A 57,671-nucleotide genomic window follows, 5' to 3' on the forward strand; every position below is an offset into this window, starting at 1 on the left:
CCTCCTGTTTCTGTGATTGTGCCGTTTCCTGTAGCTGTGGTGTCTGTGATGGAGGTGGGGGATGGGGTTTGGGTGGGGAGGGTGGGAGGAGTAATTAAAGGAGCTTCACCAAATGTCATATCAAAAGTTCCATCAGAACTAAGTAGAGCAAGAAATTTTCCAACTACTATTGCATCTGCTATTGCATCATAATATGAATCAAATTCCCCACCTACAATAATTTCCCCATTGGACCGAATAGCAATAGTTTTGATGCCTGCTTGTATACCATATGCCGTATTGATACTAAAATTAAACCCCGTGTCAATTGACCCATCAGAGTTGAGACGCGCAATATAATGTCCTGTTACATCGCCAGTTGATTCGTTGTACGTATCAAATTCTCCACCTATCACTATCTTACCGTCGGGCTGTATGGCCATGGATCTAATGACATTTTCCTGGCCAGCTCCATTTGAGACAGCGTTGAATGTGGGATCAGATGAGCCATCAGAGTTGACGCGTGTTATCCCGTAAAATTCAGATTGACCAGCTCCTGCAATGATAATTTTCCCATCAGACTGAATGACTATGGAATAAACGGGGTAAGGATACCCACTTGGGCTAAAGCTCGAATCATAAGAACCATCAGTGTTAATACGCGTAATACCTCCCGGTCCCTCATAATTATATGTGGAGTAGCTTCCGCCAATGATAATTTTTCCATCATTTTGAATGGCAATGGCATATGTAGAGCCATAATCTGCAATACGAGTAAAGTCATGAGATCCGTCAGAATTGAGACGCTCAATATAATATTGTTCTCCAACAACAATCTTCCCGTCAGACTGGATAGCTACAGAATAAACGGGCCCGTGCTCTGTGCCAGAATCAAAGCTCGTATCAAGTGTGCCATCGCTATTGAGACGGACAACACAGTTTGCCACCGTACCGCTATATGAAGTGAACTCACCTCCAACAATAATTTTTCCATCCGATTGAAGAGCAATGGCATGAATGACGCTGTCTGCCCCCACGCCCGAATCAAAACTTGTATCAAGTGTGCCATCTGTGTTAATGCGGGCAATACGAGCTCTAGCCGTATCATTGTATGTAGTGAAATTTCCACCAATAAGAATTTTTCCATCTGGCTGGATCACTGTTGCATTTACAGTGCCATTTGCCAAACTTGCTGCATATGCCCCATGACTCATGCCAAAAAGAAAAAAGGTGATGAAAATCCATACGACACTTTGTATATATTTTGCAATTTTCATAGACATTTTATTTTTCATCCCATTAACAAATTGAATGTTGCAACTATTTGATCGGGATTAATTTTTATTTTACAGATCAACACGAGCCAGAAGTATCGTTAAATCCTGAGAGAGGTTTTGCCATTCAACTTCCCACATTTCAAAAAAGCAACCGGTCATTTATACTAAACGAGAATCTTTGTTTTTTATTATTGCTTACAGTATATCATACAAGTTTTTTTCTTACATGACAGACTTATCCACAATGACAAAAACTAATCACGAGTGAGTAGCTTTTTCAAAAATATGAATATTACGCCTCCGATTTCCACAGTCCGTGCAAATTGCAATATGCATACGCCGTCACAGATTCTGCTGTAGAATCAAAGATCGCACGCGGTGCGTCACCAGGCGCGAGATATACGGTATATGTTTTATTTTCTATCACGATCTCAATCCATTCGATATAATGATCGGAATCCATCGGATGATCTACTGCGCCAATATTTACCACGATGCCCTCATCCGTGCGTTCAATTACAGGCACATGTTTTTCTGTTGCCGCGTCTTCGACATTTGCGGATAAAAGTTTCATCGGCTGCCCACAACACACCAATTCACCTGCACCGGCATGCTTTACTTCCACGATATTGCCACAAATGGCACATCGATATACCTGATTTCGTTCTGTCATATAATTAATTTAGTTTAATGAAGTTAAAAAGTTATAAAATTCAAAGTTTATAAAGTTAAGGATGTCTTTAATGATACATCAATTCTTATAGCCGGACAACCGCACATACAACTCCCGCATCAGACGTGCATCATCCAAAGCGCTATGCATCTGATACTGATCGAGATCGATCCCAAACTGCGCATAGAATGTTTTCTTTTCTCCGTCAATTTCACGCGCCGGCGTCAGACCCACCGCAAAAAGCATGGAAGCAAAATCAATTGGAATATGATGAATCGGTTCTTTTTCATTACCAAAAAGTTTATGCCAAAATGCCATATCATAATGATTGACCGTTGCCACGAGATGCGGCTCATGACTGCCACAAAAATGTCGAATTCTTTCACGCGCTTCCCCATCAGAAATTTTTGATTCATTCAGATGTGGCTCCACATTCTCTCGCACCCAATCGCTCACATGTGTCGGATCATATACCAACTCAAAATACATCTCCCTCTGTCCATCGAGTGAGATCATCCCGACAGACATGAGCTGATCACGCAAAATATCGTGCCCGGTAAATTCCGCATCAAAAAACACAACATCACGAGAAAACGGCTGAAAGATTGGCTGATCCATAAAGCTACCCTATCAATATTTATACATCCAGTATATCCCATTTATCAGATCATGCCCACACCGTGCACCTACAAAAAAGACTTTTGATAAATTCATGCGTTATGTAAATTTTATGTGTAATGTGCAAATTACTGCTTAATTGATTTAATACAAATATCCTTATTTTCTTTTATATTAAAACATACGCGTTTACTGTCATTTCCGTGAAAATGGAAATCCAGTTTATAAAATTAAATCTATTCCACTAGATTCCCGTTTTCACGGGAATGACAATTGATAAGTGTTTTGTATTAAACATCTAAATCCTCAAGTGACTATCAAGAGCCGGGTTCAGCATGACGCAAATATTAAATAGACTCTTTGATTTTTTATTTTTTATTTTTTATTTTAGACCGTACCCAATCCTTATCATACGTCACACCCATATTTTTTTTGTTGATGAGTGTATTGATAATGTGCCAGCGTCTTTTTTTCTCTTCCCATGAGATTTCGTCCGGCATCTCGCGCGATGCCACTGTGCCGGGTCGCTCCGAATAACATCCGATAAACGCTTTGACAAATCCGACACGTTCCGCAAGTGCAATTGTCTTTTGAAAATCCTCTTCTGTTTCTCCGGGAAATCCCACGATAATATCCGTAGCAAATGTCACGTCAGACACGCGTTCTTTGATTCGATCCGTGAGCGCGATAAAATCGTCCGCAGTATACCAACGATTCATTTTTTTGATGACACTGTCACTGCCCGCCTGCACAGGAAGATGCAATAAGCGATCAATATTTTTGTTTCGCGCAATTACATCGATCAACTCCTCCGAGAAATCCCACGGATTAGAGCTTGTAAATGTCACCGTATCGATTCCTGCTGTTTGTGCCACAGCCTCAAGGAGATATGGGAACAGCGTCGGAATGCGCGTGCGTCCCAAATGATTGACCATGACCGGTTGCACGGCTTGCCCGTTCGGTAAAATATATTCTCCCCGCTCCGTTTCTTTTTTGCTGAGAATGATATCTGCGCCATAAGAATTCACATTTTGCCCCAAAAGCGTGATCGACGTATATCCATCATGTGCCAAATTTTCCACTTCTGCGACGATATCAGCAAACGATCGTGACACTTCTTTACCGCGAGCAAACGGCACGATACAAAATGCGCAATAATTATTGCACCCATTGGAAATCGTCACCCATGCATGTTTCGTATCACTGCGATGCGGCTCGACTTCAAATCCGACTTCCTCGATCGGCATGAGCTCTACGTCGGGGATCCTCTTGGCAATTTTTTTCTTCATCACACCGCTTGGCTCACGTGCCACTGCGCCCACGATGCACCCCGTGAGGATGATCTGACGTTTTCTACTGTTCCTCTCATCCTCTTTGCGCAAATTACGAATATACCCATAAACCTTTTCCTCCGCCATATTGCGGATCATACACGTATTGATCACGACAATATCTGCATCTTGCTCCTGCACCGCATACACATATCCGCGCGCCTCATAGTACCGCCTGATCCGCTCGGAATCTGCGACATTTTGTTGACATCCAAATGTTTTGATATAAAACTTTTTCATAAATAATGATTTCTATAAAAGTCTACCTGTCTACAAATCTACTAATCTACCAGTCTAGAACTCTTGACACTATACACGAATTGCGCTAGAAAGGAAAGACACTTGAAATAATTTATCATAAAAGAGCGTATTAGCTTATAGAATCATTTGCCACATTGCACAATATACTGTATAATTGCAATGTAAAATAAAAACAAATGAAAATAAAACTATGACTGACAATACCAACGCTATTTCCGAAGAGGAAAAAGCACAAAAAATCCAATCTCTGCGCGAAATGATCACTGCCGCAGAACAAACAATCCAGGGCGCCAAAGCCATGCTTCTTCAGATTGAAGGCAAAAAGAAAGTTGGTCGCCATAAGAAAGTAGAAGAGTCCGACAGCAATATCATCCAGGGCACATTTGACGGACAGATCATGATCGGCACCAACGGCAAACAATACCCCGTACCGGCAAACTACGCCTCCAAGTCCAAGCTTGTGGAAGGTGACTTTTTGAAGTTGACCATTGTCCCTGACGGCACATTCATCTACAAACAAATTGGCCCCGTCCCCCGTCAAAACAAGATCGGCGTTGTCGGGCAGGATTCAAGCGGAAACTATTTTGTTGCCGCTGACGGCAGACCATATAAGATTCTCCTCGCATCGATCACCTATTTCAATGCGGAACCGGGTGATGAGGTGGCAATTGTCACGTCACAGGAACCTACTGCACAATGGGCATCGATCGAAGCCGTATTACAGCACACAGGAAATTCCGGTGCTGCACCAGCAATCAACACATTACCACAACAATTCACACAACCCGCTGATACGAAACAAAAGACTGCAACGGAGATCCTTACCGGTAGCACAGAATCAACTCTCGATTCCGGCAGTGATATCGTTGACGAATGGGCGCCGGATATCGACGAGATCGAGAAAGAAATCCGTGCAGAAATGAATCAGTCACAATAAATTTAAAAACAATATTATGGAAAATGTCACAGGGGCGCCACAAATTACGCGCAGAGATTTTTATTTGGTTTCTTTGATCGGCGTGTGTTTTGCGCTTTTTTCTTTGCCGATCATGACAAACCTTGGTCTACCTTTTATCGCAATTTCTGTTCCGTTTGCAGTTGCGCTTGTGATATTTTTTACGATCTTTGCCAATATTGCACTGGCGTGCGCATGGTTCATTGGCAAAAAGATCCCAGTCGTTTTTCAATTTGCCAAATTTGGCGCAGTGGGCGCATTCAATACCTTTTTTGACTGGGGCGTACTCAACCTCCTTATCATTATTACAGGCATTGCCGGTGGCATCGGGTTTTCCCTGTTTAAAAGTATTTCTTTTGTCATGGCGGCGATCGGTGCCTACTTTTGGAATAAATATTGGACATTCAATGCAACAGAAAAAGCCACATCGCAGGAAGTGTTTAAATTCATCGCCGTAAGCGTAAGTGGTTTTCTCATCAATGTCGGACTTGCATCACTCATCGTCTTTATGATGCACACAACAGACATCGAAAAAGCAAAACAAATTGCAAATATCGGTGCCGCGACCGCAACACTTGCATCACTTGTATGGAACTTCTTCGGATACAAGCTTTTTGTGTTCAAAAAATAGTCTAAAACCCGATTAATCTCTTCGGCCTTTCTTTTCATTGATCTGTGATATAATATCCATGTCAGGGTTGTTGTAATTTCCTCATGTAAATATTGCACTATGTCAAAAACACTGTATCGCACATATCGCCCAAAGAATTTTTCCGATGTCTTGGGTCAAGACCACATCGTCCATACACTACAAAACGCTCTCACATCCGGTCGAGTCAGTCACGCCTATCTTTTTACTGGACCACGCGGCACGGGCAAAACCACCATTGCGCGTCTTTTTGCCACCGCAGTCAACGTCACACCACGAAAGAACTTTACACCCGTGGACAAAGATGTCGCCCAGCGGCTGCAGGACGGCACATCACTTGATATCATCGAGATTGATGCTGCATCCAGCACAAGTGTGGAAGGCATCCGCGCGCTCAAAGAAACAATTGGCGTAACGCCCACTGAGGCCAGATACAAAGTCTATATCATCGATGAAGTGCACATGCTTTCCACAAGTGCATTCAACGCTCTCCTCAAAACACTGGAAGAACCGCCGGCACATGTGATATTCATCCTCGCCACAACAGAAATTCACAAAGTCCCGGAAACGATCCTCTCTCGCTGTCAGCGATTTGACTTCGCACGATTCAGTATCAGTGACATCATGACCAAGCTCCGCACGATTGCCAAGGCCGAAAAAGTAAAGATCGATGATGATGCACTGGAAATGATCGCCATTACAGCTAATGGTGGTATGCGCGATGCAGAAAGTCTTCTCGCGCAAGTCTTTGCACTCGAGGACAAAAACGTCACTGCCGCAGAAGTCGCTACGATCCTCGGCACCACAACATCGCAAGATGTCATTGATATGATCCGCGCACTAGTACTGCACGACACAGAACAAGCACTCACGATCATCGACAACACCCAAAAGAACGGCTACAATCTCGAAACATTCATCCGCTCACTCATCGAAAAATTACGCGTCACATTATTTCTCTCCTTGCACACTGACATGGGAACCGACATTCAGCAACTCGTCGCCCTGCCAAAAACAGATATTACCACGCTCGCAGAGATCGCGAGCAAAACTCATGCACGGTCAATTATCATGATCATCGAAGAATGCACCACCGCACTTCAAAAAACCAAAAACACCACCATCCCACAGCTCCCGCTCGAGATTGCGGCAGTGAATATTTGCTTGTTTGACAAAAATGCTCCAAAGACACCCACTACCCCGGTAGCAACACAAAAACAAGAACAAATACCGGAGACATCCGCTCCGGAAAAACACTCTCCGACCATAGCAAAACAATCCACAGAAGCTTCTACAGAGGTCTCTACAGAAACACCCATTGCCCTGTCCACAGAAATGTCCGACCAATGGCGCGCATACATTGCATTGATCGAAGAGATCCACCGTCCAATCGCACAAATTCTCGCAGACTGCACGCTCTGTGCGATTACAGACACATCGATCACGATCACTACGGACCGCGCATTCTATCAAGAGCGCATCATGCAAAACAATCATCGCACGATCATTGAATCCGCCGCCTGCGATTATTTCAAAAAACCCATGCGCATCACTGTCACAGTGGAGAAAAAAGCAGACCAATCATCCTCCGAGATCCTCGCCTATGCCAAGCAACTCATGGGTGGCGCGATCACAGGATGATCAATTTCAAATTTTTCAATGCATTATCATCACCCCACTTGAAAAAAAACTCAGAATAGTATACTGTAAGAAATACGTGCAATTAACACATTGGGCCGTAGCCAAGCGGTAAGGCATCCCGATTGTGATCGGGACATGCGCAGGTTCGAATCTAAACACATTTAAAAATTTCCATGTAGAGTTGGGCCGTAGCCAAGCGGTAAGGCACCGGGTTTTGGTCCCGTCATGCGCAGGTTCGAATCCTGCCGGCCCAACTTTGTATGGAAACACCTATAAAATATTTTGTCTATATTTTAGAGAGTTTGAAAGACTCAAAATTTTATATCGGTCAAACCAACAATCTTCAAAATAGGCTCAAACGACACAATGCCGGTCATGTAAAAGCAACTACTCATAGACGACCATTAAAATTGGTTTATCAGGAGACCTATGCTAGTCGATCAGAGGCTCTAAAAAGAGAAAAATATCTTAAGGATTTAAAGAGTCACACCTATATCAAAAACATTATCCTCGATAGTCGGTAAGGCATCCCGATTGTGATCGGGACATGCGCAGGTTCGAATCCTGCCGGCCCAACAAATAAAAAAAGCCTCACATTATGAGGCTTTTTACAATTGATAAAAATAGAAAAACATTGATTGATAATCATAGATCTTCATCGCTGATTATCTTCCAAGGAAACGCACCGATGCATTCTTGTACCGTGGCAATTTTATCGATAAATTCCGCCACACTCACACCCTCAATGCAAATCATACACCCTTGATGCGCTTGTTCGTTGATATGACGACCATGGCAGTGCCCTGAAAATTCTACAATCTTACAATCAAATCCCGCAGCCCTCGCCGTATTCTCATTAATTGAACCAACTCCCGTATACATGTATTTCCCATTCTTTAGCACAATTTGTGTAACAAAACCCCCAAATATCGTGCATCCATCACCGTCAACCGCTACTTTCTCTTGTTCGACTAGATTTCTCTCATCAGTTGATTCCATGCGCTACTCCTTCCAATTAATTTGAATAAATGACTCATTTTACAATGATCTTTGCATCGATAAAATTGTAGACTACGTAATGTATGTTGTCAATGAAAAAACTTCAAAAACCGACTCACAAACTATCTTGTAACTCTTTCGTCATCTTTCCACACCACAAAAACCGTGCTATAATGAAGTTTCCATGAATTCTAAATCGTAATATATACTTTTATGAAAAAGAAATATTGTTATTTCAACGGGAAGATCGTGGAAGAAAAAAACGCACACATCAGCCCGTTTGATCTGGGGATATTGCGTGGATATGGTGTATTTGATGTCATGTGCACGACAAATGGCAAACCATTCCATCTCTCGGATCATTGGAACCGCCTCCTCAAGAGCGCAGCCCGACTCCGCCTCACCGTACCTATTTCCGAGACTGAATATGCAAACATCATCACAAAACTTCTCGCAAGAACTCCCTACACTAACACCAGTATCCGCACCGTGCTTACCGGTGGCATCAGTGCAAACGGCATGACGCTTCACGACACGCCGACATTTTACATCCTTCTCCATGACATGGATCAGTTTATCCCCGACCAAAAACTGTATGACAGTGGTGCCAAAATCATCACGCACAATTTTATCCGCGCGCACGCACAGAGCAAAACGACCAATTATATCGAAGCGATCATCCATCAAGAAAAACGTGTAAAGAAGGATGCTGTGGAAATTCTCTACGCTATCAATGGCAATGTTTCGGAATGTTCCACGAGCAATATCTTCATGGTGAAAAATGACATCTTGTACACGCCAAAAAAAGACATCTTACTCGGCATCACGCGCAAGATCATTCTCACAATCGCACAAAAAGAAAAGATCGCAACCAAAGAAAAAGACATCACTCTGGATGAACTTTATGATGCCGATGAAGTATTCTTGACCGGAAGCGCTAAACACATCCTCCCGATCGTTAAGATCGATACAAAAAAGATCGGCACCGGCAAGCCCGGGACCATTACACAGAGACTTTCTCAGAAATATTTTGACTATTTATCTCGCTATTAAAAATCCTCACAAAACACTGTCAGATCAATTAAACTATAAAACCCTCACCCCAACCCCTGCCTACCGGACAGGCAGGCTCTCCCAGAGAGAGGGTGTTATTAACATATACCTAGAAAAGAGATTTTTTGTGTTTTTCTATTCGCGAACTGATAATATTGTCATTCCGGACTTGATCCGGAATCCAGATGCTGAAACAACCTGCCTGCCGGTAGGCAGGATTCAATGTGACATGTGACAGCGCCCGACGGATAAAAATACCTTAGCATAAAGAGGTGTACGATTTCGTACACCTCTTTGTCGATCTTGTCACCGCATTAGTTCTGCGGTGTATTTTTTACATCATTGTCCCCTGTCGACAATTCCGAGAGCTCCTTTTCCCACGTGACATACGGATTATCCCGAAACATCGGGGGATCCACAGGTGGTTCAAATGGTTCTTTTTCGTTCATTTCTCGAAATGCCCGCAACACCCCACTTTCTCCAGCTTTGCCTGCTCCTGCCATACCATAACCCTCCCAAGAAATAAGAAAACTGTGTCAACCGATCAAAAATAGAACGTTTTTTACTTTTTGCAACACGCAAGACAACAATGCGACAATCCTGCGTGCGATAAAACACCATCACATCCTCACTCAAATTGCATGCACCGGTAAAGCGTGTATCGATAAGCATGCCGCCACTTACACGCGTATCGACATCGATCGATTCGCCATGCATGATCCATCGCCCACTCCTTTTCTTCCGCACGACCACAGCCTTGCCGGGACGAAGTTTCCCTGCAAGCTCATGTAAATGCTTGCCCTCACTCATATCACCTCCTTATTTTTTGATGTAAAAAATAATGTGTATTTTTTTGAAAAAGAACGAAAGACGAAAAAAGCCGACTTCGTGTGAAATCGGCTCGTTTTTATTGGCATGTAAATTTCTCATTCTCTACCCGCAAAAACCAACCGACTTCTCGTTGTCAGCTTAATAATGGATACCACCACCACGGAATTCAATTTTTGCATGAGATCATATTTCATACCGCAATTATACATCCTCACTATTTTTTGTCAAAACTCTCCAACACCTTTCCGCCTCGTTCCACTCTTCGTAGTGACAGAAAAAGTAATATGACTCTATTTATTGTAAAAAATTATCGTGCAATTTTTTTCAAGATCGTGATTGCCTTGCGTAATTTTTCATCGCTTGTGGCAAAAGAGATGCGGAAATGCGTGTTATGTACACTAAAAACATTTCCCGGGATCACCAAGAGATCGTGCGCCATACACCGCGCGATAAATGTTTCCGCGTCATAAGGATATGCGACAAAAAAGTAAAACGCCCCGTCTGATCGCACCATTGTATAATGATCCTTTAGTCCATCATAGACCATGTCACGCTTCTTTTTGTATTGCGTGACATAGTGCGACATATCCGTCTGCAACGCTTCCAATGCCGCGTATTGCAACGGTGTCGGCGCACAGACAAAAGTGTATTGTTGCACTTTGATCATTTCTTGAATGAATGCATCCGGCGCGCAGAGATACCCGATGCGCCATCCCGTTATCGCATGCGATTTGGAAAATCCCCCCAATGTCACCGTCTTATCGTACAAAGAACCGATAGAAATATGCTCTCCATCATAGACAAAATCCTCATAGATCTCATCCGCGATCACCGTGAGATCATGCCTACGCGCAAAATCCACCAACGCCTCAACTTCCGCACGACTACTCACATGCCCTGTCGGATTTTCCGGTGTATTAAAAATGATCGCTCGCGTTTTATCTGTTACAGCTTGTTCCAGTGTCTCGAAATTGAGAGAAAAATCATCATTCTTTTTTACACACACAGGCACACCGCCGTAAAGCAAGATGAGCTGTTTGTACCCGACAAAATATGGATCAAAAATGATCACTTCATCACCGTGATCGATGATGCACGGTAATGCGATGCTGAGCCCGCCGGATACTGCGGATGTGATCAGGATATTCTCTTTTTGTACACTGATATGGTTTTTATTTTTCAACTTCAGAACAACTGCCTCACGCAATACATCAATGCCCTGCGTAAGCGCATAACGATTATTATCTTGCTGGATCGCGTGGCACGCTGCATCCTTGATATTTTGCGGTACAAGAAAATCCGGCTGACCGATACTGAGATCGATCGGATCTTTGAGATCTTTTGCCAATGCAAAAACCTTTCTGATCCCGCTTGTATCCATCTGTTGTATGCGTTGTGATGTTTTCATGATCAAAAAAAATTTATACTTCTTCTATATTATAACTCCCGAACACATCCACTGTCACAAATGTACGTAAAAATGCAAGCGCATCTTGGATGCGTCTTTCTTCCAGCGCACCATCAATTTCGATATAAAAGATATAATCATTCATTTTGTTTCCCGTCGGCATGGATTCGATCTTCGTCAGATTGATCCCTTTGATCTCAAATACCGACAGGATCTCAAACAGCAGTCCCGCACGATCTTCCGTCGGCGTGATGATCATCGACGTCTTGGACCCGGTAATCGTGCAGGTTTTTTTGTTATTGCGAATTTCGATAAAGCGCGTGATGTTACGCATCCGATCACTGATCTGTCTCTCCACGACAGGTACGCCATAATGGTGCGCAGCCTCTTCATTGCCGATTGCCGCAACCGATGGATCCTCTGCCGCAATTTGCATTGCCGCCGACGTAGATGATGCTTCCACAACGGCACATTTTTTGGATCGTACGAACGCACTGCACTGTGCCAACGGCTGCGTATAAGAAGCGATTTTGGTATATGTATCAGTTTGCGATGCCAAAACATGCTCAATGCGCAGATCAAATGATCGCTCGATACAAATATTATATTTTTTGAGAGAGAGGAGGCTTTCGCGCACAGAACCCGTCAACATATTTTCGATCGGCACGATACCACGCGCACTGTCCTGCGCCATTACCTGATCAAAAACATCACTAATATTGTGCACGCACACGATGTTTTGTGGATCAAAAACACGTGCGGCGAGATTATATGAATAACTGAATTGCGGTCCAAGTGTATAAACTTTGTGCATTATGATATTTTAATGATTTAGTTTGGCAGGATAAGATACATCATTGTGTATCTTATCCTGCCATGTTACCAACTGCTACAGATCTGCAGATCCCGGATCAACTTTTTTGATCTGGTTCTGACCACCGACTTGTTCGCATTCATTGTGCATGAGTCCCTGATTCGTCTGACTCTCTATGCTCACAATGATACCTTGTTCTTCATGATCACCATTTCTTCCATCTGCCACTTTTTTCTCCTTGTCTTTCATTGCGTACTCCTCATAATTGGTCTTTTTGGCTGGAGATCCCAACCGAACAAAAAACCCGTCTCACGTGAGACCGGCCTATTTCTACTGCAAACTCTTTTTCTGATCGATCAAGTACTTTGCGCAAAAACAAAACGGTCTCTACTTGTAAAGTAGAAAGCAAAGTAATACCAAAATTTTGCTCCGTTTATATGCACAAATCGTACATTAGTTGATAACACTGCTCATTTTACATCGTTGGGCATATTTGTCAAATCCTGGATGTTTATGCGATATTTTGGTACAATAGACACGCTATGAAAAATAGAAAGATACACAATTTTTTGCTTCTGCGACGATTTGGCTATGCCTTTTTGATAGTTTTGTGCATGCAACTCAATATATCTCCCATACATGCAGAAGACGACGCGGGAGATGCACTTGATGATCTGGAAGAAGTCACAAAAAAGATCGAAAAAACTCAAGACATCATCTCACTTAAACAAAAAGAGCAAGCGATCATCAACGCCCAAATCACAAAACTCGAAAGCGAAAGCACAAAGATCGAAAAAACGATTGAAGAAAACAAAAAAGAAATTGAGGATCTTGCAAGCGAGATCGATCGCATAAAAACTGAGATTGCACAAAAAGAACAACACATCATTTTACAAAAAAAGATCTTGGAAAAATTCCTCCGTGAAAAATACCAGAATTACTCTGAAAAAACAAAATATTTCACCGCACTCAGCATTGGCGAATCCAATCAATCACAACACAAAGAAAACCTCTCATTCGTGACCAATGGCGTCGGTGATTTTGTGGAGAGAATTCATACGGAGCAAGAAGAGTTAAAAAAAGACCAGGAGAAATTTGAAAAGAAATCCCAGCGCATCCAAGATGCTAGATATGAACTAGAACAGCGCAGTAACAGCCTGGAAGATTCAAAGAATTACAAACAAGTTCTTGCCGCCGCCGCTTCTGTAGAAGAAGGTAAATACCAAGAAAAGCTATCGAAGCTTCTCCAGGAACAATTGGCGATCCAGCAAGAGATCAGTAATCTCTCCACCGGTCAAGTGGGTACTTTTTCCCTCGCAGACCTCCCGGACAAAGATGATGCTGATTTCGGTAATCCCGTAAAAAAACCATTTGTCATCACCCAAGGCTATGGCAAGACAACATTTTCACATAACTATTCCACAGGCGTCCACAACGGCATCGATTTTGTCGCCCAAGGTGACAGGAGTATCATCGCCGCCGCAGATGGCAAAGTCAAAGCAACCGGCAATATGGGACAATACGGATATGGTCGATGGGCCGCTGTTGATCATGGCAATGGACTCGTGACACTCTATGGGCACATGAGTTCTGTCAAAGTATCCCGTGGTGACAAGATCGACAAGGGCGATAAAATCGGAGTTATGGGTAGCACAGGATTTTCTACCGGTACGCATCTCCACTTTAGTGTTTTTGTAGAAAGTACATTTGGTGTTGTAGAATCTTCCAAAGTAAATGGTGTCTATATTCCCAGTGGCGCAACAGTCAATCCAAATATGTATCTTTAAAAAATTTTAACCATATAAATTTCACACTTCTATGAAAAAACGGAAAAAACTGCATCAGAAGATCACACAAATTCTCACAAAAAAAGATACGACCCACGTACAAAAATCCGAGTCCATCATAGAAGCACTCCACAAAACCGACTGGCTTGAACACACTACAACCAAAACACCATCCCGTGCAACCGTATGCGTGCTAGATACTGGCGCAGTGATCAATGCCGAAGCATCTGCGATGCTTCAAGCACTTCATTCTCGCTCCACGGGTGGCATCAAAAATCATTTAAAGATCCTCGCCGAAAAAGGCGCGGGAGATTTTATCAAAAGTTTTTATGTCGGTTATGGACACAAATCGATCGGCGACTGTGGCACAACAACGATCTTCATCGAAGGCGTCTCTATGCTCGCGGCAAAAGCGATCCAAGATTGGCCATTATACTCCGGACAAGAATCATCCACGCGCTATGTTGATTTTCAATATCAGCCATTCTTGAATCCACTGGAGACGAAAAAAGGCTCTGACATTCTGGAGAAATGGCGCACGTTTTACATTGCTTCAATGGCAGACGTACGCGCGCATCTCACAGAGCAATTCCCATGCACCGACCCAAAGAAAACCCAACTCTACACCAAAGCGATCAATGCGCGCGCATTTGATATTTTGCGCGGATTTCTCCCTGCAGGCGCAACAACCAATCTCGCATGGCATACCAATCTCCGACAAGCGGCGGACAAACTCATGATGCTTCGCCATCATCCGCTTACGGAAGTGCGAGAGATCGCCGATGCAATTGACCGCGCACTACGCAAACAATACCCCAATTCATTTGATCACGAACGTTTCGATCACACAGAAAAATACAATGAGCAAATCATGCAACGATCCTACTATTTTCACAATGCGCAACACCCGGATTTTTCCGTCACAAAAGATCGCATCGACAAAAAATCCCTTCCTTATGATATCTTGCATGATCGCCCCATGAAGACGGAACTTCCCCGCTACTGTCGTGAATATGGCGACATTATGTTTGATTTTACACTCGACTTTGGTTCTTTTCGCGATATTCAAAGACACCGTGCCATCACACAGCGCATGCCACTTCTCACGACTGAGATCGGATTTGAACAATGGTATCTCAATGAACTCCCCGTGCACATCGCAAAAAAAGCACGAGTACTTCTCGCACAACAAGAAAAAGCGATCACATCACTCTCAACATCACCGGAAACACGCCAATATTATATCGCCATGGGATACAAAACGGCCAACCGCATTGTCGGTGATCTGGGCGGACTCATATACCTCATAGAACTTCGCTCTACGCGATTTGTCCATCCGACACTGCGCAAGCGTGCGATTCAAATGGCACACTATCTTTTGAAAACATATAAAAAGTGCGGCCTTATCCTCCACTTGGATACAGAGCCGCACGAATTTGATGTACAACGTGGCGCACACGATATTGAACTTAAGTAACTGTCTAACATCTCAACGCCAAAAAATGGCATTTCAACTCGACATGAGATATTAGACGGTTACTAAGAAATAAGCGCCAAAACTTCCTCGTGAATATCTTCTACTGTGCGCAGTTGATCCTCTTTGATACATTGGACACGGTGCCATCCTTTTTGTGTCCGCGCAAGCCATAGAGCACTTTTCCTTGCATTGTGCAGATAATCCATGCTTTGCTCCACCAGATCATTTTTTCCCTCTTTGAGATATTGCTTTTTTTGCTGTGCGCGACGCAAGAGGCCGACGGATGTCGTAATCGGCACATCCAAATAAATTACCATGTCCGGCCGCGGAAGGTGAAATACGCCATATTCCATCGCATCAAGCCACACGAGAAACTCCCTACGCTTACGCGGATCAAAGATCTTCCCACCTTGATGGATCTGATTGGCACTCACATAACGGTCCATGATCACCGTACAACCGTCTGCGAGCCACTGCGTGATCTTTGCCGATGATTCAAAACGGTCTGCGGCATATAACACCGATGTGATCCGCGGATCAAGCGTCAAAAAGTCTCCATGATCCCCCGTGATGCACTTGCCGATGAACGCACCAAAAAAATTCTTTTCATACTGCGGAAAATCCATCGTGCGCACAGGCACGCCATCCTTTTTCAGTCTTTGTACAAGCATTTTTGCCTGTGTTGCTTTCCCCGATCCATCCGACCCATCGATCACGATCAATCGCCCTTTCTTTTCCATAAATGAATATGTCATCACATCACAATTAAAGACGGCCTGTCATGCCGTCCCCCTCCGCGCTATTGTAACATACATCCATAAGTAGCAAAAGGAGGGTTTTTTAAATTTTTTTCACATTTTCCACAATTTCCGGAAACCCATCACCCAAGAAGTGTCCACGATCTGAAAATGTAATGAGCTTCGCCTGCGGGAGCGATTTCTGATATTGCAAAGCATCTGCATATGGCACAACCGGATCATCTGTGGAATGATAAATAAAGATCTGATCACACTGCTTTTGAATATTTTCCAATGAGTTCGGCAGATCAAAACCACCACCAATGCCATAACAGCCTGCCACCAGATGCACTTGCGCTATATTGCATTTCACCGTGTTTTCCGCCAAATATTTCGCCACAAAATTTGCACCAAGCGAGTGCCCGACAATGACCATTTCATTGTGAATATACGGCAACACCTTTTCCATCCATATACACCATTCTGTGTATTTCGCATTGTATTTTGATGGCATCTGTGGCAAAAAAACCTCATATTCTTCCCCGAGTTTTTCCGCAAGCATTTTTTTCCATCCATCATTGCGCATCTCATAAGGATCATACGTCCACTCCTTAAGCCGTGTAATATACTCCTCATACGTATTCCACGCATCACCACCATGAATCACAATAATTTGTTTTTTCTTTTTCATACATCTATGATACACAATATTAAAATAAAAGGCCATTTATAATAAAAACGTTATAAATGACCTAATGATCTTGCAAGCAAATGATTGTCATTGCTCCTTTTTGCAACTTTTGCAAACAGATTTTTTTTCCTCCCAAGAAATTACGCGCAATTCTTTTTTGCCACAATACTTGCACGTCGCACACCGTTCATATATGCCGACCACTTCGGCAAGATGTGCCTGCGGATCCTTATAAAAGAGATGTGCTTTTTTAGGATCGAACAAGTCATTCAACGCTGCATCTGCAGGATTTCCAAAGCTCATATATACCTCCTTGGCAATAAAAAAAGGGAAAGAACACTTCTACAAAAAACTACCACACCCGCCCCATTATAGCAAGCTGACATATTTTAACCCTCTGCAACAAAAAATTGCGGGTAGTGTTTTTGTATTTTTTCTTTTGCACGATGTAATTCTGTTTCTGTCTCAAAAATACCGAAAACCGTTGAACCGGAACCGCTCATGAGTGCACCCGTTGCCCCATATGCAATGAGTGTTTGCTTGACTTCAGCGATCACCGGATGCGTGGCAAAAACAGCAATCTCGAAATCATTATAAAGATGCGATGCGATATTCTCGCCGGACCGGATCACGTGTGCCATTTCCCTCGACCGATCTCTACGCTCCGGATCTGCCATAAACCAGAGATGTTTTGCCAGTTCGCAAAATGCCCATGGTGTTGATACTGCGATCTGTGGATTGACCACAAGAAAATATTCGTGTGGTGGCACAAGCTCTTCTGCGATGATCTCTCCCATGCCCTTAATAAGTGCGCAACCGCTCCCCACAAAGAAAAATGGGATATCCTTCCCGACTGACGCCGCCACATCGATCAATTCTTCTTGCGATAATACTTTGTCAAAATAGTCATTGAGCGCGAGGAGGACGTACGCACCATTGGAGCTTCCTCCGCCCATACCCGCCGCCGCGGGGATGCGTTTATTCAACACAATATTCATACCAACATGTTTTTTCGTCCGGTCAAAATATTTTTTTGCTACTTTGTGGCAAATATTTTTTTCATCCGTCGGCACGGCAGAATCATTGCATCTGATGACAATATCATCACGATCATCCAAAAAAACAACATCGACATCATCAAATAGATGTGGCAACTGCATCATCACCGTTCGCAATTTATGATAGCCATTTGGTAATTTTTCTATGATCTCCAAAGTGAGATTGACCTTTGCGTGCGACTGATAGTGATATGTTTTCATACGATCAATCTTTACGAATAATACTCACCACAACATGCGCGCGCACACCGTCGCCACGTGCAACATCAGATAAACAATCCCCGGACATTGCATTGATCCCGATAAGCGATTTCTCTACGCCAAGGATCTCCGCAATGCGATCTTTTATACGATCGACATATGGCATGATCTTTGGTGTTTTGCATTCAATACTCACGCCGACATTATTGAGCGTGTACCCGGCCTCTCTGAGGTGTTGCAGTGCCACTTCCACATATTTTACACTGTCCGTAATGCCATTTTCCTTGCACATAACATCAGCATAACGTGCAAAAGAATCATTGCCAACTGATTGCTCGATCGCATCACAGAGCGCATGCAATACCACATCCCCGTCAGAATTTCCTTCAAACCCCCAATGATCCTCAATAACAATACCCCCCAACACAAGATTTTTTGTCACATTATCCGTAAATGGATGGGCATCTTGTCCAAAACCTATGCGAAACATAAATTTATGATCTTAATGAATTATTTTTCTCCTGCATGATCAGTTTTGCCATTAACAGATCACGCGGTGTCGTAATTTTAAAGTTGTTTTCTGATGCTGTAACGATCGCCACGGGATGTCCAATGTATTCCGCAAGTGACACATCATCCGTCCCGAGATGCTGATCTTCATGCGCCTTGTGAAACGCTTTCTGCGCCAGACCAAATCGCAATGCCTGTGGCGTCTGCATATTCCACAGGACAGAGCGATCCAAAGTTTTGACAACGCGACCGTCCCTACCGACTTCTTTGATCGTATCTTTTGTCGGATGCGCCACGGCCGCCGCCCCATGCTTTTGCGCCGCTATGATGACCGATGTGATTTCCTCCTCCGTGACAAAAGGATTTGCGCCATTGTGAAATACGATCATATCTTCCGCATTCTTTTGTTTGTTCGCAAGGTGTTGTACCGCATGATATGCGGAGTGTTGTCTTTCCTTTCCACCAGAAACCAATGCAGAAACTTTTTTTAGCCCGTATTTTGTAATAATTTTTTCAAAGACGGGTTTTTCTTCTTCGCGCACCACGAGAATGATCTCATCGATCACTGCGCTTTCCTCAAAACAACCAATAGTATGCACAATGATCGGCTTTCGTCCGATGGACAGAAGCGTCTTGTTTTTCTTTGCTTTCATGCGCGTACCAAATCCTGATGAAAGCACAATTGCAATATTCATATCAATAGATATTAAACGTCATAAAATCGTTCTTTTGATCACTTTCTTCAATAGATACATTAGTGACATGTGCCGCCGGAGATCCCTTGTGGCAAAACCGAAGGAATGCTCGCATATTCTCTTCTTCTCCTACACATTCGATCAAAACCGTTCCATCTTGACAATTTTGCACATAACCCGTGATATTGTTTTCTATTGCATGTTTTTTTGTTTGCTGACGAAAAAACACGCCATGCACCTTTCCTTCTATTGTGACACGCAAATACTTTTTCATACACACTTCCATACTACTAAAATACCACGATAAACACAAAGCCACCTTATAAGGTGGCTGAAAAATTGATATGCTAAACAGTTGCCGACATTAGATACTCTCATAATCCCGCATCACCAATTGCGCATCGATCTGTTTGACCATCTCGATCACCACCGATACAACAATAAGCAAACTTGTACCCCCCACAGAGATCATTTGCGACGCCGGAAGAAATGCCTGCACAACGATCGGCAATATGGCAATGCTACCCAAGAAAAGCGACCCCGGCAACGTAATACGATTTACTACCTTGCCCAGGTACTCGGCTGTTTCTCTTCCTGGACGCATTCCTTCCACATAACCGCCTTGTCGTTGGAGATTTTCCGCAATTTTTTGTGGATCAAAAACCACTGCCGTATAGAAATATGTGAACATCACAACGAGAGAAAAATATACGATCCCATACACCCATTGATTTGCAAAAATATTCGTCATCACCGATCCGATATGTGCAATCGTCTCATGACCTTGCATCTGCATCAAGATCTGTCCGATCATCCGTGGAAACAATACGAGAGAAACAGCAAAAATGATCGGGATCACACCGGCCTGATTGATACGCAGTGGGAGATGCGTCCGCGCCCCGCCGTATTGTTGCCCGCCACGCATGCGCCGTGCATAAGAAATCGGGATAATGCGCTTCCCCTCAGTTACAAAAACAACCCCCAGAATCGTTACAATAACGATCACGAGAAACATCACATAGGTAAAGATCTGCGTTTGATTGAACGCTACTTCTTTGAATTGCATGAATGTCGATGGCAAACTCGCCACAATACCGGCAAAGATCATGATGGACACACCATTACCCAAACCTTTTTCTGTGATCAATTCTCCCAGCCACATCAAAAAGATCGTACCCGTAACCGCTGTGATAATGATCGACCCATATTGAATTGCCGACGTCACATCAATGACTTGCTGTGATTTGAGAACCGTGATCATAGCAGTTGTCTGCACAATAGCCAATGGCACTGTAAGCACACGTGAGATCATATTGAATTTTTGTCTTCCGGCGTCACCCTCTTCTTTATACAATTGTTCCAGTCGTGGCACAATCATCGTAAGAAGTTGCATGATGATCGATGAAGTAATATATGGTCCGACACCCAACAAAACGATCGAGATGTTGGATAATCCTCCGCCGGAAAACATATTGAACATCCCCAATAACTGACCACTGTTAGACGCGAATAATTCCTGCAAATGTTTAGCATTTACCCCGGGTAACGGAATGTTTGCCGCAAACCGAAAAGTTACCAAAACGAATAAAATAAACAAAACTTTATTTCGCAATTCCTTCACTGCAAAGATATTTTTGAATTTTCCCAGCATAACACCACTTTTTAACAAATAAATCACTAGAACAAATATACACTACTGCTACTATTTTCACAAGATAACACCCCTTCTATGCCTGATGGACTTCCTCCAAAAATTCTTTGTAAATTCCTTGTAAAATATTGAGTGGCGGTTTATTGTCTGCAGCCATTGATTCCATGCGCAAGCGAATGATCTGTGTCTTTGCTTCTGTGATCTCATCAAACGCCTTTTCGCCATGTAATGTGTGCGCAAAAACAAGGAGTGCGTCTCGCACATATACGATAAATTCTCGACATTCTCGATCTGGTGATTCTTCGCTCGGATATCTCTCCAATAGTTTTTTTGCAATATCTTGAATTTTTTCCACATCCTGACTAACTTGCGTGAACTCACTATAGATCGCCTGAAAGACTTCTTCTCCCACACCGGACATCTTCGACAAAAGATAGATCTCGCTTTTGATCATTTCTTCCTCTGTTTTTTCCACACTCCACTTTTCTTTTTCCGCATGTGCAAAAACTTCTTCCGTCACACACAAAAAATGAACAAAATCCTTTGTTTCTTCATAATCTGCATACTTTGCCTCCAGTTTTTGCGCCACAATCTGTATGCGCTCCAAATGGTCTTGCATTGATACGATCTTCTTGTAATATGCATCAAAGTCTTCTTCACGATGTTCTTTGTTATTTTCCGTGGCATCGCTTGCTGGTGTGTTTTGCGACATAATGTTTTTTAATTTTTAAACGTCAAGATTTTGAACAGTTTTTGCATATGTTTGGATAAATTTCTTTCGCGGTGCTACATCGCTTCCCATGAGAAGATCAAAGATGTGATCAGCTGCCTCTGCATCTTCAATTGTCACTTGCATCATTTTACGATTTGCCGGATTCATTGTTGTGTCCCATAGTTGTTCCGGATTCATCTCGCCCAAACCCTTATAGCGCTGAATTGCCACACTGGCTGTTTTTTGATCCTCATCTTTTTCTTCAATTTCACTGACGCCGAGTTTTTTGAGAAGAGCTTCCTTCTGTTCATCCGTATACACATAATGCACACTCTTACCCTTCTTTATTTGGTATAACGGCGGTTGCGCGATATAGATAAAACCGCGTCGCACCAATTCCTCAAAATAACGGTAAAAAAATGTCAAAAGAAGCGTGCGAATGTGCGAGCCATCCACGTCAGCATCTGCCATGATGATGATCTTGTGATACCGCAATTTGTTGGCATCAACCGTATCACCGATCCCCGCACCCAACGCAATGATGATCGGCTTGAGCGTATCTGATTTCACGATCTTATCAAGGCTGGTTTTTTCTACATTTACCAATTTCCCGCGTAGTGGCAAAATTGCCTGAAACATACGATCACGCCCTTGTTTTGCACTACCACCGGCAGAATCTCCCTCTACAATATACAATTCCGAATCCTCTGCGCGTCGACTGGTACAATCCGCCAATTTACCCGGCAATGTCATGCCCTCCAATGCGCCCTTACGCAAAACAGCGTCCTTGGCCGCACGCGCCGCATTGCGCGCACGTGCAGTGAGGAGGCATTTATCGATGATCGCACGTGCATCTTTGGGATTTTTTTCGAAATATTCTGTCAATTCTTCCGTCACCACACTCTGCACGATGCCCTTTACTTCCGGATTGCCCAGTTTTTCCTTTGTCTGACCCTCAAATTGCGGGTTGGATAATTTTACACTGATCACACAGGTGAGACCTTCTTGCATATCCTCCGCGGCGAGATTTTTATCTTTTTCTTTCAAGAGACCGCTTGTCCGTGCATAGGCGTTGACGCATCGTGTCAATGCGGCACGAAAACCCGCAACATGCGTTCCGCCTTCCGGGTTCAAGATATTATTTGCAAAAGCGTGTAAACGCTCTTTAAAAGAGTCCGTATATTGAAAAGACACTTCCACATACACATCATCTTGTTGTTTGTCGATATATACCGGTACAACATTTTTTACTTCCTTGTTGCGATTGATGAATTTGACGAAGGATACGATCCCGGAGTCAAAATAAAAACTATGCCGTCTGGCTTTGTATGCATCTTTTTTTCCCGTTACCTCGCGCGCATCTTCAATGTCGATACGAATACCTTTTGTAAGATATGCCTGATTGCGCAAATGCTTCACGACCGTATCAAAGCTGAATGCCGTTTCAGAAAATATTTTTCGATCCGGTCTAAATGTGATCGTTGTCCCTGTTTCTCCACCCTTTACTTTACCCACAGGCTTCACATCCCCTTGCGATTTGCCACACGAAAATTCTTGCGCCCACAATTTGCCATCGCTCTTTACTTCGGCTTTAAGCCATTCGGACAATGCGTTTACTACCGATACACCCACACCATGCAAACCGCCGGACACCTTATAACCGCTATCCTCACCGCCAAACTTTCCTCCTGCATGCAAAACGGTAAGTACCGTCTCCAGTGTTGATTTTTTGGTCTTTGGATGAATGTCAACCGGAATACCGCGACCATTATCCGACACCTCAACGATATCATTTGGCAAAATGCGCACACGACACCACGTTGCATGTCCCGCCATTGCCTCATCGATGCTATTGTCCACAACTTCCCAGATCATATGATGCAATCCGGCAAGACCTGTGCCACCGATATACATCCCCGGCCTTTTACGTACCGGTTCAAGTCCCTCCAATACTTGGATCGATGATGCGCTATATGCTTTCTTGCTTTCTTTCTTTACTTCCGCCATGTAATTTATATTACAGAATTATGCCGTTATGTTTATCGTGTCAAAAAATATAATTCGATCAAAAGAATCGCCGCTAATGCGATCAATGCATCCCACCATAGGAGAATACGCATTTGTTGCATCCCGATCAATATCGACATCAGAAATCCCAACAGGAATCCTTGTCGCACCGCCATACCAACCTCGCCAAGCGTCACCACATCCTTCGCCATCTTGTGCCACAACCACGTCAATATCACAATGCTCAAACCGGACATTGTGAGAAAAAACGTGATATAAAAGAGAACGAATGCAATATACCCGATATCAACAGGGTCAGTAAAAAATATAACGGCACACAATGCCGCAAAACTGGTCAATGTTCCGATACGCAACCCCCAAAGATATGAACGTAGTGTCATAAATTGTATTTTTTGCTTATTTCATTTCCTTCATTTCTTCCTCAATTATAGCGTTTTATCGGCATTTTGACAAGTAAAAAGGAAAAGCCCCATTTTTCATATATTCTGCGATTATCCGGAAAAATATACGTCTTTGCGGAGGAACGACGAAGTGATCTGGATAAATACTATGTGTCACACTGAGATTGCTTCGTCGTTCCTCCTCGCAAAGACAAGTTTACTAAGCGTTTTCATCTCTTGAAAAATTTGAGCAGTTATGTAAAAAAATATTTGACGAGATGGAATTTTTGTGATAATACAAAGATGAAAGGTCTTCAGAATGATGTGCTGAATATCCACGCACCTATTTGAGAAATATATTCATATATACAGCCAAAGATTGTTTTATTTGTCGGAATAACCGAGCCCCAGCAGAATTATTTTTGAAATAGGTGCGTGGGACATGAAACCCACCTGGATTTCAGGGAAAAATGTATTTTTTCCGTTATCTTTTTTCTAGGGATTCATATGCATGTCTGCATTGAGGACCTTTTGTTTTTCTCAAAAAACTAGGACTTACGCGTTTGAGTACAGTTCGAAGTGCAATCGAGGAGCGGAGTACGCTGTAGTATATGCTACCGCGTCGAGCACCGCAGATTGCAAACGAAGAAATGTGCCAAACGCGTAAGTCCTGAAAAAACAAAAAAACCGCACGTATTTCACAATACTGCGGTTTTTGTTGTATTCCTATCGTTCAAAGAATGTAAGAGCCTGACCGATCTTTATGCCACGACCCGTGCGTCCGATGCGGTGGATATAATCCTCGTACGTTTCCGGCAGATCATAGTTGATCACATGTGTGATCCCGTCAATATCAATGCCTCGTGCTACGACATCCGTCGCCACCAATATATGCAACTTGTCATCACGGAAAGATGCAAGCGCTCTTTGTCGTTGTCCTTGCGACATATCACCATGGATTGCATCTGCACGAAGTCCGCGCTGATACAATTTTTGCGCCAATCTCTTGGCACCCATTTTTGTGCGGCTGAAAATCAATGCTTTGTAACATTCTTTTTTCTGCAGAACAGTGTGAAGTTTTTCCAACTTATCCTCATCCTTTCCCACAAAGATCACATCTTGTTTTACATTTTCCGATGTCGGTCGCGAAGAAATTTCCACCGTCACGGGTTTTTGCAAATAATTCAATGTCAACTTTGCGATCTTTTCATCCATTGTCGCAGAGAAGAAAAGGGACTGGCGTTCTCGCGCCACTTTGGATAACAATAATGTAATGTCATTGATAAAGCCCATATCCAACATACGATCCACCTCATCTAACACGACATTGTTGACCTTTCCGAGATGTAGCGCATTGCGTTGCATCAAGTCCTTGGTGCGACCCGGCGTGCCGATGATGATCTGTGCAATCTTGCGCACACTGCGAAGCTGTTTGTGCATCGATGTACCACCGATACAAACGATCGTTTGAATTTGCATGTTTTTTGTGAACATCTGACATTCCGCATCGATCTGCAATGCCAATTCTCGCGTCGGTGCAAGGATCAATACCTGTTGATGCGGGTCAAGACAAATTTTGTGTAATAGCGGCAACAAGAACGCTGCCGTTTTACCCGTACCCGTATTGGCAATCCCGATCACATCGCGACCAGTCATTGCATGAGGAATTGCCTGATCTTGAATCGGTGTCGGATGCTCATATCCGCGATCGACAATGTTTTTTTGCAACTTTGGATGCAAATGAAAATCAACAAAACGATTTTTTGACACGTATTGTTTTGCATCTTCATTCTGTGCTGTCGCCTCTTTGATAAAAACTCTGTGATCATACACGGGAGTTTTTTTCTTATTGCGTCCGCGACCGCTTGTCTGTCCTGAAAATTTTCCACCGACAAAACGAGATGGCGTCTTTTTTTGATATGTTTTTTTTCTGTCATCAAATCGTTGTGTACGTCGATCAGAATTTTTGTATTCTGTGCGCACATCTTGTATGATCGCAGATGCTCTCGAAGAATCCGTTTTATGTGTATATGGACGTGTAACACTGCCCCCATCACTCGTAGCACCTCGTTTTTTAATTCGTGATGCTCGACCTCGATCAGTCACAGGACTTTCCGTTCTTTTCCATGGTTTTGCGCTTGTGCCTCGTGACGCACGATCTTGTGTGCCCTCACTTTTGTGTGCATACGGACGTGGAGAACTACTCCCTGCGGTACCACGCTTCTTAAAACTTGATCGTTTCTGTCCGCGATCATCCGCAGAACTTCCCGTTTTTTTCCATGGTTTTGCACCCGTGCTTTTTTGCACACGAGTACTGCTGGCATGGCCAGTTTTTCGCGCTGATGGTTTTTGACCACCGCGTTCACTCTTTCTATACATAGTGTTCCCTGTTTACATAAATTACTCATAAACCCAAACACGCATTTCCCCAAAATCTATGAGTAAAAAATGTTCAGATCCAGATGTGCGCTAAAAAAACGCATCATTCGAGGATCATTTCAAAAAGTATTGTATAGCACCTATAAAAGTGCCCAATGAGACTCGAATGCCCATTATAGCACAAATATGTGGAAAAAGCAATAGTCGTATGAAAAACATGGAAAAAAGCCTCAACCACTTCTTTCTTATGCAAATCGCTATACTGTTCTTTTGCGCAAGATCGCGATATTATCTGATGAGATCTTTGTCAATTTTTTAACAGTATACCGTTCAAAAAATCCGACAAACTCAAATTTACCATTTTTTTCCACGAGTAATTTGAATTCCTCCGGCGACACGATCTTCACATCATCCCTATCGGCAAATGTCATTTTTTTACCATTGTCATTGACCTCCAACGTAAGCACTTGCGTCACAGACTGTGTCACGAGATCTTTTGGGATCAGTTGGTATTTTGTCTTCACTGCAATTTTCCCTCGTCGCATTGTCCATTGATGTAATTTCCAAAACGTCGGATCCGCCCAATTGATCGTAAGATTCTCAATAAGATAAAGCCCACCAACAGCGAGACTGTCCGCTACAGAATCCAAATGAGAGGAAAGTTGAGCATTGTTCTTAGCATAGACGATCGATCCCATCATGATGTATGCAAAATCAACTTTTTCCTTCAAGGAAAATTCATTCATATCCGCTTTGACCGTTTCTATATTCACATTCTTCTGCACGGCCTTATTTTTCAGATATGCAAGCATCGCAGAACTTCCATCAAGGCCAATCGCTCTGTATCCCCTCTTTGCCATCTCCTCAAGTTGCAAAGCGGTGCCACATGCAACATCCAAAACAGACGTCACTTTTACATCGCTATATTTTTTGATAAATTTTTCAAACAGATCCGCCTGCTTTTTGGGATCAATAAAGCTAAAGGCAATTTCATAGTATTCTGCTTGTTTGTAAATTTGTGATTTCATATTATTTGTTATTAGTCGCTACACCAACTTCCCCGGTTTTTCATTTCAAACTACTTTTGATCCTATCCATAAGAGGTTTCCATACCGAACCACTCTTCTTGATACTGGATTCTCTCGTGCGAGCAACCTCCTCTGTTAGATATGCTTCATAATATACAAGAGCAAGCGGGATGTAAAATTTGGTAGATTGAACCTCTCCACAATTGTGTTGTTCAATTCTTCTCTTCAAATCATTCGTTGATCCTTTATAAAACCAGTTCGGTTCTTTTTTTGACTGAAGAACATAAACGTACCACATATTAAACAAAACGAAATTACTATTTATTTCATTATTTTAACATGCAAAATTCAAGATTACTAAAAATATTTCTCAAATTCGCTCGCGAGCGACAAAGAACCTAAAAATTGTGTAAAAAAGTAGAAGTTCTCACGTGACGTGACCTACCACAATGCAGATAGAATATCTGTGGCGGGCCACGTCGCTCGCGAGCGACGTGGCGGGGACGACCGGGCTCGAACCGGCGACCTTCTGCGTGACAGGCAGACGCTCTAACCAGCTGAGCTACGCCCCCAATATAAAATGTAAAATCAAAAATTAAAGATCAAAAATCACTTTTCCTTTCGTAGAGTTATAATACTCTTACCAAAAATCTTTGATATTTCATCCAGTTCCGAGAGAAACCAATCGATCTTTTCAGCCTTTACTTTACCACTATCTCTCAAAAGTGCAAACCAGTACTTGCTCTCATTTGCAGATTTCAAAGATATTGCAAAAAAATTTGTATACTCTTTTTTTGATACTGACGACTTACCCTCAATATAATTTGCCATGATGCTTGTCCCGGAGCGAAACAGTTGATCCGCAATTTTACGACTCGTTAGATCGACCTTATCCAGTGAATCGATAAAATTGATCAGCTTCAATGTAAATTTATATAATCTCATCTTGAAATAATCTCCATTGTTCTCTTTTTGATCTTTCATCTTTAATTTTTTATTTTTCACCGTACCAGGGGTGAGGATCGAACTCACGACCTTGGGCTTATGAGTCCCACGCTCTAACCGACTGAGCTACCCTGGCCTGCCTAATTTTCTACCCCCGTTATCAGTTGAAAAAATAACACAGTCAGAAAATTTGGCAGGCTGGCCTGCCTAATTTTCCATCCCTGTTATCAGTTGAAAAAATAACACAGTCAGAAAATTTGGCAGACCAGTTTTTAAAGTTAAAAAGCCAAAAGTGCAAAGTATATGCTTTATAAACTTTTTTCGTCATAGACGAATCCGCATTTTGCAGAAACTTTTCACCTTCAACTAAGCGTGTTGCGGGAGCCGGATTTGAACCGGCGACCTTCTGGTTATGAGCCAGACGAGCTGCCAGACTGCTCTATCCCGCTATATATACTAAACAGAAAAACAGTAAACGTGTACAGGGAAAATTGTACCATCTGACGATAATATTGTCAATCAAAAAAGAAATCTCACAAAACGTCGATGCTTTGCAAAAAGTATTTATAGACTTCCAAAGCATTTTTTGCCTGTTCTTGGGTGATCTGTACATTTTCCTTTTGTACGATTTTGTTGCTCAGCGCATGCACATCACGCACCGCATCAAGCGACGAGAGACTCCCTTGCGGGATACGCGCCAAACGCTCGGCAAATGTACTACCACCATATCCCTGCACTTCCAATGATTTGTATACGAAATGATCCGCCTCCAGTATGGCGGCTAGATATTGTTTGGTATCATCCGACCGCAAACGATCAGTGATCGCACTCCATTCCCGCATATCATTTTTCTTGCTCGTTTTCTTTGCACCGGTTCCCATACGCATACTGCGCAATTGTTTGCGCACATTACCCAAATGGATCAAAAGGATCACATCCACAACCAAAACGGTGGAATAAATTACAAGAAAGATCTTTATGAATAAAAAGAGACCGCTGTGTAAAAATGCCACAAAAAGATTTTGTGCCGTAGATCCTAAAGTGACCAAAACATCTTCCATACTCTATTATGAATTAATTTCAAACGTATATCCTGCATTCAAAATTCCTTCTTCATCAAACCATTTGCCCATCAACTGTCCTCCGACAGGAAGTTGTATGCCATCGCATGTCATTGTGCCTACCGGGATCGAAAGTCCCGGTACACCGACAAGGTTTGCCGTTACTGTATAGATATCCGAAAGATACATCTTGAGCGGATCATCGCATTTTTCACCGATCTTAAACGCAACCTCCGGCGCTGTCGGCGTGAATACATAATGCACTTTTGTAAACGCATTCTCGAAATCTTTTTTCAAAAGCGCGCGAACCTTTTGCGCCTTCTTGTAATACGCATCATAATATCCCGCGGAAAGCGTATACGTCCCCAACATCACACGTCTCTTGATCTCCGGACCAAACCCCTTACCACGCGTTTCCATATATTGTTCCAATACGGTTTTTGGATCGATGCCTTGTGCCCCACCAAACCGTATGCCATCGTAACGCGCCAAATTTGAGCTCAGTTCTGAAGGCATGATGATATAGTATGTTGCAAGCGCATACTCGGTGTGTGGTAAACTGATATCCACGATCTCTGCACCAAGTTCTTTGAATTTCTCCACACTTTGCATAAATACCTCTTTCACACCATCATCCAAACCCTCGCCGAGGTATTCTTTTGGGATACCGATCTTTACTCCCTTGATATCGCCAATACAATAATCCTCATACGACTTATCGCCACTTTGCGCGCTCGTCGCATCTTGCGGATCATGTCCCGCGATCCGACTGAGCACGATCGCCGCGTCTTCCACCGTCTTGGTAATTGATCCAACCTGATCCAAGCTTGAACCCATTGCGATCACACCATACCGCGACACGCGTCCGTAGGTTGGCTTGAGTCCCACGACACCGCAAAAGCTCGCCGGCTGGCGAATTGATCCTCCTGTATCGGTGCCGAGTGCCCACACCACTTCATCACTCCCTACCGCTGCAGCGCTACCACCACTTGTGCCACCAGGTACACGCGTAGGATCAACAGGATTTTTGGTCGGACCGTACGCACTGTTTTCTGTAGTACTACCGCATGCAAACTCATCAAGATTTGTTTTGCCGACGATCACTGCATCACTTTCTTTGATTCGTTTGGCAACTGTAGCATCATATGGTGCAATATAATTTTCCAATATTTTTGACGCCGCAGTTGTTATCGTGCCAGCCATACAGATATTATCCTTCACTGCACAGGGAATGCCTGCCAACAGATCGATTTTTTCACCATTTTTGATCTTTGCATCCACTTCTGCTGCTTTGTGCAATGCCTGTTCTTTTGTAAGGCTAAGAAAAGCATGTAACTCGCCGTCCTTTTGATCAATTGTTGCAAAAGATCTTTCCGCAAGTTCAACAGCAGTTACCTCGCCTTGTACTAATTTTTCATGTAAATCTCTGATCATATATAATTTCCAGTATACTACTAATTTATAATACGCTTTGCACCTTAATATATCCGTCCTTCTGACGCGACACATTGTCCATCATCCGCACCTTCTCTTCGATAGATGGCTCCATGATCGCATCAGCACGATACACATCCGTCATACCGGTAATATGCCCGATTTCCTCCACATCATCCGTATTCACTTCTTGGAGTTTTTCAAAATAATGCAATACCGAGGAAAGATCATGACGATATGATTCATTTTCCGCATCCGTAATACTTACACGCGCCAAAAGAGCAATGTCCTTGATATCATCATTTGTTAGTTCCATACGTCATTTTTTTATACATTACACTGTTCTTACTATACGCAATATTTTATACGAGAGCAACAGATCACATTTACATCACAGAGGCCTGATCGTCCGATATTTCTTTAAGCAGTGGCTCGACATCTTCATCGATCGTACTCTTAAAATCTTGCCATTCTTGTTCTCCGGACGTATCGCCATTGGATTGTTGTGAGCCTTCATATGCCATGATACCGAGAAATGCCAACAGCCCAAAAATACACATGAGGAAAAAGATTATCAATGCATAAAAAGCAAATACCGATCCAACAACGATTTTGCGCGGACCTTCATCCGTATACACCACGACGGATTTTGCGATCATATCATGCAACCCCTGTTTTTTGCTTGTAAAACCAACCATAATATATCCAACACACAACGTGATCCCCGATACCAATTTTCCAATTGTCTCCCGCAAGATAATACTTCCCAAAGTCAGTGGTTGTCCATCCTCTGCCACAACGCGCGCGCCGACTGCCATCTTTCCCAGCGTTGCCTGATATTTATGTGTCATAAAGATATAATATCCCCACCCGATGATCATACCCACGATCGTTGTGACTATTCGCGCAAGAATCTCCATAACGTGCGTTTTGTCCATTGCTGCAAAAACACCAAACATGATGCTGAGCGGGATAATAATGACCATCGACGCAAAGGATATGACAAACCCATCAATAATGCGTGCCGCAAAACGAACCCAAAATCCGCCATAACGTACACTCACCTGTGGAACATCACTTGTTGTTTCCATATTTTTTTATTATTACTTACTTTATAAACTTTCTCCTTTATAAACTTTTTACTCCTTTTAGTATACCATATTACGCAACTCCTCCTCAGAAATGATTGCAACACCCAGCACTTGCGCTTTTGCACGCTTTGATCCCGCCTTTTCTCCCGCAACCACAAAATCCGTTGCACTACTGACGCTTGACGCAATTTTTCCTCCGGCCGAGCGGATACGCTCTTTTGCTTCATCGCGCGTCATAGACGACAATGTACCTGTAAGTACGAATGTCTTACCGCTTACCGCTGCATTCACTTTTTTTTCTTCGATCACGACCCGTACACCGCTATCATGCATGCGCATAAGCATCTCACGATGCGCTCTGTCGGTAAACCACGCCACGAGACTTGCCGCACTGCGCGTACCGATACCATCAATGCATTCCCATTGCTCTTGTGTAGCCTGCGCAAAAACTTCACTGAGCACAGCGAGATCAGTAATTTTCTTTTTGGTGATCGTAGTAAGATGGTTGGCGATCAGCACCGCCGTTTCCTCTCCGACATAGCGAATGCCGAGTGCAAAAAGAAATTTTTCCAGAGGAACGCTTTTTGCGGATGCAATCGATGTAATCAGATTTTCTGCAGATTTATCGGCAAACCGATCCAAATGGTCCACGTCACCGATCGTGAGTTCAAAGATATCCGCTGCATCCGCGATCAATCCTTCGTTCATGAGTTGCTCGATGATCTTTTCACCCAAGCCGTCAATGTTCATGCCTTTTTTGGATACAAAATGACGCAACTGTTCTTTTTGGATCACAAAGGAATTTTTATTCTTGCAATAATACGCCGCACTCTGCTCCGTATCTTTTATGCCGATCGCTTCTTTAACCACATCCCCGCCACATACTTTTACACATTCTTTATACATATCAAAATCCTGTTCCGCACCCGTGCGCATATTTACAAGAACCTCGATAATTTCCGGGATGATATCTCCCGCTTTTTGAATAACGACCGTATCGCCGATCTTGAGTCCCAATCGCGCGATCTCATCGCCATTGTGCAATGTCGCACGACTGACGGTTGTACCGGCCACAGACACAGGTCGCAGATGTGCAACCGGCGTCAACACGCCCGTGCGTCCCACTTGCACACTGATATGCTCCACAACCGTTGTTGTCCGTTCGGCAGGAAATTTGTACGCAATGGCAAATCGCGGTGATTTGCCCGTATACCCCAGTTTTTCTTGCGTATCCCGCTCATTCACTTTGATCACGATGCCATCGATCGCATACTCTTGATCATGCCTTTTATTGATCCACGATTGATAGACCGTTTCCACAGAATCAATCGTGTCACACAACACATAGCGTTGGTTAACTTTAAATCCCAACTTTTGCAGGAGTTCCAATTCACCAATTTGCGTGGCAGGCACTGTGAGATTCTCTCCATTCCCACCGATCCAATCGATATCATAAACAAACATCTGCAATTTCCTGCTGGCGGCGATCGTCGGATCCAATTGACGGATCGATCCCGCTGCCGCATTGCGCGCATTGGCAAAAAGCTGTTCACCTTTTTTTGCGCGCTCTTCGTTTATACGCAACAACTCCTTTTCCGGTAGCCACACTTCACCTACGACAACAATATCCACCGACTGTGTCAGCATAAGTGGCACGCTGTGAATTGTGCGGATATTGTGTGTCACATCTTCACCGATCACACCATCGCCGCGTGTCGCACCGCACACAAGCACACCCTTTTCATATGTCAAGATCACTTTGAGTCCGTCAATTTTGATCTCTGTGCAATATATCGGTTTTTTATGGATGCCTTTTTTTTGCATCATGCGCATGATCTTTTCTTCCCATTTTTTGAGTCCTTCATGATCAAAGAGATCATCAAAAGACCACTGCGCCATCTTGTGCTTGGTTTTGCGAAATTTATCAAGCGGTTTGCCACCGATGCGTTGTGTCGGACTGTGTGGACTACATAGTTCGGGATACATGCTTTCCAATCCGCACAGTTCATCCATAAGCGACGAATACACAACATCATCCACTGTCGGATCATCTTGCACATGATAAAGGATGCGCAATCGATCGATCTCCGCCATCAACTTTTCCATGCGCCTCAGCGCCTGCTCTTTTGTCATTTTTATCACCATAATATTAGTATGTTAGACACGCTATGCTTTAGATTCGTAGACCAATAGACGCGCTACGCTTTAGATATGTAGACTGGTAGTATCTAAAATTATCTACTTGTCTAAAACGCAATGTGTCAAAAGCGTAGCGTGTCTAAAACGCAGTGTGTCTAAATGTCTAACTCATATTCTACACCACAACGACAAAAATCAAAAAACCCTCACAAAGAGGGTTTTTATACGCAGATGTGCTCCTTACGGTGTATAGCATTTTGGTTTCAGATTTTTTGGATCACTCTGTGCATCAACACATAAGCGATTGACTTCGTTATCCGTAAGTGATCGGTCCCACATGCGCAAATCATCAATCGCACCCATATAAAATCCTGTCGTATGATCCTGTGTACCGACATACAAAACCTCGCTTGGCACAGTCATAGATGTTCCTGATAGATCCCCTTTCTTCTGTTTGTCATCCACGACGATCTTTACTTCTTCACCACTTTTCCATCGCCCGACAATATGATGCCAATCCGTATTATCGATCGCATCCTCAGAACATGCCTCTTTATTTTGCACCATAAAACACACTTTACCGGCATCTAGATATACTTTATACCCATCACTGCTTGCATATTGCGATACGAGCGTGCCCGTGGAGCTTGCGACATCTTGCTTGATCCACAGAGAAATTGTGACACTATCGGTAAAATCGATCTTATTTTCCGTTGCTTTATCGACACAATTAAAATCATCAATGCCACAATTATTATCAATGTACATTGCCAGATAATCCGTGCCATCAAAATAGATTGCTTCTTGTGCATCATCGCCATACGGACTACCGATCACAGCGTCCTCCACCACAAAACCATCCACCCATGCTTCATCTTTTTCCGGTTCCATAAAGTCTGTACTATTAGCCTCACACTCTGGAGAGAAGTCTACGACATTCCCCATTTTTGTGCCATCCGGTAGCGTGACCTTCACTGAATCTTCTTCCGGGTGGCACAGCGTCAAGACATGATCGTTTTTAGAAGAATCTTGTGCGATATACGCCTTTTCATCCTCGGTGAGTCGTGAATTGATCGCACGATCTTCAAATGACCAGTGTGCCACAAGTCCCCGCGTCAAACTGTCACGCAATTTTACAAAAACCGCACGCACTGCCGTGCTATAGTTACCGGCAACTTTGAACCGCGCCACATCTGCCAATTGCGCGTCACAATGTTGCAATGGTACCAAGTCAGAAGCCAAAACATCTTTTCTGAGATCCCATCCGGAATCATGTTCAACAACGGGATTTTCCATATATGCAGAAATGATGAACTCTGTATTCTTGTCACCGATATGCGCGGGAATTTCTGCAGACGGTCCGTCAACACATTTATAAACACCTGCACCATAGATCTCATTCAATTTACCCGTCAATACACTAAGCGTATCGGTCTGCTCCAAATCCTTGTATAGCTGTTGAAGAAACTCTTCCATGCCCTTATCAGCTTGTTGAAATGCCGTTGTGGAATTCACAGAAATGTTGGCACTGCGTCGCTCCACCAACGTCACCGCCGCGACGGAAAAAGCCGCGATCAAAATGAATGATAAAACGATAAGTGCAAAAACGACAATGGAACCTTTGTGATATTTCATATCATCTAATTTAATAACCTAAAAACTAAGATCTGGCGGATAATCTCGTAGTGAGACAGAGGTTTGAATATAGATTGGCTGATCTCTCCTTTGTTCATAGAGGATATTTGTGCTCGACGGCAACACAGACATACCGATCGTCACGCGTCCGATCGTATCGGTTTTTTGGGAATCAAGTTGATCCATATAGCGCGTTGGTGCAGTCCAAAATTTCCCCGTAACATATCCGCTGGTCAACCGCTCCAATTTATAATCCGGACTACTCGGTACATACGTCGCATCTTTCGTACATTCCTCAATCTGATCAAAGCCAATTCCTACCATAGATTCGACCCATAGCGCACTATCATCATATTTGCTTCCTGCCCGACCCTCGCCTGTCGCAAAATAAAACCGCATACACAATTCTTGCGAAAAATCATAAAGTACTAACTTGTTTGATCCATCAATACGCAAAAGAGAAAAATCATCCGTGTTCCCCTGTGCACTCGCGAATTGTGCCGGATCACGCAAGTCCTCATTATTCCTCCCCAATACCGTCGCCGTGCGCAATGTCTTTGCCATGTAGTTCATCGCAAATTGCGCATTTTCCAGATCATTTTGCGATACACGCGCATTTCGATATGCCTGAATTTGCCGTGCAAAGATGCCCACGATCGCCGTCATGATGATGAGAAAAATGAAAATCGACACCATGAGCTCGATAAGCGTAAATCCTTTTTTGCAATTTTTTATTCTCCAATTATTCATTGTATGATTTTTCATAGTTATCAATCGCCATAGTTGATCCATGACGTCAGTCGCGTTTGCGCATAGACACATCCTTTTGCGATCATGCAATCCTTTTCAATATTTGCTTTCGTCGGGAAATCCGCGCCGCCAAAAACCACCACACTTGTCACATTCGCGATAATCTCATCTGGTGGCGTTGCTGCATTTATCGGGCCATTATTGGACCGATCGTATTCTATGTAAATCTTTCGACGCAAGCCGGTTTCAAGAAACGTATTTCCTCCGGATTGATGCGTATACATACCGGTTGCCGTGTTGAGATAGATCTCCGATGGAGAGTTATTACACAAAAACTTAGAATCCGTCCCCCCAGTGTTATAGTCGATCGTACACTCAATGATCTGTGATCCTGTAATTGATGGAAATCCGTATTCTTGATCAAATGCCGTGCACCGCTCTGAACCGGTTCCGCATGTTGACTGCGTCACGTTATTATCTCGCACATTGCGCACCAACTCCGTCCCTTCTTGCGCGAGCAATGTCGCGATCACCGCATCACGACTGTCATGCAAATCTCCCACGCTTCGCACAGTCAGATAGATTGCATCCACAATACCCACAAGCAAAATAAACATCGCCACCATCACCTCGCCGATCGAAAAACCTCTTTTGTTTTTTTTATTATACATAAATTTCAATAAAACGGACATGCAATATCACTATCATTGAATCCCAACTCCTCTATAAGTCCGGTCGAATATACACAGACGTGGAATTTTTTGTCTTCATTGTTCTTTTTAATCACAAAATCAGTGCCCGTACTTGGGACTGTTTCCTGCGTGCCGCTGTCATAATATTTGCCATAGGGCACCGTAAAAATTACATGATCACTTACGCGACCCCTACTGTCATGTCCTGTAATGCTCATCCCATTGGAAGAAACATCCTCTGACAAAAAAGGGACGCCATATGCGTTTACATCCGTGTCCGTCGGACAAAATGTATCTATTGTACGCTGTGTTCCCCGAATGCTATAACCACTACTACCATTCAAAATAAATGCAAAAGAGCATGGCAACATGTCATTGTCACGCTGGCGACCTGTCAATGCGTTATTTTGCGCCTCACGCACAGCAGCAGAAACTTCTCGTCCGACAGCCTCAAGCTCTTTGGTCGAACGATCCTTAAATGAGATCACAAACATCACCATCGTCATAATCACAATGATCGCAACGATAATGACCATTTCCAACAGTGAAAAACCTCGCCTCGTCCGTATTTTTGTTTTATACATATGTGTATTATCCATATGTCCCTTATTATATCATACACAATTCAAATTTGCACAAAGACGCGCAGATCACATCACAAAAAAAGCGAGATCATATGCGGATAGACATTTTGCACGACAAATGCCGCACCCAGACCAAAGATGAGAAACGGACCAAAAGGCACTTCCGTCTTGAGAGATCGTTTTTTGATCACCATAAGACCGATCCCATAGATCGCACCCACGCAAAACGCTACCAAAAGTGCGATAAACGTGCCGATCGGTCCCAAAAGAAGTCCTATGGCAATCGCGATAAACGCATCCCCATATCCCATCCATGTTTCATCGGAGATATAACTCAATCCAAAGAAAAAACAAAACGCCACCACTGCACTCATGCCATGCGTAAAAGAAACACTACTCCACACATCCGTCCAAAAAGCGTCAATATGAAGATCTCGTGTCATATTTGCAACGATAAGCAATGCAATAGCCATCCACATCACATTCATGGGAATTTCCATGTATTTCCAATCATACACAAAAATAACGACCAGATGCGCAAACACAAAAGCATACAGCACCGCAACAAGAAGATGATCAATTGATCCATGCACAAAAAAAGCACCAACAGCACCAAAGATCGCTCCCGTAGCAAACTCGACCAACGGATATTGCATCGAGATTTTCTTTTGACATGCGCGACATTTGCCACGCAATAAAATATAACTCAAAACCGGAATGTTATCTTTCCATGCAATATTTTTTTTGCACTGCGGACAGTGTGATTTTTGCACGACCAATCCCTCCCCTGTGCGCAAACGGCAAATCACCACATTGCAAAAACTCCCAATCACCAACCCATAAATAAAAAAGAGAATTATATAGATCATATTTATTACATATCCACTTTTGACTTTTGCATTTATACTTTTTACTTTTGCCTTTTGACTTTTGACTTATCTAGCATCCTTCATCGCTGACAAAACCGATCTCACTGTACGTGATGCTTGTACAATTTCCCGCGTTTCCCGTTCCCGGGGTGATTACAATCTCAAAATGTCCGTCAAAATCACATTGTATCGGCACTGTGACCGCACCAATATGTGCATCATCAGGATACACGCTATCAGCCAGATCCGTATCACTGCAAATCGCCACAGTAGAGCCTGCATTGACCGCCTTACTTTGGATGTCTCCATTCTCATCACAGCACATAATACCCGCCTTGTGGATCGTTGCCGCACTCGACTTGAATGAAGCGTCCTTTGCCTTATTACGTGCATATCCCAAGGTCGTCAAGATGATTGACGCCAAAATACCAATGATCGCTATTGTGATCAAAAGCTCGATCAATGTAAAGGCTTTTTTGGTATGCATAACGGGAAAACAAAAAATCACACCTCCCCTTTGCTATTATCATATCATATACATCCAAAATTCATAGCATACACAAAACAACAATATATCTTTTTTACTATAAATAGGCACGGTGTTTGAACTCTTTGCTACTTGAGGGAATGAAAAAAGTATCCATTTGCCAAAAAGATTTATCATGTTTTCTCAACATTAGATCAACTATTTCTATTGGAGAAAAACCCCGCTCTTCCATATATGCACACATTTGATAATATTTGAGGCTATCGTTTGTAATTTGAAAGTTATAAGTCTCCAATATTATCAATTCAGCAGATCTGATAATTTCTTTTGCGCCCTCTAAAATTGGTATTTCAAATCCATGTGTGTCAAGTTTCAATAAATAAGGACCTTTCAACTGTCTTCTTTTGATCTCATTGTCAAGTGAAATTGCGTGTACTTCAACGCCATTTTCAAATGGTGTATCGGATGCCAGTCCTCCAAACTTAGCATGATTATCAAAATAGATTTTTCCATCTTTTTCGCCTGCTGCTGCAACTATAAATTGGGCATTTTTATTTTTGTGAACAAATTTATTGAGGTCATCAGTGTGTGCATCTTGCGCATCTACAAGTAGATAATCTGCCTTCGGAAAAGTTTCCATGCAAAGTTTCGACCACTGGCCATTGGATGCACCTATATCAATAACAGTCTTGGGGTTTATTCCTCTCTGAGAACATCTTTTCAGCCCACCCCTCATTGTTAAATTTTCACCATGAATCTGACTATGAATGAATTCGGATGTTTCTCTTTTAAAATTTAAGATACTGTTTATCATAATATTTATGTTTATAAATTATTTTTTATGTCATTCCCGCCCTCCACAGGCGGATAAATTCCAGCGGGAATTTTGCTTCCCCCTTGTCATTCCCGTGAAAACGGGAATCTTAGCCCTTTTCCAATAAAATATCTTCATATAATTGTATGTATTTTTTTGCGACAATTTTTGAGTCAAATGTTGCCACTACTTTTTTCCTTGCATTTACTCGGAGATCCGCACAATTTTCATTATGCAAGATCCATTCAATGCCCTGGGCCAGATCCTTTGTGTCAAAAGGTTTTGCCACATATCCATTTTTTTTGTGATCGATCATGTCACTGTTGCCACCAATATCAAATCCCACAACAGGCGTCGCGCATGACAAACTCTCCATGATGGCATTTGAGAGATTTTCCTGTAAACTCGGTACCACCATCACATCAGCGGCACTATATAGGTTCACCAACTCCATATCATTGTTGATGTGTCCCAAGTAATGTGTTTTAAAACCAAAATCCTGATCTTGATCCTCTTTGGCATTTCCAAAAACCACCAGCTCGATATCATCCGACTGCAATTGATGCAATGCGGCGCATAATTCTTTAAAGCCTTTTCTGGGATCTTCTGTAGAATTTACTGCGCCAAACAGCACAAGCTTCTTATCCTGTGGCAAATTGAACATCTTCCGTGCCTCGGTTTTTTCCACTGCACAAAACACCGTCGTATCTATAGGATTTGGCAAGTTGATGTGCCGGTGATTTTTGAGCAGACTGCTTTGCTTGGAACACTCCGTCAACCATTTGCTTAAGCCGACTATGGTCAAATTTTTCATTTGAGAAAAAACATCACTCTTTCTTTTGAAAATTTTTCTACTGAGGTCTTTCTCTTTTTTACTGCGCAATACTTTGCAATTTCCGCATTGCGCATGATATAAACCACATTCATCATCATAATGACATCCGCCCGTAAATGCCCACATATCGTGCAATGACCACACAATAGGTGCGTTGATTTTTGACAGATCCTCTATTTTTATCATGCCCAGACAGATCCAGTGCAAATGCACAATATCAGGATCAATCTCATTGATACGATCCACGATGCTCCTGTGAGGAAACCATGAGGAACTGAAAAATGCTTTCGTCTTATTGCGATAGGGATACAAATGAATCGCATCTATAATTGGACGCAAGTTATTGAAAAATTTGTAAATTTTGGATTTTTCAGTTATTACAGTCTCATCATCGCTCCTTTTGTACTGCACAAGCATCTGACTATCGATGCCCTGACCTAACAACGAACGATGAAGTCTATGTGCCGCCCGTGCCGCACCACCATAAATATCAAATGTATTAACTATGAGTATTTTCATTTTATAATTGATCTCTTTATAGATTTTAACGTAGTCTCCATAAATTTCAAAATAGGAAAAGAAAATTTTGATAACTTCTCAAAAAATCTTATTTGAACCCAATTTTGGTCTTTAACTTTGACCTTTTGAAAGATCGTCGCATGACTTCCTGCCAATTTCCCAATCACTTTGAGCCCCATCATCATCGCAAAGAGATTGAATGTGTATCGGAAATGAAAATTTTGAGGCAGATGACACTTGATAACGGGGAAAAAGCAATTTGCGATGATCAAATAGCCATCTTTTTTTACGGCTTTTATCATCCCCGCAAAATCCTCTAGAGGATCCGAAACGTGCTCCAAAACATCCGTACTCACCAGACAATCATATTCAAAATCCAATTTATCCACGATTGTGATATTTCCAAATTCCTCCGCTCTTTTTAAACCAAATTCACTTGGATGCGGTTCATAAATATTTACACTGCTTTTTCCATCTTTTTGCGCCACCAATCTCGCCAAAGTGCCGAAACCTCCGCCGTAATCAAGCACGTTTTTTATGTCATGATCGACAATCCAATCACTTATGGCATGACGGTGACCCATCGAAACATCATCCTGCTCTATAAATAATCCGTTTAATAACCAAACCGGATGAGAATAATATCGTGATATTTTCTCAAAATTATTTTTTTTATTATCGCACCCATATTCATCCCAAACCAAATCCATCAAATACCACATTTGCTCAAGATCATCGACCATGCTCGCATTGGCCTTTTGCAATAGATTCACGACCTCTCTCCTTTCTCTTTCTGTTAAATTTTTATCTTCTAAACTGATTTTCATAAATTATCGAGATTGATTATGTGATAAATATATACTGTAAATACGACTTTAAAAAATAGGTTGTTATATCGAAACGCTAATTTTTTTCCTAGCAATAACTACGTTATCTAAGTATAAATTATCATTTTTTGGCAGTATTTTTGATAAAATTGCCCCAACGATATTTACAGGCGCTATCAAAATAATAGTTATCAACACGTTTAAATAATTATTTTTTGTTAATGTTACGTCATATATATATGACGTAACTAACTGAAATATCGTTTCTATTCCTTTGCTCGTTTTTCTACTATCCAGCATCTCAAAACCATGCTCGCTTAAAATATGTTTTAAGCCAAATGATGTATATCTTGCAAAATCATATGGCTTTTCATGTTCTTCCCAAACGAGGGGAACGGTCAATAAAAAAATACCATCTTTTTTTAAAACTCTATTAGCCTCTTTCAAAAAATGACCTGGATTAAACACATGCTCAAAAACTTGACTGGAAATTAAGCTATCAAAACTTGCATCACCAAATGGCATTTTATTACAGTCATAAAAATAATCCGCTTTTTCATTTGGTCTTCCTTCTACATCAAGTCCAATATACTCATCACACACACACAAATTTTCGTATGGCTTTGATCCGCACCCAATATCCAAAACCCTGCCCCTTAAATTTACTATTAGATCTGATACATTCTTATGCAAACCCCTTCTTGAAAAATAAAAAGGATTTATAAACAAACCAACAAAGCTGGGATTGAACTGCTCTCTTTCATATAATAACCTTATTTTTTCCAGCATAACTTTTTCTCAAACAAATATTTTTTAAATAGTTTATAAAAGGATGTATTTCTCTTATAAAATTTTATGATCTTACGCACCGCCAAATCATTCTCTCTCAAAACTGCATCCATTCTTACATTATATGATGAATTAAGACTGTTTTTGAAGATATCACCCCCTCGACAATTATGCCCGCTATCATCAATGCCTATATTATCGACAAAAGTTTTAGCTGGATTTAAACAGAGTCCACCCTGTTTAAATATAGTAGCATACCAAAAAATTGCCCACGTATCATTTTTTTTCATTTTATTGGCGATGATCTGATCCCAAAACCCCGTTCCATTACATACGTTAAATTTTTTGATAGCTTTTTGATCAAATGTGGCAATGATTTTATCAAGATCTTTCTCAAAATATTGCCACCGATCGCGCCATGTTGCCCACCCCCAGCAATTCATACCCCTCCAAAGGAAAACATCATCAAGCCCATCGGTGTCGATTGGATAATTCCATCCGCTGATATGCCACACTTTTTTTTCATTCTCATAATAATCCAATGCATCATTCATAAATTTCAAAAAGTATGGACTCGTGACCAGATCATCTTCCAGCACAATAACCTTTCCATACATATTCACGATTTCCGTAACGCCGTCAATGATGGAATTTGCGAGTCCTTTGTTTTTTTCTTGCTCAATAATCGTCACTTTTTTGAATCCTGTTATGGTTTTGATATATGCACGCACCGCATCCACATCCTCTTGTACTTTTTCATCTCGCGCATTATCGCTATACACAAAAAGATCGCTATCAAGCGCAAGATCATTTTTTTGCAACGCCTCAACCGTCCGTCGCGTATGCTCAGGGCGGTTATATACAAACAATACAATTGGCGCTAAATTATGCATTTTTTTGAGTAACATTGGAAAATATATTATCTAAATTATTTTTTAAGAATTGCGATAATGTTTTGAAATGCATAAATTTCACAAAACACTGGTGAATAGTCTTTTATTTTCAAAAGTTCTCCACCAGGCAAAATTCTATAGAAATTATAATTTGGTAGAAAATCCCAAAAATCTTTAAAATTCGTTCTGCTTATAATATTCATTTCATTGAATTCAAAATGTATAGCATTTATTTGATTATTTTTTATATACTTCTCAACACCTCTCAAAACATTAAACTCATTACCTTCTACATCAATCTTTAATAGATGTATTTCTCTAATATTGTGTTCTTGAATAAACGAATCCAAAGAAATCACATCTACCAAATGTGAGACAGCGTTCCCCTTGTGCAAATCCTCAATAACATTTTTATACAATGAGGCGTGCGAAGACCCGTCATTACAATCATAATCATATAATTTCATCACACCACTCTCATTTCCCACCGCTACGTTATATGCAGTGAAATTATCACTCTTTACTTTGTTAATTAATTTTTGATATGTCCTGGGATGTGGCTCAAATGCAAAAATAATGCTACTATTATTCATTTTTAAAACAGTGGAAGAATAATTTCCAACGTTTGCGCCAACATCAATAACAATTGGGGATTTTTTGTTGTCCAAATATTTCTTGAGCCATATATTCTCGCCAGTTAGATAGCTACTTTTATAATTCAAGACACCCAATCCTCTCAAGCCCAATTGGTAAATTAGTCTATTGAACTTTCTAAATATTTTTCTACAAAATATATATGCGTACAGATTGTATATTTTTTCTATCATTTAGTTTGTTTTTTATTAAATCACACAGATCATCATCTCCACACAAAATATTTTACACCCCTGAATTTATATTTCAAAATAATTAATCCGAACATACTCACCAAAGACAGCCACCCGATGAACAAGATACTTACAATTTTTATCTCGCGCATTATCACTATACACAAAAAGCTCGCTATCAAGCGCAAGATCATTTTTTTGCAACGCCTCGACCGTCCGTCGCGTATGCTCAGGGCGGTTATATACAAACAATACAATTGGCGCTAAATTATTCATCTTTTTGTGTTAATAAATACAACGCTCTTTGCACAACAAATCTATGAGAATCTATTTTTATATTATGCAACAAAAGCAAATTCCGTTCTACAATACTTTTTGTGGGAAAAAATGTTTTTCTTGCTATATTTGTAATTCCCTGAATAAATGTCACTTTCTGTAACATTCCATTCATGGCCTCTTCATAATAACCGCGATAGTATTTTTCAAAAAGGCACAGTGACGTAGTATCATTCAATCTTTCATATTCCGCACCAAGCAAAGAATTCAAATGATCCATATCATATACTACTTCATCCTCCTTTACTATACACAACTGACCATTACGTTTCTTGTGAAAGATAATATCAAAATCTTTTAGCCCATCTTTTTCAATGTCTAAAATCACACTGTAACTATCGTCACTTTTTTTCTCAAAACCATCCACATCAAAATAAAAATTTCCTAGACTGTAAAAGATCATGCTTTCGCCATATTTTTCATATCCCTGAGGCACGTGTGGATGATGACCGATCACGACATCCGCGCCAATGTCACAAAAACGCCTATATTGCTCACGCCACTCTTTGATAGGAAAATCGATATTCTCCACTCCTGCATGTGCCAACACAATGACAATGTCAACATTTTTTTTCAATTCTCGCACACAATCCTCCAGAGATCGATGCAATATCCACGCATATCCGCTACGACCCCTATCTTCATCCAAACATCCAAATTCATTTTCACATCCAGCGATCAGGCCTATTTTTACACCATTTGTCTCCACTACCTTGGGCTGATACGTCTGGGCAAAATCCCTACCACATCCAACATATTGTAACCCATGATCTTCCAACATTGACATTGTATGTGCCATGGCAATATCACCATAATCATAAATATGATTGTTTGCCAATGATACATAATCAAATCCATACTTTCGCAACTGCGGGATCATCTCTGGTGCTTGCACAAGATGCGGACCCGCTTTTTTTATGGGATGTGCTCCATCAGTTTTTATCGACGCCTCAAAATTACAGATTGCAATATCCGCATTTTCTACAACTTTTCGTATGTTATCATCCAAGAAATCTTTTGCATCAGTACTGACGATATCCCCACATGCAAATATTTTTACACCCACAGTTTTTGTTACTTAACAATTACGTATATGATTGCGTATCTTTTATGCCTTTTTCAATCGCTTTTACCACACAATAATCATACAATGCTCGTAAAAATTTGTTTTTTACTCCACACAATTGTAGCACGCCACGAATTTTTGGAACATGCAATAACTTATTCTGTAAAGACTGGTACAAATTCGTATTATCTAGTAATTTATTAATTTGCACAAGTCTGTTCTCATCTATGTATTTTTTCATTTTATCTGCATCAATTGGTTCAAATCGTGTCTTTCTTGCTACTTCATAATTCAAATCATTGTTTTTATCAGATTTTAAATCCATTTCTTCGAGATTGAGTCCAAAGCGCGCAAAAAAATCTTTTTCCCACACTCTATTTTTTCTCCGTTCATCAGATATATTCAAAGTTGCCTTTACGATATCAAAATTCAGGAATGGTGTCCAAACGGGCATGCCGAAATATTCAGGTATTTGTGTAAGATATGAGAGAAGAATCAACTTCACGCGCATTGCAAGAATTGATTTTATCTTATCATTTTTTAAATATTCACAATTCCTTTTATAATATTCTTTTTTCAATTTTTCATTACTCTGCAAATTCAGATATTTCAGATCCAAACTCATTCCATGCGCATACCCCAAATTAATAATATCGTGATAATTTTCTATTTCATCGAATTTACCTAATTCTGCCCACGCATCACCAATAATACCACTCAAAAAAGAAGACCCCGAGAAATCATGTCCTTTGGAAATATTTTTATAAAATTCTATATGATACATCCCATGAAGATGTGTGCTAAAGCCATATATTTTATACCATTTATCGATATATTTATGATACTCTTTTAATTCTATTTGCTCCCATTTCGTATTGTAGATCTCTGATATTTTTTTTGCATGCGCCACTTCATGACTTTGGCTCTGATCTTCACTAACGCCATAAGTAAAACTTCGTATCCTTTTTTTATCTTTAACGAGATGATTTAACATACGACTATCATACCCGCCAGAAGTTGGGATAACTATATCGCCAACAGTTACAGATTCAACATCGGTTATATATTTTTGCATGAGATCTATCACATCATTTTCATCTGACACATCTGCCAAAAAACTATCATCCAGAACAGGATCTTCTTTATATTCTATTTCTGCATGATCAGATATGGTCAACGTGGAATAATATCTCATGAATTTTACATCTGCAAAGATCGTTTGTTCAAAAACACTATATCCAAATTCACAAAAATTCGACAATCCCTCTTCATGAATTTTTTTATCTCTTAAACAAAAATTAGATAATGTGGAAACGATATTTTCTTTTTGGTTGTAAAATACCGGGATAGACCCCAACCAATCATTTTCAACGATAATATTATCGCCTTCAAAACTGATCAGAATATTTCTATCCAAAAGACCATCGTTTAAGGGAAATGACAAAGAATATTTGCCATTGATCTTATGTAGCTCAATATCTCCAATACCCCACAAATAGATATTATGATGACCATGTTTAACTACAATAGTTTTTATGCCAACATCAAAAAAATCAACTTCAGGTGATCTATTTTCTTTTGTAATGAGAAATCCTATTATTTTATTCATTATAAAGATCAACTAATAAAGATGTGTAGGAAATATTATTCTCTGTAAATTGTTTCCTTAAATGCCTTGGAACGCTCTGAATCATTTTTTCATATTCTTCATCATTATCTGTAAATCTACCTTTATAATTTTTTGAACATCGCGAGATATATCCATTTTCAAAATTAAGATCTGATGTATGAAAAACGCCATCTTTATCAAAATATTCAAGCCCTTTTATCTTGTAGCCACATCTCTCTGCAATTTGTTCAAGATCATCAATGCTGTAATGATATTTATGATCATCTGCACCAGGCTCAGTGCCATTTTTTCCAGTCAACTCACGCACATATATTGATGGGTGATATGCATCTGGCACGGCTATTCTAATTACACCATTTTTACTTAAATACTTTTTTGCAATTGAAAGAAAAAACAGAAAATCATCATATACCAAATGCTCTATCACATGCTCCAACAATATCTTGTCAATTTTTTTATCACCAAAAATAAAAGCAAAATCACGCTCTTGCGTAATATCAAGCTCATCAATATCTGTAGCGACCCACCCATCAAATTCAGTAAAGTTTGCCCCAGCAATCAATTTGATCGACGGGTTTTTTTGAATCATATATTTTAATATATTTTTTTTTATTTTATTCACAAATTGCATATAGATCCTCTTGTCCTAAATTATTAATATCATCATGCATCACTTCCGTTGCATCTAATTTATAGGTTTTGTATCTGTTTTTTGTGAGATAATCTATTACTTCACTTTTACTTTTTCCTTGCTTGTCTAATAATATTGGAGAATGTTCAAAAATAATCATTTTAATAGCATTAGATTGCAATTTCTTGCATGATCCTTGTAAAACATCATACTCCAATCCTTCCACATCAATTTTTAAAACATCTATTTCTTGAATCCCCTTTTCTTCACAAAATTGATCTAGCGTTATTGTTTTAACTTGCACGGATTTTTTAGCTTTCGCAATATGATTTTGATCAAGAGAATGATGCCCATACGAATCAAAAAGGTGAAATGTCGCTACGCCATTTTCATTTGAGACAGCTTGCTGAACTAACTCAACATTGCTAATATTATTCACCTCAATATTTTCATTAAATCTTTTTATGTTGTCCAAATCAGGTTCAAACGAGTAGACCTTCTCACAATGTCGTGCCATCCACATAGTTGTAATCCCGATATTTGCTCCAATATCTATTCCAATTTTTGATTTTTTGATTTTTTTATCCAATGCAATCATCATCGGAACAGCATCACAAGAGTTTTTTGTTGAAAAAATATATGCAAAATTATCTTTGAAATTTCTTTTTGCAAGTATCCCCATTCGATCTTTATGATAAAATTCTACATCATATTTTTTAAGTATATGCGAAAATATTTTGAATTCATATTTTTCAATTAGTTTCATTATTCTATTCATATTTTTTTAATTTTTTAGATATCTTCTTTTACTTAAAGCATACCCCCTTCTAAAAAGACTTGCAAAAAATAAGCTTTTTGATTGTGTGTAGAAATTAATCCTCGTTTTATTATAAATAACTAGTGAGATATATCCTGCAAATGCGTATGAAATTAGAGTTGCCCACGCCGCACCCTCTATTCCCATTTTTGGAATTAAAATATAATTCATAAATATATTTATGACTGCACCACTTGCAGTATTAATAAAAGAAAATATTTGCAGATTTTCCGTCACAAGCCACTTTCCACTTGCAACTCCCAAAACACAAAAACACCAGCCCAAATGTATATTGTAAGCACACCTGCAGCTTGTGCATACTCTGCGCCATAGAGAAAATTGATGATCCAGCCACTCAAAAACGTCATTGGAATGGCAATGGCAATCGCCATCCATACCATCATATCATATAATTTTTGCAATCGTGCATAATATTCCTCTTCATTTCTCTTTTTTGTCACGATAATCGCGGGAAAGACCGAAGCGGTTATGATTGTGGGGATAAAATACCACATTTCACTCAAATTGACCGCCACAGAATAGCTCCCGAGTGCCTCATAGCCCATCATATTACCAATCATCACCTGATCGATACGCATATAGATCATCACAGAAATCGCAGATAATATGAGTGGCCATGAATCTTTCAACAAATCCCTCGCCACACCACGGTCAAACACCCACTTGCTGACATGTTTCTTGTTCTTATAATATGCAAAAGCAAAACCAATCGCCACAAAGATCGATTCCAATAACCCGACACTCGCAAACCATACAAGTGACGCACCCGTCGAAACTAAGCAGATCTTGATCGCTGCACTGATCAAAACCGCGGCGCTGCGTGAATATACAACGTATTTTGACACAACCTGCGATTGAAACCAGAGATCGATCACATCCGCCGCTTGAAATACCAGGGTAAACGATACTGTTGCAGTTATGATCGTAATGAGGATATCCCCTTTCAACACATGCGCAGTGACGACAGCGAGCACGACCGCGAGCATGCCACCCCATAATTTGAGATAAAAAACTGTCCCGAGGAGTTTTTCTTTTTTGATCTTGCCCTCTACCAATTCCCTCACTGCAATTGCGTCAAGACCCAACTTGGAAAAAACGCTAAAAAAACCTACAAGTGCTCCGGCATAACTCAAGACACCATATTTTTCCGGTCCCAAATAACGGATGACCCACACGCCCACAAAAAAAGCCACTGCCATACGAATTGCCGTATCCAGAAAAAGCCAGTTCGCATTAGTGATGATCTTTCGGAGTTCGTGATGTGCGCGATACTCGTGCCATTTTTTTTGCAAAAAATTTTTCATGTAATTATATCTTATATACATCATTTTTTTTAGCCATTCTCTTTTCGTGCATTTTATCAAAATATAGGAGTGCAGCGATCAATAAAGTGCTTTTACAATATTTTTTGTATAAAATTTCATGCTCATTATTATGTCTTGTCAGAGTTGTTTGTGAATCTTCTCTCATATGAAAATTACATATAATTGTATCAATAAAACGAGAACGAACTTTATTTTTTGCTAAACGCAACCACATATCATAATCCATATTGCTACGCAAATTCTCATCAAATGTGCCGTAAACATCAAATACATCTTTTTTCAAAAAAACACTCTGATGCATCACATAATTCATCAGAAGCAAATACCAAAATCGTATTTTGTGATGGCTTTTTCCATTCAGTACAACAAGAGAGGTATTATTAATGGTATTGATGACATGTGCCTTTCCATAGATCCAATCAGGACTATCATTCTTCTGGATGAAATCACTCACATTTTTGAGCACATCATGATCATAAAAACTGTCGTCAGAATGCAAATGATTGATATATTGCCCGGAAGATCTTTCGATCCCCTCATTCATTGCATGTGATATGCCTCGCGGTTCAGATTGAAAGACCTTTACTCTGTCTGGATGCTTTTGCCGATATTTCTCTATGATCGCCATTGTGCCGTCAGTAGAAAACCCATCAATGAAAATATGTTCAAAATCTTCGTATGTCTGCGCTTCCACAGAATCGATATTTTCTTGCAAATATTTTGCACTGTTATATGTGCATGTAACAATTGAAAATCTCATAATTATACTTTATGAACGGATATCCTATTCAACAACGATTTAAATATTTTACTAAAAACCTACACTTTATACAAAGAAATTTTGTATAATAAAAATTTATACAATGTAGTAAAAAGTATAAGAAATTTTCTCACAAACCGATTTTTGACATACCTCTCGTAGAGAATCACATTTTCTGTATTTGCTCTCCCAATGGTGCTTTGCGCATCTTCTCTGATCGAAAAATTGCAAATAATCTCATTGATGAATTTTGCATGAACATTCTTTTGCGTCAATTTCAACCACAGATCGAGATCCATATAATTCTTGAGCGTTTCGTCAAAATATCCGTACTTTTCAAAGATTTGCTTTTTGATAAAAACGCTTTGATGTGGGATGTAGTTGCTCACCAACAAAAGCAACCAAAATCGCGATTTATCATAAAAATATCTTCGCGGCGGTATGATCGTTGTTTTTTTATTTGCAACATTTACTACTCTCGCTTTGCCATAGAGCCACAAAGGTTCATGATTTTTTTTGATGAAGTCATCTACTTTGCGCAATACGTGATCGTCATAAAAGCTATCATCAGAATGGAGATGGATCAGGTATTCTCCCGCAGACCGCTTGATCCCCTCATTCATTGCATGTGATATGCCTCGCGGTTCAGATTGAAAGACTTTGACTCTATCCGGATGTTTTTGCTGATATGTCTCTATGATCGCCATTGTGCCATCAGTGGAAAATCCATCGATAAAGATGTGTTCAAAATCTTCGTATGTCTGCGCTTCCACAGAATCGATATTTTCTTGCAAATATTTTGCACTGTTATATGTACATGTAATGACTGAAAATTTCATAAATCAAAAAATATCTTTTAATAATCTCCTATAACTCATTTCTTCGACGCAAAAAATCCCACACCGAAATTCTTAAACCATGTAGAAAAATCTTGCGCAACTCGTCTACGCTGGATATATCGCCTTTTTCTGCAAAGGGCCCGCATATTTTTTATCACATCCCAAAACCCGCGAAGGGTCACACATGCGAGATCGACAGCACTAACATTTTTTTGAAATCGTTTCACGACGCCTGTGCCTCGCATTGACAGCGTAAGCAGATATGGATACCTGATCACAGAAAGAAAAATCGCTTTCCAAAAAAAACATCCCGGATAATTTTTGATGATATTGTAAAAAAGATTTCTATTGGTATGAAACGCGATGAATTTGGAATACCCTCCGGATGTCGCATTTTTGTGATGATAAACAATTGATCGCGGATTATATTGACATTTCCACCCTCGCAATCGTGCACGCCAGCCCATGTCGAGATCTTCGAGATAATACGCATACTCCTCATCAAAGAACATCCCTTCCTGCTTGATGTCATTGAGCAGTCGTGTGCTAAAAAGCGCTGCCGCGCCCGCAGGACAGAACACCTCACATGCGTCATTTGCTTCGCTGGATGTTTTATCCATGAGCCGATTGATCGCCATCCCATCGGGCGTAATGACCAATCCGGCAGAATCGATCACGCTTTTATTTGCATACATCAAGATCTTTGGCGCGACCATCTCCACATGATCTTTTTTATCAACACGTGCGACCAGCTCAGTGATAAATGCCGGATCAACCTCCGTGTCATTGTTAAGCAAGATGATATTTTGCGCGCCATGGTCGATCGCTGTTTGGATGCCGACATTGTTTGCCTTGCAAAAACCGGCATTATATCCCATGTCGATCACAAGCACCTCGGGAAATGCGTTTTGCACCATTGCGATCGAACCGTCAGCAGATCCGTTGTCCACAACAAAAACCGCGTGCTCGCACGGCTGTGCGTTGCGCAATGACAGCAGACACTGTGCCAAAAGCTCCTTTCTATTATAGTTGACGATGACAATTGCGTTTTTCATGTGATAAATTTTTCTTGTGTAAAAAATGTGGTGATCTTTTTTTGCATTACCTGCAATGTATATTGTTCCGCCTCTTTGACCGCGCCACCCGACAGCGCTGTCAATTGCTCCTGAGAATCCGCACTGCACAAGACATCGCGCACTTTTTGATAGAGATCATCTTCATCTGCACACACATATCCGTTGACCCCGTTTTTGACAAGTTCCGCGGACGCATTGTCCGGATATGCGATCACAAAAACCGGTAAACCGCAGGTATTTGCTTCAGCGACTGTGATGCCAAATCCCTCGCGCTCCGATGGCTGAATCATCACTTTGGACGATTTGATCCGTGTGATGAGCGTAGCATAATCCTCGACAAAGTCCTCGAGATCGATATGATCTTCCAGTTTTTTCGTTTTGATCATATCACTGATGCGTTCTTTATCCGGTCCATTTCCGATGATGAGTGCGCGTACAGAGATATGCTGTGAAACAAATTGTTCCACAATATGCACGATATGCTCGACGCGCTTGTGTGCGATGATCCGTCCGTAGTAGATCATATCATATTTTTTTTCTTGTGCGGGCACACTGTTTATCGCCTCAGCATCGATATATGCCGGCGGGAGGATCGCAATGTCTTTTTTGCCATCGGGAAATGCATGTGCGATCTTCTCTTTTGTGAAGTGTGAGATCGCGAGGATGTGATCACATGCGCCATAACTCATCCGCTCCAAAAACACACCCATCCACCAATGATACGGATAATATTTTTGCCAATACCCTTTTCCCCAATATTCCGCCCAACTCCCTATGATAATGGGTTTTTTTGTTTTGAAAAATAGTGCTAGACGCGCAAAGAGCAATGGAAAATACGGGAAGACATTGATCAAAAGGATGTCCTCACGAGAGCGCAAAACCCAAAAGAATGTCTTGATACCGAGCCACAAGCTCGACAGCGTGTTTCTTTTGCCGTTTTTTTTGTAAATCGCCAATCGCGGACAAATACCCGCATATGTGACACCGTCCTTGATCATTGTCGAAGCGCCATCCCATTGCTTCATCGTGACGACCTTTACTGCATTGTGCTGTGACAACATCGTCGCGTAATCATAGATCATTTTTTCCTGCCCGCCAAAAAAATACGGATACACACTTTCTGTGATGAACGCGATCTTTTTCATAGTAAAATTATTTTATTCTGTTGAGCAAGACGACCAATTCATCATGCCGACGCTTGATCGAACTCAAGATCAGCCCTGCGATACCACTGATGAGCCCCGCGATAAAGAAAAACCCGGACACAATAAGCGACGGCACACGCGTCACGACCCCTGTTTCAAAATATTCTTTCGTGCCATACCACCCCAAGATGACACCAGCTGCAAAACAAAAACCCAACAAAGTCGTAAAAAATTGCAACGGTTTATAATCGCGAAAGAGCGAGACAAGCGTATACAGTGCGATCGTGCCGTCGCGCACGGCATTGATCTTGGAATGACTGCCGTCAGGCCGTGCATGCAGAGAGATCGGCAATTCTCTTACGATCATTCCTTTTTCGACTGCCTGAATCGTTAATTCCGGCTCGATAGAAAAACCTCCGGCGAGAAGTGCTGTCGAATTCATGAAACGCTTGTTCATCACGCGCAGACCTGACTGCATATCATTGAGATGCGTATAAAAAAACATGTTGAGCGCGATATTCAAAAATTTGTTCCCAAACCAATGACTCGTGCTAAACGCATCTCTGTTGGTCACTGTCATGCGATCTCCCACTGCCATGTCAGCGACATCTTTTACGATCAATTCTATCAACTGATGCACATCAGACGCTCGATACGTATCATCCCCATCCACAAGCACAAAGATATCTTCACGGAATTCCTCCAATGACCGCTGTACGGCATGTCCCTTCCCCTGTTTTTTCTCAAATACCACTTCAGCACCCGCCTCCAGAGCCTTTGCGTGTGTGTGATCGGTGGAATTATTGTCCACCACCAAAACACGCGCTTGTGGCAATTCTTTCCTGAAATCGCCAATGACCTTTTGAATTGTTTTTTCCTCGTTGTAACATGGGATGACAACGATGATCTTTTCATTCATATACTCTTTATTTTAACTTAAATACGGTAAAGTGCATACTCTCCCCCTTGTATTTTTCCGATTGCACATTATAGCGCTCTTCGATCAATTCCGGACTCAATGCGATCGTCCCGGTAAATACATCCGAATTGGAAAGGATGATCTTTGCTCCAAAATCATTTTTGATCGCGTTGATAACCTTCTCACTATTTTCTTTTTTAAACGCGTTGCGAGATTCTGCGTCCGTTCTTTTGACCATTAATTCATCAAACAATTCATCTTTGCACACCTTTGGCAATTCACAATAGTACTTATATGCAAAAATATTATAATATTTCCAGTACAACGACTCATCATATGCTTTGAGTGTCAACGGCTCAATGCCCATGGAATATTTATTGTGTGCATTTGTAAAAAACATCAAATTAAAATAACTCCAGTTATGCAAATACACCTTGTCACCATCATCAGAGTGCTCGTCGATCCACTGCGCCGCACGTTGCGCCGGACGATAATCAAATGTATTTGCTTCATTATAAATATGTGAAAAAGAATACGCACACATGGCAAGTACAACAACCCACACGCTACATTCAAAGCCCTTCCCTCCAAACGATCGTGGCGGGATCAATTGTGTGTCAAGTAATGCTGTAATGACAAAGCCCAGCAAAAGGACAAGTGCCGGTATGAAAAAATCAAAAAGTCGTCCCGTAAGAAAAAAGGATCCGCCCGCCATGCATAATGTAAAGATCATCAACGTGATCAACCAATGCATTTTACCTGCATGGAGCGCTTCATGCACATCAGCATCTTTTTCCCTAAATAAGTGATACATATATGCCACGGCCATCACACAAAAGATCATCGTAACCACGGTAACCGATTGTCCGAATGTATTCATCGTGAGATCCATCGTCGCCATTTCAATGCCGCCAAGTGATCCATGTGCTGATGCAGAACCACTTTGCTGGATCTTAAAAATCCATTGCAACCATCTAAACAATGACCCGGGAAAACCGGGAAAAAATGCCATGCCAAAAATAATCCCACCAAGCGCTGCCACAAAGACCTTTACATCAACCTTTTTTTCTACAAGATAACGAGAAAACTCCACCATGCCCACGATGATAAGTGGCATAAAATATGTGGATTGATGCCACAACACATGAATGAGTACGACAAAAAAGAGGGGAACGTACTTTCTATGAATTGCAAAACGCATCTCAAAAAAAACAAGTGCGATCATCAAGACAAGAGCCCTCCCGAGCAACATCCTCGACACAAAAAACGATGACCCCACAAGAAGCAATGTAAAAAAAAGCGGATGACGCACATGTTCTTTGCGCATCAAAAAATACATCAGTGCAATCACGACACCGCCATAAAACGCATCCAGAGCACGCAGTGCAAAAATCCAATCGTGGAAATATGTAAAAGGAATGAGCGACACTTGAAACAAACTCACGGCATAACGACTGCCACCATCTGAATGCGATAAAAGATAGATCCAATCGAAGTGATTGACAGCATTCAATCCCTCCGTCCGAAGCAGATATGCATACTTGAGATGAAAATAATGATCATCAAATATCGGATCCCCCTCGGCAAAAGCATAGATCGTCATCACAATAGCAAAGAACACGACAAAAAGAATCGTCGACGCAATGCGTGGACGACCCCAAATATTTTTCAAAAAAACCACACCCTGATCAATCGCTCGATGCATGACATGACGCCCTCGATCTTCAGTCACTGCCGTCGCATTCTTTTTTCGCTTTTTCCCCATACTGTTATTTTAACTTAAATACCGTAAATTCCATATATTTCCCTGCAAATTTCTCAGATTTTACATGAAATTGATCCTCGATCAGATCGGGATTCCGCTCGATCGTTTCACTAAACACGTCTGATCCCGATATGATAAATTGCGCGTCAAAATCATTTTTGATGGAAGTGATGATCTTGCGACTATTTTCTTTCTCCACTTGATCTTTTTTATCCTGACTCGCATCTTTGATGTTTTGCTTGAGTGCTGTAACGATATCGCCGCAATCACCCGGTTTATCACAATAATAATTATACCGAAACATATTATAATATTTCCAGTATAGTG

62 protein-coding genes and 4 tRNA genes (1 of these 66 running past the window's edge) are annotated in these 57,671 nt (G+C 41.3%); 8 read left to right on the forward strand and 58 right to left on the reverse strand.

The genetic code is table 11. From position 1 onward, the window contains the following. The 4 genes from WC819_02440 to WC819_02455 form a co-directional block, all read right to left on the reverse strand. Positions 1 to 1,256 (reverse strand): hypothetical protein (locus WC819_02440; protein ID MFA5986183.1); only part of this gene is annotated, 1,256 nt, incomplete at its 3' end. A 292-nt stretch (positions 1,257 to 1,548) separates the two neighbouring features. Next, positions 1,549 to 1,929 carry a desulfoferrodoxin gene (locus WC819_02445; GenBank protein ID MFA5986184.1) on the reverse strand — a complete coding sequence of 127 codons (381 nt, stop codon included), beginning with the start codon at positions 1,927 to 1,929 and terminating at the stop codon, positions 1,549 to 1,551. 78 nt (positions 1,930 to 2,007) lie between these two features. Beyond that, entirely contained in the window at positions 2,008 to 2,547 is a 540-nt protein-coding gene (locus tag WC819_02450; protein MFA5986185.1) for an exonuclease domain-containing protein, read from the reverse strand. A gap of 368 nt (positions 2,548 to 2,915) precedes the next feature. After that, positions 2,916 to 4,118, reverse strand: a complete 1,203-nt coding sequence (locus tag WC819_02455; protein ID MFA5986186.1) for a MiaB/RimO family radical SAM methylthiotransferase — start codon at positions 4,116 to 4,118, stop codon at positions 2,916 to 2,918. Positions 4,119 to 4,329: 211 nt separating this feature from the next. Here WC819_02455 and WC819_02460 point away from each other — a divergent pair, with 211 nt between their 5' ends. The 5 genes from WC819_02460 (at position 4,330) to WC819_02480 (ending at position 7,908) form a co-directional block, all read left to right on the forward strand. Further along, positions 4,330 to 5,076, forward strand: a complete 747-nt coding sequence (locus tag WC819_02460; GenBank protein MFA5986187.1) for a hypothetical protein — start codon at positions 4,330 to 4,332, stop codon at positions 5,074 to 5,076. Positions 5,077 to 5,092: 16 nt separating this feature from the next. Continuing rightward, positions 5,093 to 5,725 carry a GtrA family protein gene (locus tag WC819_02465; GenBank protein ID MFA5986188.1) on the forward strand — a complete coding sequence of 211 codons (633 nt, stop codon included), beginning with the start codon at positions 5,093 to 5,095 and terminating at the stop codon, positions 5,723 to 5,725. Between the two features lie 99 nt (positions 5,726 to 5,824). Further along, positions 5,825 to 7,384 carry a DNA polymerase III subunit gamma/tau gene (gene dnaX, locus WC819_02470; protein MFA5986189.1) on the forward strand — a complete coding sequence of 520 codons (1,560 nt, stop codon included), beginning with the start codon at positions 5,825 to 5,827 and terminating at the stop codon, positions 7,382 to 7,384. A 182-nt stretch (positions 7,385 to 7,566) separates the two neighbouring features. Continuing rightward, positions 7,567 to 7,638 (forward strand) — tRNA-Gln (locus WC819_02475). 6 nt (positions 7,639 to 7,644) lie between these two features. Further along, a complete protein-coding gene (locus WC819_02480; GenBank protein MFA5986190.1) occupies positions 7,645 to 7,908 on the forward strand; it encodes a GIY-YIG nuclease family protein in 264 nt (87 codons plus the stop codon). Positions 7,909 to 8,029: 121 nt separating this feature from the next. Here the strand turns inward: WC819_02480 and WC819_02485 are convergent, their stop codons facing one another. After that, positions 8,030 to 8,383 carry a hypothetical protein gene (locus tag WC819_02485; protein MFA5986191.1) on the reverse strand — a complete coding sequence of 118 codons (354 nt, stop codon included), beginning with the start codon at positions 8,381 to 8,383 and terminating at the stop codon, positions 8,030 to 8,032. A gap of 213 nt (positions 8,384 to 8,596) precedes the next feature. Here WC819_02485 and WC819_02490 point away from each other — a divergent pair, with 213 nt between their 5' ends. Continuing rightward, on the forward strand, positions 8,597 to 9,436 hold the full coding sequence (locus WC819_02490; protein ID MFA5986192.1) for an aminotransferase class IV: 840 nt from the start codon (positions 8,597 to 8,599) through the stop codon (positions 9,434 to 9,436). A gap of 314 nt (positions 9,437 to 9,750) precedes the next feature. On the opposite strand, the gene WC819_02495 is transcribed toward WC819_02490, so the two are convergent. From WC819_02495 to WC819_02515, 5 genes are all read right to left on the reverse strand, one after another. Then, complete coding sequence (locus WC819_02495) at positions 9,751 to 9,885, reverse strand: hypothetical protein (protein ID MFA5986193.1); 135 nt, start codon at positions 9,883 to 9,885, stop codon at positions 9,751 to 9,753. Then, positions 9,863 to 10,246, reverse strand: a complete 384-nt coding sequence (locus WC819_02500) for a hypothetical protein (GenBank protein MFA5986194.1) — start codon at positions 10,244 to 10,246, stop codon at positions 9,863 to 9,865. Before WC819_02500 ends, WC819_02495 begins: the two co-directional genes overlap by 23 nt. A gap of 328 nt (positions 10,247 to 10,574) precedes the next feature. Next, the gene (locus WC819_02505) at positions 10,575 to 11,675 is read right to left on the reverse strand and encodes an aminotransferase class I/II-fold pyridoxal phosphate-dependent enzyme (protein ID MFA5986195.1); all 1,101 of its coding nucleotides are present in this window, start codon (positions 11,673 to 11,675) and stop codon (positions 10,575 to 10,577) included. A gap of 13 nt (positions 11,676 to 11,688) precedes the next feature. Continuing rightward, positions 11,689 to 12,489: a prephenate dehydratase domain-containing protein gene (locus WC819_02510; protein MFA5986196.1), complete on the reverse strand. Its 801-nt coding sequence runs from the start codon at positions 12,487 to 12,489 to the stop codon at positions 11,689 to 11,691. A 75-nt stretch (positions 12,490 to 12,564) separates the two neighbouring features. Further along, the gene (locus WC819_02515; GenBank protein ID MFA5986197.1) at positions 12,565 to 12,738 is read right to left on the reverse strand and encodes a hypothetical protein; all 174 of its coding nucleotides are present in this window, start codon (positions 12,736 to 12,738) and stop codon (positions 12,565 to 12,567) included. 293 nt (positions 12,739 to 13,031) lie between these two features. On the opposite strand from WC819_02515, the gene WC819_02520 reads away from it, so the two are divergent. Further along, positions 13,032 to 14,276: a peptidoglycan DD-metalloendopeptidase family protein gene (locus WC819_02520; GenBank protein MFA5986198.1), complete on the forward strand. Its 1,245-nt coding sequence runs from the start codon at positions 13,032 to 13,034 to the stop codon at positions 14,274 to 14,276. A 31-nt stretch (positions 14,277 to 14,307) separates the two neighbouring features. Continuing rightward, positions 14,308 to 15,753, forward strand: coding sequence for an FAD-dependent thymidylate synthase (locus WC819_02525; protein MFA5986199.1), 1,446 nt, complete (start codon positions 14,308 to 14,310; stop codon positions 15,751 to 15,753). Between the two features lie 62 nt (positions 15,754 to 15,815). On the opposite strand, the gene WC819_02530 is transcribed toward WC819_02525, so the two are convergent. The 48 genes from WC819_02530 to WC819_02765 all read right to left on the reverse strand — a co-directional run. After that, on the reverse strand, positions 15,816 to 16,493 hold the full coding sequence (locus WC819_02530; GenBank protein MFA5986200.1) for a thymidylate kinase: 678 nt from the start codon (positions 16,491 to 16,493) through the stop codon (positions 15,816 to 15,818). Between the two features lie 100 nt (positions 16,494 to 16,593). Further along, positions 16,594 to 17,181, reverse strand: coding sequence for an alpha/beta hydrolase (locus tag WC819_02535; protein MFA5986201.1), 588 nt, complete (start codon positions 17,179 to 17,181; stop codon positions 16,594 to 16,596). A gap of 87 nt (positions 17,182 to 17,268) precedes the next feature. Then, positions 17,269 to 17,484: a hypothetical protein gene (locus WC819_02540; protein MFA5986202.1), complete on the reverse strand. Its 216-nt coding sequence runs from the start codon at positions 17,482 to 17,484 to the stop codon at positions 17,269 to 17,271. Between the two features lie 86 nt (positions 17,485 to 17,570). Further along, complete coding sequence (ispE, locus tag WC819_02545; GenBank protein ID MFA5986203.1) at positions 17,571 to 18,440, reverse strand: 4-(cytidine 5'-diphospho)-2-C-methyl-D-erythritol kinase; 870 nt, start codon at positions 18,438 to 18,440, stop codon at positions 17,571 to 17,573. A 4-nt stretch (positions 18,441 to 18,444) separates the two neighbouring features. Continuing rightward, positions 18,445 to 18,930: a 2-C-methyl-D-erythritol 2,4-cyclodiphosphate synthase gene (gene ispF, locus WC819_02550; GenBank protein ID MFA5986204.1), complete on the reverse strand. Its 486-nt coding sequence runs from the start codon at positions 18,928 to 18,930 to the stop codon at positions 18,445 to 18,447. Between the two features lie 4 nt (positions 18,931 to 18,934). After that, positions 18,935 to 19,645, reverse strand: a complete 711-nt coding sequence (gene ispD, locus WC819_02555) for a 2-C-methyl-D-erythritol 4-phosphate cytidylyltransferase (protein ID MFA5986205.1) — start codon at positions 19,643 to 19,645, stop codon at positions 18,935 to 18,937. A 1-nt stretch (position 19,646) separates the two neighbouring features. Beyond that, positions 19,647 to 19,919 carry an acylphosphatase gene (locus WC819_02560; GenBank protein ID MFA5986206.1) on the reverse strand — a complete coding sequence of 91 codons (273 nt, stop codon included), beginning with the start codon at positions 19,917 to 19,919 and terminating at the stop codon, positions 19,647 to 19,649. A 90-nt stretch (positions 19,920 to 20,009) separates the two neighbouring features. Beyond that, positions 20,010 to 21,296 carry a preprotein translocase subunit SecY gene (gene secY, locus WC819_02565; protein MFA5986207.1) on the reverse strand — a complete coding sequence of 429 codons (1,287 nt, stop codon included), beginning with the start codon at positions 21,294 to 21,296 and terminating at the stop codon, positions 20,010 to 20,012. 76 nt (positions 21,297 to 21,372) lie between these two features. After that, positions 21,373 to 22,008: a hypothetical protein gene (locus WC819_02570; protein ID MFA5986208.1), complete on the reverse strand. Its 636-nt coding sequence runs from the start codon at positions 22,006 to 22,008 to the stop codon at positions 21,373 to 21,375. Positions 22,009 to 22,023: 15 nt separating this feature from the next. Beyond that, complete coding sequence (gene gyrB / locus WC819_02575; GenBank protein MFA5986209.1) at positions 22,024 to 24,015, reverse strand: DNA topoisomerase (ATP-hydrolyzing) subunit B; 1,992 nt, start codon at positions 24,013 to 24,015, stop codon at positions 22,024 to 22,026. A gap of 32 nt (positions 24,016 to 24,047) precedes the next feature. Then, positions 24,048 to 24,416 carry a hypothetical protein gene (locus WC819_02580; protein MFA5986210.1) on the reverse strand — a complete coding sequence of 123 codons (369 nt, stop codon included), beginning with the start codon at positions 24,414 to 24,416 and terminating at the stop codon, positions 24,048 to 24,050. A gap of 726 nt (positions 24,417 to 25,142) precedes the next feature. Continuing rightward, a complete protein-coding gene (locus tag WC819_02585; GenBank protein ID MFA5986211.1) occupies positions 25,143 to 26,795 on the reverse strand; it encodes a DEAD/DEAH box helicase in 1,653 nt (550 codons plus the stop codon). Between the two features lie 257 nt (positions 26,796 to 27,052). Then, positions 27,053 to 27,823: a class I SAM-dependent methyltransferase gene (locus tag WC819_02590; GenBank protein ID MFA5986212.1), complete on the reverse strand. Its 771-nt coding sequence runs from the start codon at positions 27,821 to 27,823 to the stop codon at positions 27,053 to 27,055. A gap of 40 nt (positions 27,824 to 27,863) precedes the next feature. After that, positions 27,864 to 28,121, reverse strand: coding sequence for a GIY-YIG nuclease family protein (locus WC819_02595; protein MFA5986213.1), 258 nt, complete (start codon positions 28,119 to 28,121; stop codon positions 27,864 to 27,866). A gap of 197 nt (positions 28,122 to 28,318) precedes the next feature. Next, positions 28,319 to 28,395, reverse strand: a tRNA-Asp gene (locus tag WC819_02600). Between the two features lie 37 nt (positions 28,396 to 28,432). Then, positions 28,433 to 28,807, reverse strand: a complete 375-nt coding sequence (locus tag WC819_02605; GenBank protein MFA5986214.1) for a four helix bundle protein — start codon at positions 28,805 to 28,807, stop codon at positions 28,433 to 28,435. A 23-nt stretch (positions 28,808 to 28,830) separates the two neighbouring features. Continuing rightward, positions 28,831 to 28,904: transfer RNA gene (locus WC819_02610), tRNA-Met, on the reverse strand. Positions 28,905 to 29,143: 239 nt separating this feature from the next. Continuing rightward, positions 29,144 to 29,217: transfer RNA gene (locus WC819_02615), tRNA-Met, on the reverse strand. A gap of 84 nt (positions 29,218 to 29,301) precedes the next feature. After that, positions 29,302 to 29,829 (reverse strand): hypothetical protein, encoded by a 528-nt coding sequence (locus WC819_02620; GenBank protein MFA5986215.1) that lies wholly within the window; start codon positions 29,827 to 29,829, stop codon positions 29,302 to 29,304. A gap of 6 nt (positions 29,830 to 29,835) precedes the next feature. Next, positions 29,836 to 31,263 carry an Asp-tRNA(Asn)/Glu-tRNA(Gln) amidotransferase subunit GatA gene (gatA, locus tag WC819_02625; protein MFA5986216.1) on the reverse strand — a complete coding sequence of 476 codons (1,428 nt, stop codon included), beginning with the start codon at positions 31,261 to 31,263 and terminating at the stop codon, positions 29,836 to 29,838. Between the two features lie 25 nt (positions 31,264 to 31,288). Continuing rightward, positions 31,289 to 31,579, reverse strand: coding sequence for an Asp-tRNA(Asn)/Glu-tRNA(Gln) amidotransferase subunit GatC (gene gatC, locus WC819_02630; protein MFA5986217.1), 291 nt, complete (start codon positions 31,577 to 31,579; stop codon positions 31,289 to 31,291). Between the two features lie 70 nt (positions 31,580 to 31,649). Next, a complete protein-coding gene (locus tag WC819_02635; protein ID MFA5986218.1) occupies positions 31,650 to 32,354 on the reverse strand; it encodes an RDD family protein in 705 nt (234 codons plus the stop codon). Between the two features lie 57 nt (positions 32,355 to 32,411). After that, the gene (gene ligA, locus WC819_02640; GenBank protein MFA5986219.1) at positions 32,412 to 34,487 is read right to left on the reverse strand and encodes an NAD-dependent DNA ligase LigA; all 2,076 of its coding nucleotides are present in this window, start codon (positions 34,485 to 34,487) and stop codon (positions 32,412 to 32,414) included. A 246-nt stretch (positions 34,488 to 34,733) separates the two neighbouring features. Next, positions 34,734 to 36,128, reverse strand: a complete 1,395-nt coding sequence (locus WC819_02645) for a LamG domain-containing protein (protein MFA5986220.1) — start codon at positions 36,126 to 36,128, stop codon at positions 34,734 to 34,736. Positions 36,129 to 36,146: 18 nt separating this feature from the next. Next, the gene (locus tag WC819_02650; GenBank protein ID MFA5986221.1) at positions 36,147 to 36,893 is read right to left on the reverse strand and encodes a prepilin-type N-terminal cleavage/methylation domain-containing protein; all 747 of its coding nucleotides are present in this window, start codon (positions 36,891 to 36,893) and stop codon (positions 36,147 to 36,149) included. A 5-nt stretch (positions 36,894 to 36,898) separates the two neighbouring features. Next, complete coding sequence (locus tag WC819_02655) at positions 36,899 to 37,549, reverse strand: hypothetical protein (protein MFA5986222.1); 651 nt, start codon at positions 37,547 to 37,549, stop codon at positions 36,899 to 36,901. 5 nt (positions 37,550 to 37,554) lie between these two features. Beyond that, on the reverse strand, positions 37,555 to 38,169 hold the full coding sequence (locus WC819_02660) for a hypothetical protein (protein MFA5986223.1): 615 nt from the start codon (positions 38,167 to 38,169) through the stop codon (positions 37,555 to 37,557). Positions 38,170 to 38,225: 56 nt separating this feature from the next. Then, complete coding sequence (locus WC819_02665) at positions 38,226 to 39,023, reverse strand: prepilin peptidase (protein ID MFA5986224.1); 798 nt, start codon at positions 39,021 to 39,023, stop codon at positions 38,226 to 38,228. A gap of 70 nt (positions 39,024 to 39,093) precedes the next feature. Further along, on the reverse strand, positions 39,094 to 39,510 hold the full coding sequence (locus WC819_02670) for a type II secretion system protein (GenBank protein ID MFA5986225.1): 417 nt from the start codon (positions 39,508 to 39,510) through the stop codon (positions 39,094 to 39,096). A 97-nt stretch (positions 39,511 to 39,607) separates the two neighbouring features. Then, on the reverse strand, positions 39,608 to 40,324 hold the full coding sequence (locus WC819_02675; GenBank protein MFA5986226.1) for an FkbM family methyltransferase: 717 nt from the start codon (positions 40,322 to 40,324) through the stop codon (positions 39,608 to 39,610). A 109-nt stretch (positions 40,325 to 40,433) separates the two neighbouring features. Next, positions 40,434 to 41,678 (reverse strand): glycosyltransferase family 4 protein, encoded by a 1,245-nt coding sequence (locus tag WC819_02680; GenBank protein ID MFA5986227.1) that lies wholly within the window; start codon positions 41,676 to 41,678, stop codon positions 40,434 to 40,436. Beyond that, positions 41,675 to 42,505: a methyltransferase domain-containing protein gene (locus tag WC819_02685; GenBank protein ID MFA5986228.1), complete on the reverse strand. Its 831-nt coding sequence runs from the start codon at positions 42,503 to 42,505 to the stop codon at positions 41,675 to 41,677. Before WC819_02685 ends, WC819_02680 begins: the two co-directional genes overlap by 4 nt. A 63-nt stretch (positions 42,506 to 42,568) precedes the next feature. Further along, on the reverse strand, positions 42,569 to 43,294 hold the full coding sequence (locus tag WC819_02690) for a methyltransferase domain-containing protein (protein MFA5986229.1): 726 nt from the start codon (positions 43,292 to 43,294) through the stop codon (positions 42,569 to 42,571). Beyond that, a complete protein-coding gene (locus WC819_02695; GenBank protein ID MFA5986230.1) occupies positions 43,279 to 44,202 on the reverse strand; it encodes a glycosyltransferase in 924 nt (307 codons plus the stop codon). Before WC819_02695 ends, WC819_02690 begins: the two co-directional genes overlap by 16 nt. 20 nt (positions 44,203 to 44,222) lie before the next feature. Further along, positions 44,223 to 45,014: an FkbM family methyltransferase gene (locus WC819_02700; protein MFA5986231.1), complete on the reverse strand. Its 792-nt coding sequence runs from the start codon at positions 45,012 to 45,014 to the stop codon at positions 44,223 to 44,225. 66 nt (positions 45,015 to 45,080) lie between these two features. Further along, positions 45,081 to 45,290, reverse strand: a complete 210-nt coding sequence (locus tag WC819_02705) for a hypothetical protein (protein ID MFA5986232.1) — start codon at positions 45,288 to 45,290, stop codon at positions 45,081 to 45,083. Next, positions 45,283 to 46,416, reverse strand: a complete 1,134-nt coding sequence (locus WC819_02710; GenBank protein MFA5986233.1) for a CapA family protein — start codon at positions 46,414 to 46,416, stop codon at positions 45,283 to 45,285. The genes WC819_02705 and WC819_02710 overlap by 8 nt, the downstream gene beginning before the upstream one ends. 19 nt (positions 46,417 to 46,435) lie before the next feature. Next, a complete protein-coding gene (locus WC819_02715) occupies positions 46,436 to 48,025 on the reverse strand; it encodes a hypothetical protein (protein MFA5986234.1) in 1,590 nt (529 codons plus the stop codon). After that, positions 48,018 to 48,677, reverse strand: a complete 660-nt coding sequence (locus WC819_02720; GenBank protein MFA5986235.1) for a hypothetical protein — start codon at positions 48,675 to 48,677, stop codon at positions 48,018 to 48,020. Before WC819_02720 ends, WC819_02715 begins: the two co-directional genes overlap by 8 nt. After that, the gene (locus WC819_02725; GenBank protein MFA5986236.1) at positions 48,661 to 49,455 is read right to left on the reverse strand and encodes an FkbM family methyltransferase; all 795 of its coding nucleotides are present in this window, start codon (positions 49,453 to 49,455) and stop codon (positions 48,661 to 48,663) included. The genes WC819_02720 and WC819_02725 overlap by 17 nt, the downstream gene beginning before the upstream one ends. 272 nt (positions 49,456 to 49,727) lie before the next feature. After that, complete coding sequence (locus WC819_02730) at positions 49,728 to 50,819, reverse strand: flippase (protein ID MFA5986237.1); 1,092 nt, start codon at positions 50,817 to 50,819, stop codon at positions 49,728 to 49,730. Positions 50,820 to 50,823: 4 nt separating this feature from the next. Further along, complete coding sequence (locus WC819_02735) at positions 50,824 to 51,600, reverse strand: glycosyltransferase family 2 protein (GenBank protein MFA5986238.1); 777 nt, start codon at positions 51,598 to 51,600, stop codon at positions 50,824 to 50,826. A gap of 59 nt (positions 51,601 to 51,659) precedes the next feature. Further along, positions 51,660 to 52,439, reverse strand: coding sequence for a glycosyltransferase family 2 protein (locus WC819_02740; protein MFA5986239.1), 780 nt, complete (start codon positions 52,437 to 52,439; stop codon positions 51,660 to 51,662). Positions 52,440 to 52,474: 35 nt separating this feature from the next. Continuing rightward, positions 52,475 to 53,494 (reverse strand): glycosyltransferase family 2 protein, encoded by a 1,020-nt coding sequence (locus tag WC819_02745; GenBank protein ID MFA5986240.1) that lies wholly within the window; start codon positions 53,492 to 53,494, stop codon positions 52,475 to 52,477. After that, positions 53,491 to 54,660: a glycosyltransferase family 4 protein gene (locus WC819_02750; GenBank protein MFA5986241.1), complete on the reverse strand. Its 1,170-nt coding sequence runs from the start codon at positions 54,658 to 54,660 to the stop codon at positions 53,491 to 53,493. Before WC819_02750 ends, WC819_02745 begins: the two co-directional genes overlap by 4 nt. 7 nt (positions 54,661 to 54,667) lie before the next feature. Further along, entirely contained in the window at positions 54,668 to 55,579 is a 912-nt protein-coding gene (locus WC819_02755; GenBank protein ID MFA5986242.1) for a glycosyltransferase family 2 protein, read from the reverse strand. A gap of 7 nt (positions 55,580 to 55,586) precedes the next feature. After that, positions 55,587 to 57,344 (reverse strand): hypothetical protein, encoded by a 1,758-nt coding sequence (locus WC819_02760; protein ID MFA5986243.1) that lies wholly within the window; start codon positions 57,342 to 57,344, stop codon positions 55,587 to 55,589. A gap of 4 nt (positions 57,345 to 57,348) precedes the next feature. Next, a protein-coding gene (locus WC819_02765) for a hypothetical protein (GenBank protein ID MFA5986244.1) crosses the window boundary here: on the reverse strand, positions 57,349 to 57,671 show its end. 1,375 nt of this gene lie beyond the right edge of the window; only the last 323 of its 1,698 coding nucleotides appear in the window; the start codon falls outside the window, past its right edge; it ends in the stop codon at positions 57,349 to 57,351.

It is taken from the genome of Parcubacteria group bacterium (assembly GCA_041660065.1).
Lineage (GTDB): Bacteria > Patescibacteriota > Minisyncoccia > Moranbacterales.

What these genes read in the sequence shown, in the direction of transcription:
- WC819_02715 (MFA5986234.1), bottom strand. Translation starts at nt 48,025, where the DNA reads ATGAATAAAATAATAGGATTTCTCATTACAAAAGAAAATAGATCACCT.
- WC819_02505 (MFA5986195.1), bottom strand. Translation starts at nt 11,675, where the DNA reads ATGAAAACATCACAACGCATACAACAGATGGATACAAGCGGGATCAGA.
- ispD (MFA5986205.1), bottom strand. Translation starts at nt 19,645, where the DNA reads ATGAATATTGCAATTGTGCTTTCATCAGGATTTGGTACGCGCATGAAA.
- WC819_02590 (MFA5986212.1), bottom strand. Translation starts at nt 27,823, where the DNA reads ATGAAATCACAAATTTACAAACAAGCAGAATACTATGAAATTGCCTTT.
- dnaX (MFA5986189.1), top strand. Translation starts at nt 5,825, where the DNA reads ATGTCAAAAACACTGTATCGCACATATCGCCCAAAGAATTTTTCCGAT.
- WC819_02515 (MFA5986197.1), bottom strand. Translation starts at nt 12,738, where the DNA reads ATGAAAGACAAGGAGAAAAAAGTGGCAGATGGAAGAAATGGTGATCAT.
- WC819_02735 (MFA5986238.1), bottom strand. Translation starts at nt 51,600, where the DNA reads ATGAGATTTTCAATTGTTACATGCACATATAACAGTGCAAAATATTTG.
- WC819_02620 (MFA5986215.1), bottom strand. Translation starts at nt 29,829, where the DNA reads ATGGAAGATGTTTTGGTCACTTTAGGATCTACGGCACAAAATCTTTTT.
- WC819_02680 (MFA5986227.1), bottom strand. Translation starts at nt 41,678, where the DNA reads ATGAAAATACTCATAGTTAATACATTTGATATTTATGGTGGTGCGGCA.
- ispF (MFA5986204.1), bottom strand. Translation starts at nt 18,930, where the DNA reads ATGTTTCGCATAGGTTTTGGACAAGATGCCCATCCATTTACGGATAAT.
- WC819_02570 (MFA5986208.1), bottom strand. Translation starts at nt 22,008, where the DNA reads ATGTCGCAAAACACACCAGCAAGCGATGCCACGGAAAATAACAAAGAA.
- WC819_02480 (MFA5986190.1), top strand. Translation starts at nt 7,645, where the DNA reads ATGGAAACACCTATAAAATATTTTGTCTATATTTTAGAGAGTTTGAAA.
- gyrB (MFA5986209.1), bottom strand. Translation starts at nt 24,015, where the DNA reads ATGGCGGAAGTAAAGAAAGAAAGCAAGAAAGCATATAGCGCATCATCG.
- WC819_02450 (MFA5986185.1), bottom strand. Translation starts at nt 2,547, where the DNA reads ATGGATCAGCCAATCTTTCAGCCGTTTTCTCGTGATGTTGTGTTTTTT.
- ispE (MFA5986203.1), bottom strand. Translation starts at nt 18,440, where the DNA reads ATGAAAACATATCACTATCAGTCGCACGCAAAGGTCAATCTCACTTTG.
- gatA (MFA5986216.1), bottom strand. Translation starts at nt 31,263, where the DNA reads ATGATCAGAGATTTACATGAAAAATTAGTACAAGGCGAGGTAACTGCT.
- WC819_02540 (MFA5986202.1), bottom strand. Translation starts at nt 17,484, where the DNA reads ATGAGCTTTGGAAATCCTGCAGATGCAGCGTTGAATGACTTGTTCGAT.
- WC819_02645 (MFA5986220.1), bottom strand. Translation starts at nt 36,128, where the DNA reads ATGAAATATCACAAAGGTTCCATTGTCGTTTTTGCACTTATCGTTTTA.
- WC819_02660 (MFA5986223.1), bottom strand. Translation starts at nt 38,169, where the DNA reads ATGGATAATACACATATGTATAAAACAAAAATACGGACGAGGCGAGGT.
- WC819_02760 (MFA5986243.1), bottom strand. Translation starts at nt 57,344, where the DNA reads ATGGGGAAAAAGCGAAAAAAGAATGCGACGGCAGTGACTGAAGATCGA.
- WC819_02535 (MFA5986201.1), bottom strand. Translation starts at nt 17,181, where the DNA reads ATGAAAAAGAAAAAACAAATTATTGTGATTCATGGTGGTGATGCGTGG.
- WC819_02740 (MFA5986239.1), bottom strand. Translation starts at nt 52,439, where the DNA reads ATGAAATTTTCAGTCATTACATGTACATATAACAGTGCAAAATATTTG.
- WC819_02730 (MFA5986237.1), bottom strand. Translation starts at nt 50,819, where the DNA reads ATGAAAAATTTTTTGCAAAAAAAATGGCACGAGTATCGCGCACATCAC.
- WC819_02495 (MFA5986193.1), bottom strand. Translation starts at nt 9,885, where the DNA reads ATGAACGAAAAAGAACCATTTGAACCACCTGTGGATCCCCCGATGTTT.
- WC819_02530 (MFA5986200.1), bottom strand. Translation starts at nt 16,493, where the DNA reads ATGGAAAAGAAAGGGCGATTGATCGTGATCGATGGGTCGGATGGATCG.
- WC819_02595 (MFA5986213.1), bottom strand. Translation starts at nt 28,121, where the DNA reads ATGTGGTACGTTTATGTTCTTCAGTCAAAAAAAGAACCGAACTGGTTT.
- WC819_02655 (MFA5986222.1), bottom strand. Translation starts at nt 37,549, where the DNA reads ATGTATAATAAAAAAAACAAAAGAGGTTTTTCGATCGGCGAGGTGATG.
- WC819_02670 (MFA5986225.1), bottom strand. Translation starts at nt 39,510, where the DNA reads ATGCATACCAAAAAAGCCTTTACATTGATCGAGCTTTTGATCACAATA.
- ligA (MFA5986219.1), bottom strand. Translation starts at nt 34,487, where the DNA reads ATGACAAAAGAGCAGGCGCTGAGGCGCATGGAAAAGTTGATGGCGGAG.
- WC819_02635 (MFA5986218.1), bottom strand. Translation starts at nt 32,354, where the DNA reads ATGGAAACAACAAGTGATGTTCCACAGGTGAGTGTACGTTATGGCGGA.
- WC819_02700 (MFA5986231.1), bottom strand. Translation starts at nt 45,014, where the DNA reads ATGATAGAAAAAATATACAATCTGTACGCATATATATTTTGTAGAAAA.
- WC819_02605 (MFA5986214.1), bottom strand. Translation starts at nt 28,807, where the DNA reads ATGAAAGATCAAAAAGAGAACAATGGAGATTATTTCAAGATGAGATTA.
- WC819_02755 (MFA5986242.1), bottom strand. Translation starts at nt 55,579, where the DNA reads ATGAATGAAAAGATCATCGTTGTCATCCCATGTTACAACGAGGAAAAA.
- WC819_02455 (MFA5986186.1), bottom strand. Translation starts at nt 4,118, where the DNA reads ATGAAAAAGTTTTATATCAAAACATTTGGATGTCAACAAAATGTCGCA.
- WC819_02720 (MFA5986235.1), bottom strand. Translation starts at nt 48,677, where the DNA reads ATGCAATTTGTGAATAAAATAAAAAAAAATATATTAAAATATATGATT.
- WC819_02525 (MFA5986199.1), top strand. Translation starts at nt 14,308, where the DNA reads ATGAAAAAACGGAAAAAACTGCATCAGAAGATCACACAAATTCTCACA.
- WC819_02650 (MFA5986221.1), bottom strand. Translation starts at nt 36,893, where the DNA reads ATGAAAAATCATACAATGAATAATTGGAGAATAAAAAATTGCAAAAAA.
- WC819_02510 (MFA5986196.1), bottom strand. Translation starts at nt 12,489, where the DNA reads ATGCACAAAGTTTATACACTTGGACCGCAATTCAGTTATTCATATAAT.
- secY (MFA5986207.1), bottom strand. Translation starts at nt 21,296, where the DNA reads ATGCTGGGAAAATTCAAAAATATCTTTGCAGTGAAGGAATTGCGAAAT.
- WC819_02460 (MFA5986187.1), top strand. Translation starts at nt 4,330, where the DNA reads ATGACTGACAATACCAACGCTATTTCCGAAGAGGAAAAAGCACAAAAA.
- WC819_02490 (MFA5986192.1), top strand. Translation starts at nt 8,597, where the DNA reads ATGAAAAAGAAATATTGTTATTTCAACGGGAAGATCGTGGAAGAAAAA.
- WC819_02665 (MFA5986224.1), bottom strand. Translation starts at nt 39,023, where the DNA reads ATGATCTATATAATTCTCTTTTTTATTTATGGGTTGGTGATTGGGAGT.
- WC819_02725 (MFA5986236.1), bottom strand. Translation starts at nt 49,455, where the DNA reads ATGAATAGAATAATGAAACTAATTGAAAAATATGAATTCAAAATATTT.
- WC819_02585 (MFA5986211.1), bottom strand. Translation starts at nt 26,795, where the DNA reads ATGTATAGAAAGAGTGAACGCGGTGGTCAAAAACCATCAGCGCGAAAA.
- WC819_02580 (MFA5986210.1), bottom strand. Translation starts at nt 24,416, where the DNA reads ATGACACTACGTTCATATCTTTGGGGGTTGCGTATCGGAACATTGACC.
- WC819_02745 (MFA5986240.1), bottom strand. Translation starts at nt 53,494, where the DNA reads ATGAAAAACGCAATTGTCATCGTCAACTATAATAGAAAGGAGCTTTTG.
- gatC (MFA5986217.1), bottom strand. Translation starts at nt 31,579, where the DNA reads ATGGAACTAACAAATGATGATATCAAGGACATTGCTCTTTTGGCGCGT.
- WC819_02705 (MFA5986232.1), bottom strand. Translation starts at nt 45,290, where the DNA reads ATGAATAATTTAGCGCCAATTGTATTGTTTGTATATAACCGCCCTGAG.
- WC819_02500 (MFA5986194.1), bottom strand. Translation starts at nt 10,246, where the DNA reads ATGAGTGAGGGCAAGCATTTACATGAGCTTGCAGGGAAACTTCGTCCC.
- WC819_02560 (MFA5986206.1), bottom strand. Translation starts at nt 19,919, where the DNA reads ATGAAAAAGTATTTGCGTGTCACAATAGAAGGAAAGGTGCATGGCGTG.
- WC819_02685 (MFA5986228.1), bottom strand. Translation starts at nt 42,505, where the DNA reads ATGAAAATCAGTTTAGAAGATAAAAATTTAACAGAAAGAGAAAGGAGA.
- WC819_02695 (MFA5986230.1), bottom strand. Translation starts at nt 44,202, where the DNA reads ATGTTACTCAAAAAAATGCATAATTTAGCGCCAATTGTATTGTTTGTA.
- WC819_02485 (MFA5986191.1), bottom strand. Translation starts at nt 8,383, where the DNA reads ATGGAATCAACTGATGAGAGAAATCTAGTCGAACAAGAGAAAGTAGCG.
- WC819_02690 (MFA5986229.1), bottom strand. Translation starts at nt 43,294, where the DNA reads ATGCTGGAAAAAATAAGGTTATTATATGAAAGAGAGCAGTTCAATCCC.
- WC819_02465 (MFA5986188.1), top strand. Translation starts at nt 5,093, where the DNA reads ATGGAAAATGTCACAGGGGCGCCACAAATTACGCGCAGAGATTTTTAT.
- WC819_02520 (MFA5986198.1), top strand. Translation starts at nt 13,032, where the DNA reads ATGAAAAATAGAAAGATACACAATTTTTTGCTTCTGCGACGATTTGGC.
- WC819_02750 (MFA5986241.1), bottom strand. Translation starts at nt 54,660, where the DNA reads ATGAAAAAGATCGCGTTCATCACAGAAAGTGTGTATCCGTATTTTTTT.
- WC819_02445 (MFA5986184.1), bottom strand. Translation starts at nt 1,929, where the DNA reads ATGACAGAACGAAATCAGGTATATCGATGTGCCATTTGTGGCAATATC.
- WC819_02675 (MFA5986226.1), bottom strand. Translation starts at nt 40,324, where the DNA reads ATGATAAACAGTATCTTAAATTTTAAAAGAGAAACATCCGAATTCATT.